General features: G+C 53.2%; 56 protein-coding genes and 6 pseudogenes (1 of these 62 cut by a window edge). 30 read left to right on the top strand and 32 right to left on the bottom strand.

Features of this window, described 5'->3' with window-relative positions; all coding sequences use genetic code 11:
* Both DO97_RS21870 and DO97_RS24850 read right to left on the bottom strand, forming a co-directional pair.
* Window positions 1-1,410, bottom strand: a pseudogene (locus DO97_RS21870) (SDR family NAD(P)-dependent oxidoreductase) (its annotated part extends 6,339 nt beyond the left edge of the window); the annotation flags it as partial.
* A gap of 442 nt (window positions 1,411-1,852) precedes the next feature.
* The gene (locus DO97_RS24850) at window positions 1,853-2,479 is read right to left on the bottom strand and encodes a hypothetical protein (RefSeq protein ID WP_072016340.1); all 627 of its coding nucleotides are present in this window, start codon (window positions 2,477-2,479) and stop codon (window positions 1,853-1,855) included.
* A gap of 614 nt (window positions 2,480-3,093) precedes the next feature.
* Between DO97_RS24850 and DO97_RS25780 the strand changes: the two are divergent.
* Window positions 3,094-3,619, top strand: a pseudogene (locus DO97_RS25780) (YdcF family protein).
* A gap of 12 nt (window positions 3,620-3,631) precedes the next feature.
* On the opposite strand, the gene ilvC reads toward DO97_RS25780, so the two are convergent.
* The 7 genes from ilvC to tsaD all read right to left on the bottom strand — a co-directional run bounded on the left by ilvC (window position 3,632) and on the right by tsaD (window position 8,851).
* The gene (ilvC, locus tag DO97_RS03395; protein ID WP_036531143.1) at window positions 3,632-4,627 is read right to left on the bottom strand and encodes a ketol-acid reductoisomerase; all 996 of its coding nucleotides are present in this window, start codon (window positions 4,625-4,627) and stop codon (window positions 3,632-3,634) included.
* Window positions 4,628-4,903: 276 nt separating this feature from the next.
* On the bottom strand, window positions 4,904-5,227 hold the full coding sequence (grxD, locus tag DO97_RS03390) for a Grx4 family monothiol glutaredoxin (RefSeq protein ID WP_036531142.1): 324 nt from the start codon (window positions 5,225-5,227) through the stop codon (window positions 4,904-4,906).
* Window positions 5,228-5,358: 131 nt separating this feature from the next.
* Complete coding sequence (locus DO97_RS03385) at window positions 5,359-5,610, bottom strand: BolA family protein (protein ID WP_036531140.1); 252 nt, start codon at window positions 5,608-5,610, stop codon at window positions 5,359-5,361.
* Between the two features lie 65 nt (window positions 5,611-5,675).
* A complete protein-coding gene (locus DO97_RS03380) occupies window positions 5,676-6,296 on the bottom strand; it encodes a hypothetical protein (RefSeq protein WP_036531138.1) in 621 nt (206 codons plus the stop codon).
* Between the two features lie 90 nt (window positions 6,297-6,386).
* Window positions 6,387-7,139, bottom strand: coding sequence for a lysophospholipid acyltransferase family protein (locus tag DO97_RS03375; protein ID WP_052128329.1), 753 nt, complete (start codon window positions 7,137-7,139; stop codon window positions 6,387-6,389).
* Between the two features lie 57 nt (window positions 7,140-7,196).
* Window positions 7,197-7,787, bottom strand: coding sequence for a GNAT family N-acetyltransferase (locus DO97_RS03370; protein WP_036531137.1), 591 nt, complete (start codon window positions 7,785-7,787; stop codon window positions 7,197-7,199).
* Window positions 7,788-7,801: 14 nt separating this feature from the next.
* Window positions 7,802-8,851, bottom strand: a complete 1,050-nt coding sequence (gene tsaD / locus DO97_RS03365) for a tRNA (adenosine(37)-N6)-threonylcarbamoyltransferase complex transferase subunit TsaD (protein WP_036531135.1) — start codon at window positions 8,849-8,851, stop codon at window positions 7,802-7,804.
* Between the two features lie 211 nt (window positions 8,852-9,062).
* Here tsaD and DO97_RS03360 point away from each other — a divergent pair, with 211 nt between their 5' ends.
* Window positions 9,063-9,548, top strand: a complete 486-nt coding sequence (locus DO97_RS03360) for a photosystem I reaction center subunit III (protein ID WP_036531134.1) — start codon at window positions 9,063-9,065, stop codon at window positions 9,546-9,548.
* Window positions 9,549-9,591: 43 nt separating this feature from the next.
* Window positions 9,592-9,717, top strand: coding sequence for a photosystem I reaction center subunit IX (psaJ, locus tag DO97_RS21860; protein WP_072016339.1), 126 nt, complete (start codon window positions 9,592-9,594; stop codon window positions 9,715-9,717).
* A 51-nt stretch (window positions 9,718-9,768) separates the two neighbouring features.
* Here psaJ and DO97_RS03355 read toward each other — a convergent pair whose 3' ends face one another.
* Together DO97_RS03355 and DO97_RS03350 are read right to left on the bottom strand one after the other, a co-directional pair.
* Complete coding sequence (locus tag DO97_RS03355; RefSeq protein WP_036531133.1) at window positions 9,769-10,791, bottom strand: DUF389 domain-containing protein; 1,023 nt, start codon at window positions 10,789-10,791, stop codon at window positions 9,769-9,771.
* Between the two features lie 16 nt (window positions 10,792-10,807).
* Complete coding sequence (locus tag DO97_RS03350) at window positions 10,808-11,137, bottom strand: DUF2973 domain-containing protein (protein ID WP_036531132.1); 330 nt, start codon at window positions 11,135-11,137, stop codon at window positions 10,808-10,810.
* A gap of 661 nt (window positions 11,138-11,798) precedes the next feature.
* Here DO97_RS03350 and thrS point away from each other — a divergent pair.
* Window positions 11,799-13,620: pseudogene (gene thrS / locus DO97_RS03345) on the top strand (threonine--tRNA ligase).
* Here the strand turns inward: thrS and DO97_RS03340 are convergent.
* A complete protein-coding gene (locus DO97_RS03340) occupies window positions 13,617-14,597 on the bottom strand; it encodes a TIGR04168 family protein (RefSeq protein ID WP_052128328.1) in 981 nt (326 codons plus the stop codon). The pseudogene thrS and the gene DO97_RS03340 overlap by 4 nt on opposite strands.
* Before the next feature lie 193 nt (window positions 14,598-14,790).
* Here DO97_RS03340 and nadA point away from each other — a divergent pair, with 193 nt between their 5' ends.
* Window positions 14,791-15,756 (top strand): quinolinate synthase NadA, encoded by a 966-nt coding sequence (gene nadA, locus DO97_RS03335; RefSeq protein ID WP_036531130.1) that lies wholly within the window; start codon window positions 14,791-14,793, stop codon window positions 15,754-15,756.
* Window positions 15,757-15,764: 8 nt separating this feature from the next.
* On the opposite strand, the gene map is transcribed toward nadA, so the two are convergent.
* Genes map through nadC form a run of 4 tightly spaced genes read right to left on the bottom strand, consistent with a single transcriptional unit; the run spans window position 15,765 to window position 18,671 of the window.
* Window positions 15,765-16,526, bottom strand: a complete 762-nt coding sequence (map, locus tag DO97_RS03330; RefSeq protein WP_036531128.1) for a type I methionyl aminopeptidase — start codon at window positions 16,524-16,526, stop codon at window positions 15,765-15,767.
* Between the two features lie 44 nt (window positions 16,527-16,570).
* The gene (locus DO97_RS23630) at window positions 16,571-16,750 is read right to left on the bottom strand and encodes a hypothetical protein (RefSeq protein ID WP_156120412.1); all 180 of its coding nucleotides are present in this window, start codon (window positions 16,748-16,750) and stop codon (window positions 16,571-16,573) included.
* A complete protein-coding gene (locus tag DO97_RS03325; protein ID WP_052128327.1) occupies window positions 16,713-17,795 on the bottom strand; it encodes a potassium/proton antiporter in 1,083 nt (360 codons plus the stop codon). The genes DO97_RS23630 and DO97_RS03325 overlap by 38 nt, the downstream gene beginning before the upstream one ends.
* Window positions 17,796-17,801: 6 nt before the next feature.
* The gene (nadC, locus tag DO97_RS03320) at window positions 17,802-18,671 is read right to left on the bottom strand and encodes a carboxylating nicotinate-nucleotide diphosphorylase (RefSeq protein ID WP_036531127.1); all 870 of its coding nucleotides are present in this window, start codon (window positions 18,669-18,671) and stop codon (window positions 17,802-17,804) included.
* A gap of 159 nt (window positions 18,672-18,830) precedes the next feature.
* Here nadC and DO97_RS03315 point away from each other — a divergent pair, with 159 nt between their 5' ends.
* Complete coding sequence (locus tag DO97_RS03315) at window positions 18,831-19,679, top strand: Tab2/Atab2 family RNA-binding protein (RefSeq protein WP_036531125.1); 849 nt, start codon at window positions 18,831-18,833, stop codon at window positions 19,677-19,679.
* Here DO97_RS03315 and DO97_RS03310 read toward each other — a convergent pair.
* Entirely contained in the window at window positions 19,676-19,906 is a 231-nt protein-coding gene (locus DO97_RS03310) for a photosystem II protein, Psb35-related (RefSeq protein ID WP_036531124.1), read from the bottom strand. The two genes, DO97_RS03315 and DO97_RS03310, sit on opposite strands and share 4 nt — an antisense overlap.
* Window positions 19,907-19,995: 89 nt before the next feature.
* Window positions 19,996-20,163 (bottom strand): photosystem II assembly protein Psb34, encoded by a 168-nt coding sequence (gene psb34, locus DO97_RS23625; protein ID WP_036531123.1) that lies wholly within the window; start codon window positions 20,161-20,163, stop codon window positions 19,996-19,998.
* A 220-nt stretch (window positions 20,164-20,383) separates the two neighbouring features.
* On the opposite strand from psb34, the gene DO97_RS03300 reads away from it, so the two are divergent.
* Window positions 20,384-21,133, top strand: coding sequence for a WecB/TagA/CpsF family glycosyltransferase (locus DO97_RS03300; protein WP_036531121.1), 750 nt, complete (start codon window positions 20,384-20,386; stop codon window positions 21,131-21,133).
* 20 nt (window positions 21,134-21,153) lie between these two features.
* Here DO97_RS03300 and DO97_RS27275 read toward each other — a convergent pair.
* Both DO97_RS27275 and DO97_RS03290 read right to left on the bottom strand, forming a co-directional pair.
* Window positions 21,154-23,053: pseudogene (locus DO97_RS27275) on the bottom strand (ABC transporter ATP-binding protein).
* Between the two features lie 14 nt (window positions 23,054-23,067).
* Complete coding sequence (locus DO97_RS03290) at window positions 23,068-23,769, bottom strand: hypothetical protein (protein WP_156120410.1); 702 nt, start codon at window positions 23,767-23,769, stop codon at window positions 23,068-23,070.
* A gap of 216 nt (window positions 23,770-23,985) precedes the next feature.
* Between DO97_RS03290 and DO97_RS03285 the strand changes: the two genes are divergently transcribed.
* On the top strand, window positions 23,986-24,852 hold the full coding sequence (locus DO97_RS03285) for a branched-chain amino acid ABC transporter permease (protein WP_036531119.1): 867 nt from the start codon (window positions 23,986-23,988) through the stop codon (window positions 24,850-24,852).
* A 14-nt stretch (window positions 24,853-24,866) separates the two neighbouring features.
* Here DO97_RS03285 and pyrF read toward each other — a convergent pair whose 3' ends face one another.
* Both pyrF and tyrS read right to left on the bottom strand, forming a co-directional pair.
* A complete protein-coding gene (pyrF, locus tag DO97_RS03280) occupies window positions 24,867-25,574 on the bottom strand; it encodes an orotidine-5'-phosphate decarboxylase (protein WP_036531167.1) in 708 nt (235 codons plus the stop codon).
* A gap of 39 nt (window positions 25,575-25,613) precedes the next feature.
* Window positions 25,614-26,831 carry a tyrosine--tRNA ligase gene (tyrS, locus tag DO97_RS03275; protein ID WP_052128325.1) on the bottom strand — a complete coding sequence of 406 codons (1,218 nt, stop codon included), beginning with the start codon at window positions 26,829-26,831 and terminating at the stop codon, window positions 25,614-25,616.
* 320 nt (window positions 26,832-27,151) lie between these two features.
* Between tyrS and DO97_RS03270 the strand changes: the two genes are divergently transcribed.
* The 3 genes from DO97_RS03270 (at window position 27,152) to DO97_RS03260 (ending at window position 30,113) form a co-directional block, all read left to right on the top strand.
* Window positions 27,152-28,972 (top strand): transglycosylase domain-containing protein, encoded by a 1,821-nt coding sequence (locus DO97_RS03270; RefSeq protein ID WP_239651413.1) that lies wholly within the window; start codon window positions 27,152-27,154, stop codon window positions 28,970-28,972.
* 21 nt (window positions 28,973-28,993) lie between these two features.
* Complete coding sequence (cobU, locus tag DO97_RS03265) at window positions 28,994-29,551, top strand: bifunctional adenosylcobinamide kinase/adenosylcobinamide-phosphate guanylyltransferase (protein ID WP_036531164.1); 558 nt, start codon at window positions 28,994-28,996, stop codon at window positions 29,549-29,551.
* A 181-nt stretch (window positions 29,552-29,732) separates the two neighbouring features.
* Window positions 29,733-30,113, top strand: coding sequence for a hypothetical protein (locus tag DO97_RS03260; RefSeq protein WP_072016338.1), 381 nt, complete (start codon window positions 29,733-29,735; stop codon window positions 30,111-30,113).
* 62 nt (window positions 30,114-30,175) lie between these two features.
* Here DO97_RS03260 and DO97_RS03255 read toward each other — a convergent pair whose 3' ends face one another.
* The gene (locus DO97_RS03255) at window positions 30,176-30,871 is read right to left on the bottom strand and encodes a PrsW family intramembrane metalloprotease (RefSeq protein ID WP_036531116.1); all 696 of its coding nucleotides are present in this window, start codon (window positions 30,869-30,871) and stop codon (window positions 30,176-30,178) included.
* Between the two features lie 244 nt (window positions 30,872-31,115).
* Between DO97_RS03255 and DO97_RS03250 the strand changes: the two genes are divergently transcribed.
* Both DO97_RS03250 and DO97_RS24845 read left to right on the top strand, forming a co-directional pair.
* The gene (locus DO97_RS03250) at window positions 31,116-32,360 is read left to right on the top strand and encodes an alpha/beta hydrolase (protein ID WP_204368455.1); all 1,245 of its coding nucleotides are present in this window, start codon (window positions 31,116-31,118) and stop codon (window positions 32,358-32,360) included.
* A complete protein-coding gene (locus DO97_RS24845; RefSeq protein WP_204368454.1) occupies window positions 32,290-32,772 on the top strand; it encodes an alpha/beta hydrolase family protein in 483 nt (160 codons plus the stop codon). Before DO97_RS03250 ends, DO97_RS24845 begins: the two co-directional genes overlap by 71 nt.
* Before the next feature lie 14 nt (window positions 32,773-32,786).
* On the opposite strand, the pseudogene gyrB reads toward DO97_RS24845, so the two are convergent.
* Window positions 32,787-34,728: pseudogene (gene gyrB, locus DO97_RS03245) on the bottom strand (DNA topoisomerase (ATP-hydrolyzing) subunit B).
* Window positions 34,729-34,856: 128 nt separating this feature from the next.
* On the opposite strand from gyrB, the gene miaA reads away from it, so the two are divergent.
* Together miaA and DO97_RS03235 are read left to right on the top strand one after the other, a co-directional pair.
* Window positions 34,857-35,789, top strand: a complete 933-nt coding sequence (gene miaA / locus DO97_RS03240; protein ID WP_036531114.1) for a tRNA (adenosine(37)-N6)-dimethylallyltransferase MiaA — start codon at window positions 34,857-34,859, stop codon at window positions 35,787-35,789.
* Between the two features lie 344 nt (window positions 35,790-36,133).
* A complete protein-coding gene (locus tag DO97_RS03235) occupies window positions 36,134-37,093 on the top strand; it encodes an alpha/beta hydrolase (RefSeq protein WP_036531113.1) in 960 nt (319 codons plus the stop codon).
* Between the two features lie 39 nt (window positions 37,094-37,132).
* Here DO97_RS03235 and DO97_RS03230 read toward each other — a convergent pair whose 3' ends face one another.
* The 5 genes and pseudogenes from DO97_RS03230 to DO97_RS03215 form a co-directional block, all read right to left on the bottom strand.
* Window positions 37,133-39,730 carry a hypothetical protein gene (locus tag DO97_RS03230; RefSeq protein WP_036531111.1) on the bottom strand — a complete coding sequence of 866 codons (2,598 nt, stop codon included), beginning with the start codon at window positions 39,728-39,730 and terminating at the stop codon, window positions 37,133-37,135.
* Window positions 39,724-41,163 (bottom strand): hypothetical protein, encoded by a 1,440-nt coding sequence (locus DO97_RS03225; RefSeq protein ID WP_036531109.1) that lies wholly within the window; start codon window positions 41,161-41,163, stop codon window positions 39,724-39,726. Before DO97_RS03225 ends, DO97_RS03230 begins: the two co-directional genes overlap by 7 nt.
* Window positions 41,164-41,270: 107 nt before the next feature.
* On the bottom strand, window positions 41,271-41,495 hold the full coding sequence (locus DO97_RS23610; protein ID WP_156120409.1) for a hypothetical protein: 225 nt from the start codon (window positions 41,493-41,495) through the stop codon (window positions 41,271-41,273).
* Window positions 41,452-42,493 (bottom strand): annotated as a pseudogene (fni, locus tag DO97_RS03220) (type 2 isopentenyl-diphosphate Delta-isomerase). The gene DO97_RS23610 and the pseudogene fni overlap by 44 nt, the downstream one beginning before the upstream one ends.
* Window positions 42,494-42,629: 136 nt before the next feature.
* Entirely contained in the window at window positions 42,630-43,169 is a 540-nt protein-coding gene (locus tag DO97_RS03215) for a bacterial transcriptional activator domain-containing protein (RefSeq protein ID WP_036531162.1), read from the bottom strand.
* 264 nt (window positions 43,170-43,433) lie between these two features.
* Between DO97_RS03215 and DO97_RS25775 the strand changes: the two genes are divergently transcribed.
* The 3 genes from DO97_RS25775 to DO97_RS03205 are packed head-to-tail and all read left to right on the top strand — an operon-like array spanning window position 43,434 to window position 44,546.
* Window positions 43,434-43,826 (top strand): ParA family protein, encoded by a 393-nt coding sequence (locus DO97_RS25775; protein WP_239651405.1) that lies wholly within the window; start codon window positions 43,434-43,436, stop codon window positions 43,824-43,826.
* Complete coding sequence (locus tag DO97_RS25770; protein WP_239651404.1) at window positions 43,735-44,160, top strand: ParA family protein; 426 nt, start codon at window positions 43,735-43,737, stop codon at window positions 44,158-44,160. The genes DO97_RS25775 and DO97_RS25770 overlap by 92 nt, the downstream gene beginning before the upstream one ends.
* Window positions 44,161-44,210: 50 nt before the next feature.
* Window positions 44,211-44,546: a carboxysome distribution maintenance protein McdB gene (locus DO97_RS03205; protein WP_036531108.1), complete on the top strand. Its 336-nt coding sequence runs from the start codon at window positions 44,211-44,213 to the stop codon at window positions 44,544-44,546.
* Window positions 44,547-44,668: 122 nt separating this feature from the next.
* Here the strand turns inward: DO97_RS03205 and psaK are convergent, their stop codons facing one another.
* The gene (gene psaK / locus DO97_RS03200; RefSeq protein WP_036531106.1) at window positions 44,669-44,929 is read right to left on the bottom strand and encodes a photosystem I reaction center subunit PsaK; all 261 of its coding nucleotides are present in this window, start codon (window positions 44,927-44,929) and stop codon (window positions 44,669-44,671) included.
* A gap of 85 nt (window positions 44,930-45,014) precedes the next feature.
* On the bottom strand, window positions 45,015-45,587 hold the full coding sequence (locus DO97_RS03195; RefSeq protein ID WP_036531104.1) for a 2'-5' RNA ligase family protein: 573 nt from the start codon (window positions 45,585-45,587) through the stop codon (window positions 45,015-45,017).
* A 120-nt stretch (window positions 45,588-45,707) separates the two neighbouring features.
* Here DO97_RS03195 and DO97_RS20515 point away from each other — a divergent pair, with 120 nt between their 5' ends.
* The gene (locus DO97_RS20515; protein ID WP_052128324.1) at window positions 45,708-46,175 is read left to right on the top strand and encodes a GUN4 domain-containing protein; all 468 of its coding nucleotides are present in this window, start codon (window positions 45,708-45,710) and stop codon (window positions 46,173-46,175) included.
* A 37-nt stretch (window positions 46,176-46,212) separates the two neighbouring features.
* Window positions 46,213-46,359, top strand: a complete 147-nt coding sequence (locus DO97_RS23605) for a hypothetical protein (RefSeq protein WP_239651403.1) — start codon at window positions 46,213-46,215, stop codon at window positions 46,357-46,359.
* A gap of 40 nt (window positions 46,360-46,399) precedes the next feature.
* Here DO97_RS23605 and DO97_RS03185 read toward each other — a convergent pair whose 3' ends face one another.
* Window positions 46,400-47,335, bottom strand: a complete 936-nt coding sequence (locus DO97_RS03185) for an isoaspartyl peptidase/L-asparaginase (RefSeq protein ID WP_036531103.1) — start codon at window positions 47,333-47,335, stop codon at window positions 46,400-46,402.
* A 332-nt stretch (window positions 47,336-47,667) separates the two neighbouring features.
* Here DO97_RS03185 and DO97_RS03180 point away from each other — a divergent pair, with 332 nt between their 5' ends.
* The 10 genes from DO97_RS03180 to DO97_RS24840 all read left to right on the top strand — a co-directional run.
* Window positions 47,668-47,907, top strand: coding sequence for a hypothetical protein (locus DO97_RS03180; protein WP_036531102.1), 240 nt, complete (start codon window positions 47,668-47,670; stop codon window positions 47,905-47,907).
* Between the two features lie 127 nt (window positions 47,908-48,034).
* A complete protein-coding gene (locus DO97_RS03175; protein ID WP_036531101.1) occupies window positions 48,035-48,361 on the top strand; it encodes a hypothetical protein in 327 nt (108 codons plus the stop codon).
* A 216-nt stretch (window positions 48,362-48,577) separates the two neighbouring features.
* Window positions 48,578-49,468, top strand: coding sequence for a tRNA (5-methylaminomethyl-2-thiouridine)(34)-methyltransferase MnmD (locus DO97_RS03170; RefSeq protein WP_036531100.1), 891 nt, complete (start codon window positions 48,578-48,580; stop codon window positions 49,466-49,468).
* Between the two features lie 244 nt (window positions 49,469-49,712).
* A complete protein-coding gene (locus DO97_RS03165) occupies window positions 49,713-50,249 on the top strand; it encodes a chemotaxis protein CheW (RefSeq protein ID WP_239651402.1) in 537 nt (178 codons plus the stop codon).
* Between the two features lie 61 nt (window positions 50,250-50,310).
* Window positions 50,311-50,607 (top strand): hypothetical protein, encoded by a 297-nt coding sequence (locus DO97_RS23600; protein ID WP_036531098.1) that lies wholly within the window; start codon window positions 50,311-50,313, stop codon window positions 50,605-50,607.
* A 125-nt stretch (window positions 50,608-50,732) separates the two neighbouring features.
* Window positions 50,733-51,911: a methyl-accepting chemotaxis protein gene (locus tag DO97_RS03155; RefSeq protein ID WP_239651401.1), complete on the top strand. Its 1,179-nt coding sequence runs from the start codon at window positions 50,733-50,735 to the stop codon at window positions 51,909-51,911.
* A gap of 17 nt (window positions 51,912-51,928) precedes the next feature.
* Complete coding sequence (locus tag DO97_RS03150; protein ID WP_036531097.1) at window positions 51,929-53,209, top strand: CheR family methyltransferase; 1,281 nt, start codon at window positions 51,929-51,931, stop codon at window positions 53,207-53,209.
* A 3-nt stretch (window positions 53,210-53,212) separates the two neighbouring features.
* Entirely contained in the window at window positions 53,213-54,922 is a 1,710-nt protein-coding gene (locus DO97_RS03145; protein WP_036531094.1) for a methyl-accepting chemotaxis protein, read from the top strand.
* A gap of 27 nt (window positions 54,923-54,949) precedes the next feature.
* On the top strand, window positions 54,950-55,681 hold the full coding sequence (locus DO97_RS03140; protein WP_036531093.1) for a chemotaxis protein CheW: 732 nt from the start codon (window positions 54,950-54,952) through the stop codon (window positions 55,679-55,681).
* Between the two features lie 30 nt (window positions 55,682-55,711).
* A partial coding sequence (locus DO97_RS24840) for an Hpt domain-containing protein (RefSeq protein WP_239651399.1) occupies window positions 55,712-56,755 on the top strand: 1,044 nt, incomplete at its 3' end.

Here is a 56,755-nt window from a genome sequence, read left to right as displayed (position 1 = left end):
ATCTCCGAACCCCCCCCCGGCACCCAAAATCACGGAGGTATTTTCCCGATCAAAATCCCCAGAGCCATACCCAGCATCTTCCAGGGCTTGTCTCACAACTTCTAGGGTCATCAGTTGAACCGGCTCTATCGAGCGCAGAGACTTGGGGGGAATGCCAAATCGCATCGGATCAAAGGGGATCTCGTCGATAAATCCCCCCCATTTGGAATAAATTTTGTCTTTAGCACGGCGATCGGCATCGTAGTACAGTCGCCAATCCCACCGATGGGCAGGAATTTCAGTGATTGCATCCACTTTTCGCAGAATATTTTCCCAGAAGGCGGCTGGATATTGTGCCTTCGGCAGCAGTGTCCCCAGGCCAATGACAGCAATATCGGAGGGTTGACTCAAACCCGGAGCGTTGGATTCTGAGCCGATTGATTGGGGAAGTTTTGCCAGTAGTTGACCACTCCTGACTGCAACATCTTGATGGAGATTGCGTACCGTCAAAATCTGAGACCGTAGGGTGGCAACTTGACCAATCATGTACATGCCATCCTGGGATTGCTGTTGCGCATCGACGGCTACGATCTGTCCACTGGCATCTCGTACTAACCCCTTGGAGGCAATGCGTAAGCGTCCCAAATTCAGTTCTTCGAGGGCGTTTTTGATTTCCTCGGGGGTACTGCCAGCGGCCATCATTTGTCGCCGAATTCTGTAGAACTCTTCCGTGAAGGGTGTAACGGCACAACGACTGGCATGACCTGGCCCGGTTTCTAGGTTGACGGTTTGGGTACAGGCTAGGGCTTGCTCTTGGAAGCCGGGTAAAATTGCCCCGCAGGCAACCGCTTCTTCGGTGAATAGGTAGGCGGTGCCCATCAATACCCCAATCTTGATCCCGTGTTTGACTAAAGGGGCAGCCAGGGTACTGACCATGGCCGCTGAACGAGCATCATGAATGCCCCCAGCAAATAAGACGTGGATATTAGCCGCATCGGCCGCGGGAACTTCTACTAAGAGGGTATCCACCATACTTTCCCAGAGCACAAAGCTAGACAGTGGCCCCACATGGCCACCACATTCGCGCCCTTCAAACACAAATCGTTTCGCCCCTTGCTCTAGGAACAGTTTCAGTAATCGGGGCACTGGAACATGGATATAGGTGGCAATGCCCTGGGCTTCCAACTGCACGGCCTGATCGGGACGTCCCCCGGCAATTAAGGCAAAGGGTGGTTTAACCGCCAGCACGGCCTGCATTTGTTCGTCCCGTAGACTATGGGCGGCAAAGCCCAGAATGCCAATTCCCCAAGGGAGATCGCCCAAAAGAGCCTGGGTTTTCTGCAGTAATTGCAGCACCTGGGAGCCTCGCATTAGCGCCAGTGCCAACAAGGGCAGCCCTCCCCCTTGAGCCACTGCGTGAGCAAATTCTGCGGTATCACTGACCCGGGTCATCGGTCCCTGGACAATCGGATATTCCGTACCGTGGGCAAGGGCAAGGGGGGAATGGGGCTGAAGCGGTTGCAGGGCTTGGGCTAGCTGAAGATGGGCTTGGCTGGTCTGGAATAAGGCTTGAATCAAACGGCCAGTTGTTTGGTAGCGATCGCGCAAGGTCGCCGCCAGACCCACTGACTGACCGATGGGCCAAGCTTTCTCGCCAGGTGCAGCCCAACCCAGAGTAGCTGAGGCTTGCTGATGCCAATGCTGGGTTCGGGTCGCCGACGCATCATATTCAACTTCCAGCGCATCGGCAAGGGTTTGGAGGGAACGAATAACGGGAAATCCGGGTCGCGAGAACACTCGGCAGGGTGCATCCAGTCGTTCTCCCACCAAAATGGCTTCCTGCCCATTGAGGTTGTGGAGGTGACGCTGCCATTCAGCAGGCAGGGGGGGATTCTGGCATCAACCACAGCTGATCGTCCAGCACTACCCCAGCGGCACCCGCCGCCCGACACGCTGCCGCTGCGTGAATGCCAATGCCTCCCTGCACATAAACCGGCCATGTTCCGGTATTGAGAAGCTTCTGGGTCAAGATAAAGGCCGCATCCTCGCCAACCCAACCGCCACTTTCATGCCCCCGCGCCACGAGTCCGTCAATCTTGAGAGGTTGATTCAAAAGCGACTGTACCGCTGCCACTGCTGTGACTTCAACCAGCAGATGTCGAGCCATGCTAGTCGGAGGGAGTGTGGCGAGAGCCGTGGGAAGGGAATCCGATGTCCAAGCAGCGAGAATCAACCAGTGAGGTCGATCATGCAGCCCTTCCAGGAGATCGAGATAACCGGACAGTTGATCAACCCTCAGCCGCAACCCAACTGCATCTGTGGGCTTCACCAGGGTCAGCAACTGCTGAAAATTCTGCTCCACTTGCGGGCGATCGCCAGGGGGAGTGAACTCTAAATCCAAACAGCCAATGCCACCTGCCCGTACCGTCGCCACGGCTAGACCGGGATGGGCAAGTCCTGAGGGACTTAAGGAGAGACAGGTGAAGGAATGAGTTGTCATTCGGCTCCTAGAACAAGGGGCAAGGGTGAAGCTTTAGATGAATACACGATCACCGGATGCAATTACAGGAGGGAGATCGCTGTAAGTCCGACCATTAAGGGATTGGGGCAAATAAACCAACATTAACCGCTGGAGTTGACCCACGGTTGATGCCGATCCACTGTTGCATCAGTTGGGATGTAGGTGCCCTCATTTATGTTAGTCTCTGCGCTTTAATTGTTCAGGGATTAGCTTACCTGATGAAATACCTTCCAAGTATCTTGAATGCTGACGAACCATAGCTGTGATCTGAACACCCGATGCCGAGGTTCTTCAGGACTTTGGATCGGTGGCACATTCCAGCAGATCGTCACAAGGATGACACCACCTGTTTGTCTAGGGGATTTCTGTCACAGTATCCCTTCCTTTCAGCGCGATTGGGAGGTAGGCTGATGCTCAGGAGCTTCAGGATGCAGAATCTGTAGCATTTCATAGCAACCGAGACAACCTTAAGCTCTGGGTTACAGTTGTCTGGGACGCTTAGTTAGTGACGTGTGATGGTGTGGAGAGCAATACCAGATCGGTCTCCTAGAGTATTACATTGGAGGCAGCAATGGCAGTGGTTGTTGGTTCTGATGACCGCGATCGCCCTCAACTGGGGCTATCAGCAGATGAGAAACTATATTGAACCGCCCCAGGCACTGTTGGTTTTGGGGGGAGAACCCCGGCGAGAACAATTTGCCGCAGAATTTGCCCATCAGCATCCCGAACTTTCTGTCTGGGTTTCCTCTGGCAGCAATCGGGAATATGCTGAATGGGTTTTTTTCCCAAGCGGGCATTGATGCCCGTCGCCTCCACTTGGACTATCAAGCCATCGACACGGTTAGCAACTTCACCACTCTGGTGAATCAACTACAAGCTGAGGGAATTAACAGCATTTATTTGATCACATCCGATGATCATATGCAGCGAGCGCGGTTGGTCGGAGAAATTATCCTGGGGAGTCGGGGGATTGAAATCCGACCCCTTGCCGTAGCCTCTGGGCGATCGCCCGAACCCTGGGAAAAAACAATTCGAGATGGGGCGCGAGCGGTGCTGTGGTTACTAACGGGCCACACAGGTGCTACCTTCAGCCACTATTTCACCGCTCACTGCAAGTAGCACCTTCTCACCTCAGGCCTTCTTCAGCCAGCTAAACATCGCCCGTAGATCCTTCCCCACGGCTTCAATGGGGTGTTCCGCTTCTTGACGACGCATTGCCGTAAAGCCCGGTTTGCCAGCCTGGTTCTCGAGGACAAACTCCCGGGCAAACTGGCCCGTTTGAATCTCGTGCAGAATCTGCTTCATTTCAGCCTTGGTTTCAGGGGTGACAATCCGAGGTCCACGGGTGAGGTCGCCATACTCTGCTGTATTGGAGATGCTATCGCGCATGGTGGCTAACCCACCTTCCACAATCAGATCGACAATTAGCTTCACTTCGTGGAGACACTCAAAGTACGCTAATTCTGGCTGATAACCCGCTTCCACCAGGGTTTCAAAACCTGCCTTAATCAAGGCAGTCAAGCCACCGCATAGTACCACCTGTTCGCCAAATAGATCGGTTTCAGTCTCTTCCCGGAACGTTGTTTCTAAAATGCCACCACGAGTCCCACCAATGCCCTTGGCATAGGCCATGGCGCGATCACGGGCTTGACCCGATGCATCCTGGTAAACCGCAAACAGTGCTGGGACTCCCTGACCTTGTTCATAGGTACGGCGCACCAAGTGACCCGGCCCCTTGGGTGCCACCATTACCACATCCACATGGCTTGGAGGCACGATCTGACCAAAGTTAATATTGAATCCGTGGGCAAAGGCTAAGACATTGCCTGCTACCAAATTTGGGGCAATTTCAGTTGTATAGATTGTCTTTTGCACCTCATCCGGCAGCAGCACCATAATAAAATCTGCCTGCTGAGCAGCATCGGCCACTGAGTAGACAGTGAGTCCAGCATCCTTTGCTTTTACCGCCGACTTGCTACCTGGATACAGCCCTACAATAACTTTCATACCGCTATCTTTTAGATTCAAGGCATGGGCGTGTCCTTGAGAACCGTAGCCGATAATGGCGATGGTTTTTCCTGCCAAAAGGTCAAGATTGGCATCAGGGTCATAATACATGCGGGCCATAGTCTATCTCCTGTCAGCAAGCAGCGTATTTTTATGCAGATCCCTGATTCTATCAAAAGATCAGGACTGCCCTAAAGGATTTGTGGCCGTGTCTGATGCAGTGAGGCTGATCTGCCCTAGCCCCTCCTGCAACAGCTTCTGAGGTTGCAGGAGCTAAGTATCAACCACAAATGCCACCCCATCCTCTCCACGCCTGGAGCAAGCAATCCAGATGCCGAGTCAAACCTGAGCCACGTTTGAGCAAGAAGCCAAGGCAGTGGGCATTGGGAGCGATCCCTAGGAAGCCAGGGCCATAGTGACCATTTGCTGTAATTCGCCCTTTTGGTAAAGTTCGATCAGAATATCGGAACCACCCACAAACTGACCATTAATATAGACTTGGGGAATGGTTGGCCAGTTGGAATATTCTTTAATTCCTTGGCGCAATTCCCCGTCCTCTAGAATGTCCATGGTTTCAAAGGGAACCCCCAGGGTGTTCAAGATCTGCACCACATTGTTTGAGAACCCACACTGGGGCATCAACTTATTGCCCTTCATGAAGACCAAGATCTTATGTTGCTGGACGAGGTGATCAATGCGCTGTTGAACTTCTGGAGTCATGGTACTGATGATGCTCTAAGGTAATCTACTGCAATTGTAACGGTGGCGATCTCAGAACGGGCAACCACAAAAGCTGCCATTGAGGCCAGATCCCAGTTGGATGGATGGAACGGGGAGGTGGATTGCAAACATTAGTTGGCAGCAGTCCACGCCTGGGGGGTGTAGGTTTTTAAGGCGAGGGCATGGATGGCTTCAGATGACATGGCCTGCTGGAGCGCACCATAGACTAACTGATGTTGTTGTACCAGGCCTTTGCCCTCAAACAGAGCTGAGACGACGGTGACTTGATAATGATCGCCCCCTCCTGTCAGGTCTTGCACCTGGATCTGAGCATCGGGTAGCTCGGCCTGAATCATTGTCATCACTTGATCGGGACTTACCATAACACGCCTCTTGTCAGTTAAATTCGGTGAACATCACGCTCTACCCTAAGAATCGCCCAGGGAGGTTAGCGGGGAGGTGAGGCAGGCGCTGGTGTATCTCCCTCCCTGGGGAATGGGGTCTCTACAAATCCCAACTCAAACAATTGCTGATAGGCCTTTTTCCCTAACTCCCGGGTGGGTTGCTGAGATCGAACAACTTGAACCAGCAGGGGAATGGCCAGCTCTGGCTTGTTTTGTGCTCGATGCACTAGGGCCAATTGGTAGGTAACCTGATCCCGAATCTGAGCCGCTTCCAGAGCTTTACGGCGCTGGGAATCAGCAATGCGATTATCTATCCCAGAAAAAGTTGTAGCGAGATCCTGATTGAAGTTCGAAAGTTGATTGAAAACTTCCCGTGCCTGTTGCAGTTTCTGTACAGCCAGGGGGTAGTTTTGGGCTGAGACCGCAGCCCCTGCCTCATTCATCAGTCGCTGCCCACCGGCAACACTGAGAATACTGGTCTCAGAACCAACGGGACGCACCAGAGTGGGGCCGGAATCAGCGGGTGCGGGTTGTTCAGGGCTGGGACTGGAGGAAGGCGTTTGCGCCAGACTCGGCAAGATAGATAGCAACGTTAACGCGGCTGCCACGGGGACAGCTGTCCAACGGGGAGCGAAGAGAAGGCGAACGGTTCCAGAAGCTAGCATGGAGGACTTAGAGAATTGAGCAATAATGGACTGACTCAAACTTCGCGTATCTTACCATTGGGTGACCTGGGTCTATCCCTGGGGATGGGATCAGTGACTCAGGCTCGGACAGGGTTGACCGAGTTCTTGGCGTTGAGCGGGGAGTAACTGCTGGAGCGCCCCCGCTAGATCGGATGTCAAGTGTTGGGCGCTGGGTTTCAACGCCGTTGAATCGTAGGTTGAGACGGCAAGGGGAGCCCCAATCTTTACCTGAACCTGCGATCGCCATTGGGGGATGGGCTGGTTGTATTGAATATAGATGGGAACAATTTGGATTCCCAAGCCCGGTTGATGGGCTTCTGCTTGTAAGGCCAGTCGGGCAAGGCCAGGCTTGAGGGGGTGAATTCCTGGTTCTCGAAAGATCGCTCCTTCCGGAAAGATCACGAGGGTCTCACCCTGGCACAGCAGTCCCACCCCATGGCGCAGGCTGGCGATCGCAGGTTGCAGGGGGTCAATGGGAAAGCCACCCAGCCGGCGGATAAACCAACCCTGAACTCCCTTGATCTCATTAATTGACACCATAAAGCGTAAATCGCGTCCGGTGATATCTCGTCCCGCCGCATAGGGCACCACGAGGGCATCCCAGCGGGAGCGATGGGTGGGTGCCAGAATCACAGGGCCGCTGGTGGGTAAGTGCTCCTGTCCGACAATCTCTATCTGCTGAAAATAGAGTGGCATTAACCCATGACGCCCCAGGTTGTAAATCAATGGTGTTAACCAGGGGGAAAGTTGGGAGGTTACCGGAGCTTCCTGGGTCATGGGGGACAGGGACAGTGTTTCATGGGCAGAGGAGAGCGAGATCATGCACGCATCAGGGGTTTGGACATCATGGTGGGCAGGGCACTGAAAATATTCTTAACTTTACCCTAAGGGTTCTGAGTCCTTGGAACGACAGGGACAGTTCCAAAGCTGTCCTGTAATTCGTCGCCCTACAATCACCAAATCCCGCTCCGTGCCGTCTAAGTTAGCAATGCCGGGCAAGTGCCCCCAAGGCTGGAAGTCCAGCGTCTTAAATAGCTTCAAGCTGGGCTGATTATGGGCAAAAATAAAGCCCAGCAGTATGTTGAGACCTAGGTCAGGGGCTGATCGCAGTGCCTGCTCTAAGAGTTGCCGCCCAATGCCCTGGCGATGGTGCTGGGGGGCTACATAGAGGCTGAGTTCTGCTGTAGCCCGGTAAGCGGGTCGTCCGTAAAAAGCTTGAAAGCTCAACCAACCCGCGATGGTCATTGACACCCCCTCGTCAGAGGAGTGCGCTGAACTGCTGGCCATCGCGTCCGTCCCTTCAAACACCCAAATGGGGTGTCGGGTGGGAGAGTGGGCTTGAAACCAAGCCAGTCGGCTCTCTAGGGTCACTGGCTCCAAATCTGCGGTGGCTAATCGGCCTGGGATGGCAGCGTTGTAGATGCTAACAATCGCAGGGAGATCGGTCAGGAGGGCGTCCCGGATCGGCATGGCTACAGGATTCCTCAATCCGGTTGATAGAGTTGCATGACATCGGCGATCGCTAGACGGGACTGGACTCCGAGGGTTAGGGGGGAGCAGTGACCTCGGTTAAGATGATCCGCCGCTGCACAGGCAATCATGGCCGCATTATCGGTGCAGAACTGCATCGGTGGGAACAGGACATGCAGGTTATGGAGGGCTGCGGCCTGTTGCAACTGTTGCCGTAGTCCTCGGTTCGCAGCGACCCCACCTCCCACAACAATTGTGCCCAGACCATAGTCCAGGGCACAGGCGATCGCCCGTCGCGTTAAGGCACGCACCACCGCTGCCTGAAAACTGGCAGCCAGATCGGCTACGGGTAAGGGCACCTGCCCCGTTTGCTCTAGCTTTTGTACCAGACGTAAAACCGCCGTTTTGAGACCACTGAAGCTGGTGTCATAGGGATGATATACCCCCCCAGGTAATGAAATCTGACCTTCGGGGAGGGGAAAACGTTGGGGATTCCCCTGAGCTGCCAGGAGATCAATGGCGGGGCCACCGGGATAGCCCAGATCCAACAACCGAGCCACCTTATCAAAGGCTTCCCCCGCGGCATCATCGCGGGTTTGCCCGAGGGTCTCATAATCGCCACAGTTCTTGACGAAGATCAGGCTGGTATGACCGCCAGAAACCAGCAGACAAAGAAACGGCGGTTGCAAGGTGGGATCGGTTAAGTAGGAGGCATAAATGTGCCCTTCTAAGTGATGTACCCCCAAAAAAGGCTTATGATGCAACACTGCGAGGGTCTTGGCGGCACTTAACCCGACCAACAAGGCACCCACCAGGCCGGGGGCTGAGGTAACCGCGATGCCATCGATCTCTGACCAATTCAAATGGGCGGATTGCATTGCCTGGGAGATCGCGGCATTGACGATGGCTACGTGTTCCCGGGAAGCCATTTCTGGTACCACCCCGCCGTATTGGCGATGGAGGGATATTTGCGAGCTCACGACACTACTACAAACATGACAATTATTTACAATTGCCGCTGCTGTTTCGTCACAACTTGTTTCAATTGCTAAAACAATTGCCATTTGCTGGTAACGTTTTGGATGGGTGAGCCGCCTGAGGTGAGGTATCCATAGGATCGCCACTACTGGCTAAGGAGTAGTGGATTCAGTCTAAAGTATTCGTGCCTGCTTTTAGTAGGTCGGATATGGGGCGGGATCTCTAACTCGCCTGTACAAAAAGTCTCATCCTTTTGTACTACAAACGTTGTGTTTTGTAAGAGAAGGGAAGAATTCCATGCGTCGATTGTTTGCTTTGTTACTTGTTTTTACCCTCTGGATTGGGTTTGCTCCCACTGCCTCTGCGGATGTCGCGGGCTTGACCCCTTGTAGTCAATCGGCTGCTTTTAAGCAGCGAGCGCAGACCTCTGTCAGTGCTACGGCAGCTAAGCGTTTTGACTTCTACGCGAAGTCTGGTCTACTCTGCGGCGAAGATGGGTTACCCCACCTGATTGTCGATGGACGTTTCAGTCATGCTGGTGAATTTACCATCCCCAGCCTCCTGTTTCTATTCATCGCAGGTTGGATTGGTTGGGTAGGTCGTTCCTACCTACAGGCCATCAAGAAAGGGGATTCCCCTGAAGAGAAAGAAGTTATTATTGATGTTCCGTTAGCCATCAAATGTATGCTCACAGGTTTTGCATGGCCCCTAGCAGCTTTGAAGGAACTGGCATCAGGTGAGTTGACTGCCAAAGATTCTGAGATTCCGGTCTCTCCACGCTAATTGCTAAACTCCTTTAATTCAATCATTCTTCGGAGAATTGCACATGCAGTATTTCCTTAAGTACCTTTCGACAGCTCCCGTATTAGCTACGGCTTGGATGGTGATTACAGCTGGCATTCTGATCGAATTCAACCGTTTCTTTCCAGACTTGCTGTTCCATCCCTTGTAGACCTTCCTCCGTTAGTCCATACAGACACAAAACCCGTGACCTTCTCGAAGGTCACGGGTTTTGTGAGTTCAGAGCCTCAGGATCAGATTCTCTAGTTATTTCCTCCACCTGGCTGACCTCAAAAATCAGCTTAAAAGGCTGTTTCATGGCTTTGGCAACAAATTCTTCCAGAAGTTGCACCTGTTTTGGCGTCACTCGTTGTTTTGCCCGCACTGTCAACCGCACCTCAGGGGGCTGATGCAGCCAGTTGGTTTCCAAGTGCACTAGCTCGAGCTTCTGAAAGGTAATGGTGCGATTGAGTAAAGCCTGTTTGAGGCTGGCTTCTAATCGGGCTTGTCGCGCCAATTCAGCAAAACTGTAGCTGAGGGGAATCAGTAAGACCCCGGTCAAGGCAAGGGTCCAAGCCAGTCCCTGTTTAGCTTGGGCTAGGGGTGTATAGCCCGTCAGCCAAAAAGCCAACATACAGGAAAGGGTAATTCCCAACAAATTGGTCAGGTAGAGCAGGGTTGCCCCTTGGCTGAGGGGGAGATTCAGCTGGGCCAGTCCCAAGCCAATCACGCATACCGGGGGCATCAGTGCCACGGCGATCGCCGTACCAGCCAACGTATCTGAAATTTTGGGACGCACCCGCGCATACCCGCTAATCCCACCTGCGGCGATCGCAATTCCCAGATCCAGAATATTGGGCTGGGAACGGGCAAGAATCTCACTGCCATAGGTTGGCAGGCTCACCAACACTCCTAGGAAACAAGCCAGGGTAGTTGCTATCAGGGTGCCCAGGATTACAGACAAGAAGCCACGACGAAAAAGTTCGGGGCTGCCTTCGAGAGCCCCTAAGGCAATGCCTCGAATCGGGGACATCAGGGGGGCAATGAGCATGGCCCCAATGATGACAGCGGCACTGTTGGACAGTAACCCTAAGGTGGCGATCGCGCAGGAACCAATGATCAGAATCAGATAGCTGGAATCCGCCGTGGACTCTTCCAGAAGCTCAATTTTTAGCTCTTGCAGTTGGGCTGGCTCAACCTTGCGGTTTAGAAAAGTCTGTACCTGCTGCCAAAGAAATCCCATCATCTTTTACCTTACTGAATCACTCATCCCGAGACTCGCCATCATAACCAGGAGATGCCTCATAGAGGGCATCTAAGCGCTCTCTGGCATCTTCAACAGTCATCGAACGCATCACCAGCAGGGGTTCATTGATGACATTGCCCGCGGCATCCAAGAGTTCTGGGTGGGGGGAGGAACGGGATTGCGGATGGGGAGTAAAACTAGCGTCGGGCTGACCACTCGTCCCCCAACCCACTGGAGAATAGGTACGCTGGGCTTCAATTCCGAGGGTCAGGAGGCTACGGATGAGGTTGCCAACTGCCAAGAAGGCCAGAATTGTAAAAGCAAGGATGTAAAGTAGCTGTAGCATTTGAGTCCCTCCGCGCCAGATTTTTAGCAAATTTGAAATTGGTTATTGTAAGTCATTGTTCAGATATTGATTCTTTAACGCTGCGATCAGGCCCTCATCCAGGGGTTGTGCACCAAACTTTTAACTTTTATCTCTGTGGGTTATTCGGTGAACGAATCGTGTTCTCCATCCCAAATCAGGGGAGGAGCCTGCCAACATGCTGTTACCAAATGATGCCATACCACCAGCCTCGAAGTCTTTACTCCAGGCTCCCCCTTAGTGGCTGGTTTCAGCAGTTAGACCGTAGGAGCCTCCTCCTGTGCCTACTGTACCCGTGTTCGGAGATTTGCCTGCTCCAGGGAGCCTAAAAAACAGGTTTTTTGTGTTTGAAAGCTGCCGACACCGCCCCATCAGTCCTGAAAATTGTCCCAGAGTGGTTGTGATCCTATCTTTACCCCTTCCCTTCAGGTCCCGGTAAACTGAGACTCGGTATCGTGCCTTGGGTGTAGAGCCTGATATTTAAATGGTAACGCGTTGATATTCCGTACTATGTTTGAGATCCCCTGCTTCTCTCAGGGATGGCTCTCCGAGGAGCAGATCCCCTAGTTAAGATAGAGGTAGAGAGGATGCTGAACTCCTCTGGCGTTCTCGATTGCGTTCTGAATTTTCTTCATTGACATCCATGTCTGTCCCTGTTTTTCCCTCTGCTGAACCTGCGAAAATTCATCTCCTCCGAACCAGTGAGTCGGAGACGTTGAAGAAAATTCGCCACACCACCTCCCATGTGATGGCGATGGCGGTACAGAAGCTGTTTCCCAAGGCTCAAGTCACCATTGGACCATGGATTGAAAATGGGTTCTACTACGACTTTGACCATCCTGAACCCTTCACAGATAAAGATTTGAAGACCATCAAAAAAGAGATGGTGAAGATTATCAACCGTAAGTTGCCCGTCCATCGAGAACAGGTGAGTCGGGAGGAGGCGCAACAACGGATTCAGGCGATTCAAGAACCCTACAAGCTAGAAATTTTAGCGGGTCTTGAGGAGCCGATTACCCTCTACCATCTGGGGGATCAGTGGTGGGATCTCTGTGCTGGCCCCCCACCTGGAAAATACTGCTGAGATTAACCCCGATGCCATTGAGCTAGAGAGTGTTGCCGGAGCTTATTGGCGAGGCGATGAGACCAAGGCTCAGTTGCAGCGAATCTATGGCACGGCCTGGGAAACCCCCGAGCAGTTGGCTGAGTACAAACGTCGGAAGCTTGAAGCCCAGCGCCGCGATCATCGAAAACTGGGCAAAGAATTGGGTTTGTTTATCTTTGCAGATCCCGTGGGGCCAGGCTTACCCCTGTGGACCCCGAAGGGGACGACCCTGCGCTCGGTGCTAGAAGATTTTCTGAAGCAGGAGCAACTGAAGCGCGGCTACCAGCAGGTTGTCACCCCTCACATTGCCCGCGTGGATTTATTCAAAACCTCGGGGCACTGGCAAAAATATCACGAGGATATGTTCCCGCTGATGGCCGAGAGTGCCGAAGCTGCTGCCTTAGAGCAGGGCTTTGTCCTAAAGCCGATGAACTGTCCGTTTCATATTCAAATCTATAAGAGTGAACTGCGCTCCTATCGCCAGTTACCCATGCGCCTCGCCGAATTTGGGACTGTCTACCGCTATGAGCAATCGGGGGAATTGGGGGGACTGACCCGCGTCAGAGGCTTTACGGTGGATGACTCCCATTTGTTTGTCACCCCAGCACAACTGGATGCGGAGTTCTTGAACGTCGTGGATCTGATTCTGGCAGTTTTTAAAAGTTTGAAGCTACAAAACTTTCGTGCCCGTCTGAGTTTCCGCGACCCAACCTCTGATAAGTACATTGGTTCTGATGAGGCGTGGGAAAAATCCCAGGCAGCCATCCGCCGTGCGGTGGAAACCCTGGGGATGAACTACTTCGAAGGCATTGGAGAAGCAGCTTTCTACGGACCGAAGCTGGACTTTATCTTCCAGGATGCCCTGGAGCGGGAGTGGCAATTGGGAACCGTTCAGGTGGACTACAATCTGCCGGAGCGGTTTGATTTAGAGTACGTAGCGGAGGATGGCACACGCCAACGTCCGGTGATGATCCACCGGGCTCCCTTTGGATCGCTTGAGCGCTTAATTGGGATTTTGATTGAGGAGTATGAGGGGGATTTCCCCCTGTGGTTAGCCCCCATTCAGGTGCGGTTACTGCCCGTCGGCGAAGAACAATTGGCCTATGTGCACCAAGTGGTCGAGCAAATGCGCCGTTGGGGGATTCGATCTGAGGTGGATACCAGTGGCGATCGCCTAGGGAAACTAATCCGCAATGCGGAGAAAGATAAAATCCCGGTGATGGCAGTGGTTGGAGCTAAAGAAGTGGAAGCGACGACCCTGAGTATTCGTACCCGTGCCCAGGGAGAGTTAGGAGCTATGGCAACGACGGAAGTAGTCGACAAACTGAAACACGCCATCGCTACCTATGAGCCCTTCTAACTGCCGCGTGATCCTAATTCAAGAGAATAGCTGGAATATCCTAGGCTTTGGGGTTCCGGTACCAGGGGGTAGGGACGGTGAAACCAAACCTGTTCCGACACAATTTTGAACTGCTCATCGATCCAAACCAGCGCGATCTGCGATACTATGCCGGACTCTAGGGTGACCAGGGAGAAATTACGTCGTAGCCCTGCGGCGGTGCGCACCACGCGCGGGACAGCGGCCGCATTCAGGTAAACAGTGGACTCAGCGCCGACATGAACGGGGGTGCGCAGGACTTGTTTGGTGTGGCGGAGGGTGTGGTGCATATGACCAAAAACGACCAGGGGAATGGTTTTCCCCAACTCAAGAGTCTGGGCGATCGCAGCGGTAAAGTCCGGGTCACCGTGATCGCCACCAATGGGTTGCCAATCTTTGCCACAGGGATCTTCAGGGCGATCGCCCAAACCATAGGGCCCACAGTGCCCCATGAAAATCAGGGTATTGTGGTGCGCCCGCTGGGCAGCGTTGAGAATACAGGCTGTTGATTCCTCAAAGCCACCAATCCCATAGCGCTGTTGATAGAATTCAACATTTTTCCAGACCGAGCCTCCCCAACTAAAGGGACGAGCCCCCACAACCGTAAGGTTCAGGGAGGGGAAGTCGAGCTTGCCATAGCCCACATGGGTACCCCCTAAGAGATCTAATTGCTGTTGGACTCGATCTTCCTGGGTGCGATTATAGGGACACTGACGCATCCCCCATTCCGAGGCCGAGTACCAGGCATCATGGTTCCCCAAAATCACGGCCTTGGGGATATCTAGCGCTGCGATGGCTCGCACAACCTCAACTGCTTCGTTGCCAAAATCTCCCACCAGCAACAATAAATCGGCCCCCAACTCCGCCAATGCGTCTCCATCTGCTGCATCCCAGAGATCATGCACATCCCCAACCACCGCAATCTTCATCGTGGGGGGAAATTGGCAGGAACGGGGCATAGAAATTCCTTGAGAATCTGGGCTGAGGGTTGATAAGCTTCCTATACCAGAATAGGCAAGCTAGAAGGATTTTGACAGCACTTGGGCAGAATTCAACTGCATCTTGTGATTTTTGGTAGGTTTAACTATAATTTTAATTATGGTTAGTGTAGTTAACAACCATAATTCGTCTCTACTTAGGGATCTTTAGACTGTGTTCACTGCTGCCAATCTTCTTCCCCCAACCACTCAGCTTCCCCCAACCGACTTGTTTGCAGCTATCCAGATCTTGAAGCGGGAACTGAATGCTGTGATTTTAGCCCACTATTATCAGGAACCCGATATTCAAGATGTTGCCGACTATATTGGTGATTCTTTAGGGCTTTCCCAGCAGGCAGCAACCACCCCAGCCGCAGTGATTGTGTTTGCAGGGGTTCACTTTATGGCCGAAACCGCCAAGATTCTCAATCCTGGCAAGCGCGTGTTGCTCCCAGACCTCAACGCAGGCTGCTCCCTGGCAGACAGTTGCCCTGCCGATGCCTTTGCGACCTTCAAGGCTGCCCATCCGGATCATTTGGTAATTTCTTACATTAACTGTACCGCTGAGATTAAGGCGATGAGTGACATCATTTGCACCAGCGCCAATGCCGTCAAAATTGTCCGGCAGATTCCTCTAGCTCAGCCGATTATTTTTGCCCCAGATCGTAACCTGGGACGCTATGTGATGCAGCAAACCGGACGAGAGATGCTGTTATGGCAGGGCAGTTGTGTGGTGCATGAAACTTTTTCCGAAAAGAAGCTGGTGCAACTCCAGATGGCCCATCCCACGGCCACGGTCATTGCCCATCCAGAATGTGAAACCGCGATTCTGCGTCATGCCAGTTACATTGGCTCCACAACGGCACTGCTACAGTATTGTCTCCAAAGTTCCCAGCAGAGCTTTATTGTTGCTACCGAACCGGGGATTATTCACCAAATGCAAAAGCAAGCACCCCATAAGCAGTTTATTCCGGCTCCCCCCCTGAATAATTGCAACTGCAATGAGTGTCCGTTTATGCGACTGAATACCCTTGAGAAGCTGTATTGGACGATGAAACTCGGTATCCCAGAAATTACCCTAGCAGAACCGATGCGTTTGGCGGCACTACGTCCGATCCAGCGGATGCTGGCGATGAGCTAGCTCCGGATTTACGACAGGGTGAGAATTTCAACCCCCGTTTCCGTCACGGCAAGGGTATGTTCCCACTGGGCAGAAAGTCCCCGATCCTTGGTCACGGCAGTCCATTTATCTGCCAAAACTTCCACCTCATAGGTGCCTTCATTGATCATGGGTTCGATAGTGAACACCATGCCGGGGCGCAGGCGCTTGCCGGTGTTGCGTCTGCCATAGTGGGGGATCTGCGGGGCAGTGTGAAAAATATGACTAATCCCATGACCGACAAAATCCTGTACCACTGAGAACCCTTGCAATTCTGCATAGGTTTGAATGGCCGCACCGATATCACCAATTCGAGCGCCCGGTTTCACCTCGGCAATGCCCAAGTGCAGACATTTCTCCGTCACCTCCACTAGGCGACGGGCTGTTTCCGAAGGTTGACCGACACAAAACATCCGGGAGGTATCCCCGTGATACCCATCGACCAACAACGTCACATCAATGTTGATGATGTCTCCATTCTGTAAAATTTCATCAGCTCTGGGAATGCCGTGGCAAACCACCTCGTTGACACTGGTGCAGATCGATTTAGGAAAGCCGTTGTACCCGAGGGGGGCACTCTTGGCACCATGGGCTTGGGTCCAACGCTCTGCTTCGTCGTTGAGAGTCAGGGTGCTAATGCCGGGTTGCACCAGCGGAGTCAGGTGATCGAGTAGCTGGGCGGCCAGTTGTCCTGCCCGGCGCATTTTATCAATTTCACGGGTCGAAAGGAGGGTGATCACTTCCTGGGTCATAGGATTACAATTGTCGATTTTTCCAGTGTGGGACAACGGTGAGCCTAGGCACTCGTCGAGGGCTTCGGTTCCAGTAACCCTAGCTTGCGAGTCACCCAACGCACGGTCGTGCCGGGGATCACAGATCCGGCCACCACGACAAAGAAGACTAAGTCAAACAAGTATAAGGTATCCGCCCAGGTGCTGCTAAATTTGGCAACGCTCAATACGGGAATGGTTGCCAAAATAATCGGAACAGCCCCCTCTTAAACCCACCCATGAGACATAGAGGGTTTCCTGCCAGGAAAAGCGAAAGGGCAGCAGGCAAAGGGTCACCACCAGAGGGCGGGCAGCGATCGCCAGGTACCCTGCCAAGAATAGGCCGCTGGCGGCAACTTCGGGGAGGCGGGAGGGAAACACCAGTAATCCGAGAAGCAGAAACATCCCCACTTGGGCCAACCAGGCAAAGGAATCATGGACACCCGTGAGAAATTGCCGTTCCGGCAGGGGACTGTTACCAATCACCATGCCTGCTAGATAAACTGCCAGCATGCCGCTGCCGTCGGCAACGGTGGCGATCCCGTAGGCAATCAGCGCTAACCCCAAGGAAAGAACCGGAACCAGTGCCCCCGTTGAGAGGGGGATCCGCCGCAACAGCAATTGCCCTAGATAGCCCATTGCACCCCCGATGCCGACCCCGATCAAGAGTTGCTGCACCATCTCTGGCAAAATTGTCCAGTTCAAGGACTCTGTGGCGGTGAGATTGGCGGTCATCACCACGGTCAGGATCACCGCCACTGGATCATTTAAACCACTCTCCAGCTCCAGGGTGAGGGCAACCCGTTTGCGAAGATTGACCCCTTGGAGAACCGCAAACACCGCAGAGGCATCGGTAGAAGAAACAATCGCCCCCACTAACAGGGCTTCGGGCCAACTCAATCCGAGAACCTTAGCACCCACCGCAGTCAGAACAGCCATCCCCAGCACTCCCACGGTTGATAGCACTAGGGTCGGCGCGATCGCGCTTTTGATTTGCGGTAACGGTGTGTTCAACCCCCCGGAGAATAAAATCACCACCATGGCTAAGGTGCCAAACATGTAGGCGATTTCAAAGTCATCGAACCAGATGCCGCCGAGGCCATCGGAGCCTGCTAACATGCCAATGCCGAGAAACACCAGGGAGGTGGGAACTCCCAACTTGCTGCTGACACGGCTAGCGAGGGAACTGACTGCCAGCAACACACCGATGACGATCAGGACGATCGCAGTTACCAGAGGAACATTGTCCATGAGTTCTCAGGGGTAGAGCTTCATGCTCAGATCTAACCAGGTGGAGCGGGTCACCGGAGCACTGGTGGAAATATAGCCCACCCCTGTTGTCGCCACTGCCCGGAGGGTTGGCAAGGTAATGTTCCCCGAAGCTTCAATTTTGATATTGGGATTGTGTTGACGTATCATCTGGACGGCCTGCTGCATTTGTGCGAGGGGCATATTGTCGAGCATGATGATGTCCACCCGATGGGTCAGGGCTTCCGCAACTTGTGCCAGGGTTTCTGTTTCCACTTCAATGGCCAATGGGTAGGGAATCCGGGCACGAATATGGGCGATCGCCGCCCCAATTCCTCCCGCAGCGGCAATGTGATTGTCTTTAATCATCACCGCATCATCCAAACCCATCCGGTGGTTTACCGCTCCTCCCACCTGGGATGCATATTTTTCCAGGAGCCGCAGCCCTGGGGTGGTTTTGCGGGTATCGACCAGTTGGGTGGGCAGATCCAGAATTTGCTCCACATACTGGCGGGTTAAGGTAGCAATCCCACTCAGACGCATCGCCAGGTTCAGAGCCACTCGCTCTCCCGTCAACAGGGCATCCAGGGGGCCAACCAGGGTGGCGACAACCTGACCGAGATCGCACCACTGTCCCTCTGGCACGGTGGGGGTTAGTTCCACCTCAGGGTTAAGGAGCTGAAACACTCGGGCGGCAATGGGAAGACCCGCAATAATCCCAGCTTCTTTGACGATCCATGCTGCCTGTCTCGTCTGAGAACCTGTGGGGAAAATTGCCTGGGTCGTGCGATCGCCACGCCCCATATCTTCTACTAACCAGCTCTGAAGTTGTGGATCGAGGAGCAGGAATGGGGGGAGGAATGCTTGGGGGAGCTGCATGTATGCAGAAGGAGTAACGTCGCCCCTCAGTGTATCGCTATCCTCCGCCTGACCGGGACATGGGAGACTAGAAAATACCCTCCGATGACGGAGGGGATGCCACAGTCCAGTGATTGGGGATCAAGTTTAAGCAAAGTTGTTGGGTGACAGACTCAAATGATGACAATTTGGCAAGCTGATTTTTATCGCCGTCCCTTACAAGACGAGAGTGGACAACCCCTTTGGGAACTATTGATCTGTGATCAAACCCGATCTCTGACCTTCAGTGCCCTCTGTCCCCAAGCCAATGCCAATGCAGAGTGGTTAGCGCTGCAACTACAACAGGCGATCGCGACAACACAGCACAAACCTGATAGTCTCCAAGTCTTTCGTCCCCAAAGTTTGACCTTACTAACAACTGCTTGCCAAGAATTGGGGTTTGCCGTTGTTCCCAAACGAAAACTGCCTGCACTCCAGGAATGGCTGAGGGAGTGTGCCCAAGCATATCCCCATCTACCCAATTACAATCACCAGCCCTATGATCCCCTAGAGATTCCCAAACTCCCACCCCTGCCCTTGTCAGAACAGTTGTGGGGAGAACGGTGGCGTTTTGCTAATTTACCAGCGGGTGAATTGGCGATCGCCTTTGGGGAGCGACCCATACCAGTGCTGCACATGCCGGAGGAGCTGTTGCCCTTGCGGTTGGGCTTGGCTTCTCATGTGGCAATTCCCGGCGTGGTGATTGATGGAGGGCGACAGTCGATGCGGTTAGCCCGCTGGCTCCAGAGTGTGGAACCAGTGACTTTGAACTATAGCCCTGGAGCACCTGATGGACTAATCCTGGAGGCCGGACTGGCCGATCGCTGGGTGATTAGCACCTTCACAGACTCCGAGGTGGAAGCTGCGGCTCAGTTATATGCAACGCGGTGTAGGTTGGCGCAAGGATTACACTTTCTGCTAGTGCAACCGGATGACTCGGGAATCACCTACAGCGGCTTTTGGCTACTTCAGCAATCAGCATCGAACTAGGCGTTGGGCAACAAGCCGCTGCTGTAAGCATCTAGACCATAGGCCGGAACGCGCTGGCTATAGTCCGTTTCCACCCCCGTGACGCTGACAGCCAGTTGTTCGAAGGATGCAGAGCGCCAGTTGCGCTCGTGGATAGGTTTCGTTTGTTCCCCCCGAAAATAAGCTTGAGTTCCAATGACGGCAGCAGCAACCCAAGCGACGACAAACAGCGAAAATAAAATCGTCATGATACTTACCTTTCAGTGAGAGGGAATGGAGGGATTGGGCAGCCAGATCGCGGCGTGGTGAGGATATCAGCTCTCTGGCAACGTATCGATTAGCTGACAGCGAAGGCCGTCAGCAGGGTGAAGGTGACCAGCAAAATTGCAAAAGCACCCTGGAGGGCATACTGACGCTGTTGGTCAACGGAAGGATATTCGGCGAGATAGGTGGGCAATTCGCTGGCGTAAGCGTTGAGAACACCTTGACTATCGGTTGTGTACATAGTGAGGAACCCCATTTCGTATTTCTTTCGTATCTCTATGTAAACTAATGTAACACTTTGTAAAAATATGTCAATACTCCGCCGCTCCAATGATATAGAAATTTTTGGTTGCCAGCACGGGGGTATCCCTGAACGCGCCCAGAGCTGCAAATGCTGGGTGGTAAGATCAGGAGGCTGTCAGGACAACGGTTGAGTTTCCCTTGGCTTTGAGGCACGCTCCATGAGTCAGGCGATCGCGCAGACACCGGCTACGTTCCCTGTGTTGGGAATTCCCCTTCACCTCTTGGAAAACTATGCAGCTTGGTTGGCGGCTCGCCTGCGTCAACACCAAGGGGGGCATGTGGTAACCCTGAATGCTGAAATGGCAATGCAGGCTGAGAAAACCCCAGAACTTGCCCAGGTGATTCGGCAAGCAGAGCTAGTGATTCCCGATGGGGCCGGGGTTGTCCTTTACTTGAAGTTATATGGTCACCATGTCCAGCGCAGTCCTGGAATAGAACTGGCGGAAGCCCTGATCCAGGATTTGGGTCATCAGGGGCAGGGGCATTCTGTCTTCTTCTTTGGGGCAGCCCCAGGGGTCGCTGACAAAGCCGCCCAGGTTTGGCAGCACCGGCTCCCCAATCTGGCGATCGCGGGGAGCCAGCATGGATTTCTCAGCCAGGAAGACCAACCTGCCTTTCGTCAAACCCTGCAAGCTTTGCAGCCCAGTTTGATTTTGGTGGGATTGGGGGTTCCCCGTCAGGAATATTGGATTGCCGAGCATCGTGCCCTCTGTCCTCACGCTATCTGGATTGGTGTCGGGGGCAGTCTGGACATATGGGCAGGTACAAAGGAACGTGCCCCGAAGTGGTTGCGGGAACATCATCTGGAGTGGGTCTACCGTCTTTACCAAGAACCCTGGCGGTGGCGACGGATGTTGGCACTGCCCCATTTTGCCTGGAAAGCCTTACTGGCAAGAATCCGGCATTAGTCCCTCCCCGCGACCTTGGGTCAACCGCGCTCCATGCCCCTCAGCCGCTGGGCTTGCCGGACTTGAATGCGTTCAAGACTGACCACGGGAATGGCACCAATCAATTGCTGGGTATAGGGTCGCTGAGGATGGTGATAAATCTCTTCAGCTGGGCCAATCTCTTCCACCTTGCCCTGGTTCATCACCAGAATCCGATCGCTCATGAACTTGACCACACTGAGATCATGGGAAATGAAAATATAGGTCAGACCAAACTCTTGTTGCAGTTCTTTCAGGAGATTTAACACCTGAGCCTGTACCGAAACGTCTAGGGCGGAAACTGACTCATCACAGATGATGAATTTCGGATTTAAGGCCAAGGCTCGGGCAATACAAACCCGCTGCCGTTGTCCCCCTGAAAATTCATGGGGATAGCGGTGGGTCCAATCAGAACTCAGTCCCACCCGTTCTAACAGGTAGGCAGCCCGATCACGATCGCGGCGGGGATGGGAACGGGCGCTATGGATTTGCAACGGCTCGATAATCGCATCCCCAATGGTGATTCGGGGATCCAGGGAACTAAAAGGATCTTGGAAAATAATTTGCAAATCTCGACGGAGTTGACGCAGGGGTAGCCCGCTAAGGGTGGTGACCTCCCGACCTTCAAACCAGATTTGGCCACTGGCAGGGCGGATCAAGCGCAACAGCGTGCGCGCCAGGGTGGTTTTGCCGCAGCCCGACTCCCCCACCAATCCCAGGGTTTCCCCCCGGATAGACATCAAAGCTGACATCGTTGACCGCCAAGGTGTAGCGTTTGGTTTCACCCCATAGACCTCGCACCGGAAAGGCAACTTGGAGGTGATGCACTGAAAGCAGCGGCGATTGTTGTTGCAGGGTCGTCAGCCGTTGGGTGAGGACCTCTGGCGGAATTTCAGCATCAGAAACCAGGGGCTGGGGGACAACAGTAGCAGCGGTTGAAGGCTCCCCATTGCCCGTCATGAAGTCCGAAATAGTTGGGAGAAACTGGAGTCGCAGATCAGGGCGGGGGCGGCAGGCCAATAAGCCACGGGTGTAGGGATGCTGGGGATGGGCAAAGATTTGCTCCACCGGACCCGCTTCAACAATCTGACCCTGATACATTACCGCGACCCTATCGGCAATTTCGGCAATAATCCCCAGATCGTGGGTAATAAAGATCATCGACATCTGACGGCGATCGCGCAATTCCCGCAGTAACTCTAGAATGGTTGCCTGAACCGTGACATCAAGGGCCGTGGTCGGTTCATCGGCAATCAATACACTAGGATGACAGCCAAGGGCCATGGCAATCATCACTCGCTGAATTTGCCCCCCGGAAAGTTGATGGGGATAGCGATCCAAGAGTGCCTGTTTTTGGCGATTCACCCACTGATGCAGCTGGCGGTTGGTCAGGGAGGTCTGATGACCCAAATTCTCTGCTTGGACTGCCAGTCCCTGCTCCCGTAACGCTTCATTGCTGGCTAGCAGCTTGACTTCTTGCAGTAACGCCCAGGCTTGCCGCCGAGCTGCTGCGGGACTAAGGGTCTGATGCTGGCGTAGAGCCTCGATTAACTGAAAGCCGCAGGTATAAACGGGATTTAAAGAACTCAGGGGTTCCTGAAAAATCATCGCCGTTTGCCGACCCCGATAGGTGCGCCGTTGATCAGGCGGTAGGGTTAAGAGGTTCACGGGCTCCGCTTCCGGGTGTTGGAACCAAATCTCCCCAGCCACTTGAGTGGCAGCGGGTAATAACCCCATGACGGTCAGGGCGGTCACGGATTTCCCAGAGCCTGACTCCCCGACAATTCCCAAGGTTTGTCCCCGCTGAACCTCAAAGGAAACCCCCTTGACGGCCTGGATCAATCCATCTGCACTGGGAAACTGAACCTGCAGATTGCGAACTGCCAGGACGGGGTGATTCATGGGGATCGATACCGTTATTTGGTCGGGAGTGCCCCAGGGGGCAGACTCGTGGCGTTAGAAACCTTTTGGAACAAAATGGCGCTGGAGGTAAAGGTGGCGGGGCGGGGTTGATTGGGACGAATGCCTTCTAGTTGTAGGCGTAATTTGCCCTCAGGGGTTAGCTCAAAGATGGTGAGGGCATTCTCCGTCTCGCCGAGGGCCATGTCTAGGTGCATGGGGTGGGGGATGGAATTGATTGTATAGTGGGTCTCCGCTACGCGAGTACCTCCCGAGACCACGGGCACGGTAATGACCAGCCTGCCATCGGGGGCAAAAATAAACGTCACCACTTGACCCGAGGGAGACTGCCATTGCCACTGACCCATTAGTTGGGTGATCACCGTTGGGTTACTACGAGTGGCGGTTGCTTGAGGGTTATGTTCGGTGGGGACGGGGGCAGGCTCAGCACTGGCAGGGCTGTTGCCAGAATTGAGAGGAAGCCAGAGCCCCAAACAAATTGCTGCCAGCAAGCCCAAACCCCAGGGGGATAGTTGTTTCCCAGCCCAGCCAGAACCTGGGTAACTTCTCAGAGGGACGTACCAGGGGGTGAGGAGACAAAACTCAGGAGTAGGAGACAGCAGCGGAGCGATCGCCGGAGGCCGATCTTTGGCCAGGGCCTGACGGTACAACCATCGTTTACGGGAACCGCTGGGGACGGGTTTCAGTAGGGGTGGCATCAGAGGAGTTGACCAGGGGAACGGCAAATGGTCAGGGCAGCCTGATTCAAATCGTGCCTAGCTTTCCATCTTGACAAGCGATTCGGCAACCCATAAGTGATCTAAATCACTCATGGTCGCTGGATGGTTTCTAGTGAATCAAATCGCTGCGATCGCTTTCCAAACAGCTTCGCTTCTAGGACAATCAAAATCCATAGCATGCACATAGGATTTGACATGGACTTACAACTGGCTCAGCTGTTGCTAAACGGCGTTGCAGTTGGCTGTATTATAGCGCTGGCAGCGGTAGGGCTCACCTTAACCTACGGAATTCTGCGGCTTGCAAACTTTGCCCATGGGGACTTGATGACCCTGGGAGCCTACCTGACCCTGGTGGCCAATGCATCTGGGATCACCCTCTGGTTGGCAATGCTGGTGGGAGCCGTCGGCACCGTCATGGCTTTTTTGCTCAGTGAGAAGTTGTTGTGGTCTCCGATGCGCGATCGCCGCGCCACTTCTACAACCTTGATGATTATTTCCATTGGGTTGGCCCTGTTCATCCGCAATGGGGTGATTCTGGTTTGGGGGGGAGGCAACCAGCGCTATCAGATTCCCGTGATGCCCGCCCAGGAATTTTTCGGACTAAAAATTGCCTCCGATAATTTGATTGTGATTGGGTTAGCGATCGCCGCCATGCTGCTCCTTCACTATCTGCTGCAAAATACCAAAATTGGCAAAGCCATGCGAGCGGTTGCCGACAATACCGATCTGGCACGGGTAACGGGAATTAATGTTGACCGTGTGGTGCTGTGGACCTGGGTGATCACGGCAGTGCTGACAGCCCTGGGAGGGAGTCTCTATGGTCTCACAGAAGCAGTGCGACCCAATATGGGCTGGTTTTTGATTTTGCCGACCTTTGCCGCTGTGATCTTGGGAGGCATTGGCAACCCCTACGGGGCGATCGCCGGAGCCTTGGTGATTGGCATTGCCCAAGAAATGAGTACCCCCATCCTGGGAACCCAATACAAGCTGGGAGTTGCCCTGCTGGTGATGATTGGGGTCTTGCTGGTGCGTCCCAAGGGCTTGTTTAAGGGCACCTTTTGATCAGCGGCTCTTGCCTATGATTGGATTGCCGTCAGTTCCTCACAAATCCGCTCAAAGGCAGTACCAGGGTCGGATGTCGCCGTAATCGGACGACCCATCACCAAATAATCCGCTCCGGCGGTCACCGCCTCTACGGGGGTTAGGGTGCGTTTTTGATCCCCTGCATCGGCCCAAGTGGGACGCACCCCTGGACACACCAGCAGTAAATCCTCGCCACAAACCCGCCGGAGGGTGGCGACTTCCTGGGGGGAACACACAACCCCCGACAATCCACTCTCCTGAGCTAGAAGTGCCATTTGGAGGGTATATTCTGGCAGTTCTAAGGGAACTTTCAGCTCCAAGGCCAACTGTCGTGCTGAGATGCTGGTCAGGAGGGTGACTGCAATTAGCTGCGTTTTAGGCGACTGAGCTTGCAGGGCAGTGTGGGCCGCCTTCAACCCTGTTTTACCCACAGTGGCATGAATGGTGAGCAAATCCACTTCCCAGCCAGCGACGCTGCGGCAGGCGGCGGCCACCGTATTGGGAATATCGTGGAATTTCAGGTCAAGAAACACGCGTTTCTGTCGGGACTTCAGCAAGGTGAGAATTTCTCCCCCACTGTGGACAAATAGCTCCAGCCCCACCTTCCAAAAGCTTACCTGGGGCAACTGCTCCATCAGGGCGATCGCTTGAGCAGTGCTCGGTACATCCAACGGCACAATAATTCGGTCGGCGACTGACATCATGTTGGCAGGGGAAATCACAGCAGTAGTCAGAGTGGATTAAGGGATAAAGCGGGTAAATTTGCTTTTACCTAATTGCAGCACTTTGCCGTAGAGATCGTCAGGGGTCTGAAAAATTTGATCCACGTGATCCAGTCGCTGTCCTTCGAGCTTGACTGCCCCTGCTTGCAATTGGCGGCGAGCCTCGGAGCTGGTTTTACACAAACTGCTGGCACTCAACAGATAAAATAATTTAGCCGGGAATTGAACGGTTGCCAGGGAAAATTCTGGCACGCTTCCCGCTTGTCCCGCAGACTGTGCAGCCACTTGAGCCGCTTGGGCAGCAGCCTCACCATGGGATTGACGTACTACCGCAAATGCCAGCAGACCCTGGCGATCGCGGGGATTCGTCGGCAAGGCATCCAGGGGCAGATCCGTCAGCAGCTCAAAGTATGACTCCAGCAGATGATCGGGGACTTTTTGGAGTTTTTGATATTGATCGCTGGGGTGCTCCGCCAACCCCACATAATTCCCTAATGACTTGGACATTTTCTGCACCCCATCGGTGCCAATCAGGATTGGCAGCAACACTCCAAACTGAGGCCGCTGTCCAAACTGTCGCTGCAAATCTCGCCCGACGGCAATATTAAATTTCTGATCGGTACCCCCCAATTCCACATCCGCCGCCACGGCCACAGAGTCGTACCCCTGCATCAGTGGATAGAGGAACTCATGAAGAAAAATCGGAGTCTCTTTTTTATAGCGTTCGGCAAAGCCTTCCTTGGCTAACATCTGTCCCACGGTCATGGTCGAGAGCAACCCGAGCGTTTTGCCCAGATCCATCTGGGAGAGCCATTCCGAGTTATAGCGAATCTCTAGGCGTCCGGGGGTCTCAAAATCCAGAATCGATCGCACCTGATCGAGGTAGGTTTGGGCATTCTCAGCCACTTCATCCTCGCTCAACTGGCGACGAACCTCTGATTTACCCGTCGGGTCACCAATCCGAGCTGTGAAATCCCCAATGATCAGCACGGCCTGATGTCCGGCATCTTGAAATGCCCGCAGTTTACGGACCGGAATGCTATGCCCCAGATGCAGGTCGGCTCCCGTGGGGTCAATCCCCAGTTTCACCCGTAGGGGGCGATCGCACTGGCGGAGTTGCTGGACAAGATTTTCACCGGGGTCGAGTGATGCCAGTTGCTGGGGGAAAATTTCACTCACCCCCCGAAACAGCCAGGACAATTCGGGAGGATCAACCGGCAAGTGCTCTGTAACCATACCTAAATCAATGGTCTTAATAAACGTCTAATCTAGTTTGTGAGACTCTTCCAACAGCCTACACGAAGGCGGGAGTGCTGGCAGGCGCGATGACACTCGGAGTTATGGTAGTTGTAACCTATGACACCCAAACCCCTTCCTTATAATTTTAAGTGAGACGGTGAGCCTGAAGATTGTTGGCATTCGGGCTGCCAAGTCTGTTATTGTCCCTGTTGGAGTGAGGACGTGAATTTGTCATCCAAGACTTTGCGGCAAAAGGCCGCCCCCCCGCCCCGATTCCCGAATTTATTGGCTCCGTTTGTCAGATTGCGGGTAAAACCCTGTTGACGTTGGTGCTGCTCTCCAGTGCTGCGATCGCAGGTAGTTTAGTCGGTTTGGCAGTCAGCTTCCGTAACCTACCGGATGTGCGGGTGTTGCGTAACTATGTTCCCACCCAGACCACGTACATTTTTGACATCAACGGCCAACATCTCAGCAGCATTCACGGCGAAGCCAACCGGGAAGTGGTGCACCTGAATCACATTGCTCCCAATCTCAAACGCGCCGTTCTCGCCATTGAGGATAGCTATTTTTACTACCATCCCGGCGTCAATCCTGGGGGCATTGCCCGTGCCTTACTGGTCAACCTTGAGCATGGTGAGACCATGGAGGGAGGCTCAACCCTTACTATGCAGCTGATCAAAAATTTGTTCCTGACGCCAAAGCGAACCTTTAGCCGCAAAGTGGCCGAGGCAGTGCTTTCCCTGCGCTTGGAGCAAATTTTCAGCAAAAATGAAATTTTAGAAATGTATCTGAACCAGGTGTACTGGGGGCACAACACCTATGGGGTCGAAACCGCCGCTCAGAGTTATTTCAGCAAACCAGCTGCCAACTTAACTCTGGCAGAAGCGGCGTTGATGGCAGGATTAGTTCAGGCTCCCGAAGATTTCAGTCCCTTCGTCAATCCCCAATTGGCGAAGCAACGGCAAGCACTGGTGCTTCACCGGATGCGAGAATTGAACTGGATTACCGCCGCTCAGGCACAAGCAGCGCTACAAGAACCGTTGAAGTTTGGCAAAATTACCTCCTTCAAACAGAGTCAGGCACCTTACATCACCGATGCTGTTACCCAGGAGCTAATCCAACGATTCGGTCAAGCGGCGGTGCAGAAAGGGGGAATGCGAGTTCAGACCACGGTGGATTTGAAGCTCCAGAAGCTGGCAACCGAGACGGTCAACCGTGGCTATGCAAGCCTCCGTAACCAGGGACTGTACGCCGATCAGATGGCACTGGTTGCCGTTGATCCCCGCACCCACTTTATTAAGGCAATGGTGGGCGGTGTTAACTACACCAAGAGTCAGTACAATCGGGTAACCCAAGCCCTCCGTCAGCCCGGTTCAGCCTTTAAACCCTTTGTCTATTACACGGCCTTTGCTTCTGGTCGGTATACACCGGACTCGGGCATTGAGGATTCTCCCGTCAGCTATCCCGATGGCAATGAACTCTATACTCCCAAGAATTACGACGGCTCTTTTTACGGGAGTATGAGTATTCGCCAAGCCCTAGCACAATCCCGCAACATTCCAGCGATTCGTCTGGGTCAGGCAGTGGGTTTAAGCAAAGTGATTGAGGTCTGCCGCACCTTAGGCATGACTAGTCCCATTGAGCCAGTGATTTCTCTGCCCCTAGGGGCGGTGGATTTAACCCCGCTGGAAATGGCGAATGCCTACGCCACCTTTGCCAGTAATGGCTGGTATGCTCCCCCTACCTTGATTGTTCAAGTGACGGATAATGAGGGCAATGTGTTGTTAGATCACACGCCGAAGTTAAAACTGGTGCTAGACCCCTGGGCCACTGCCTCCCTCACCTCTGTGCTCCAGGATGTGATTAACAACGGGACTGGAACGGCTGCCCAGATTGGCCGTCCGGCCGCAGGGAAGACGGGCACCACTAGCTCAGAACGCGATATCTGGTTTGTTGGCTATGTTCCCCAATTAGCCACGGCTGTTTGGGTGGGCAACGACGATTATGAACCCCTGGGGCACGGAGCCACGGGGGGCGGCTTTGTCGCTCCCATTTGGGCCGATTTTATGCAGCAAGCATTGAAGGGAGTCCCTGTGGAAAATTTCCAGTCCGCCTCTGAATTCATCCGTCCCAATTAACCCGTGTCAATGGCAAAGACCATGGGGCAGGTGGTACTCGTAACCGGGCCCAGCAGATCGGGCAAGAGTGAATGGGCGGAACACTTGGCAACCCAGTCAGGGATAGGGGTGACCTATGTTGCGACCGCTAGCATCGCTGCCGACGATCTGGAATGGCAGGCTCGGATTCTCCAACATCAGCAACGTCGCCCCAGGGATTGGTTAACCCTCCAGGTTCCCGTCCATCTGATCGACCCCTTACGAACCCTGACCGCCCAGGATTGTCTACTCATTGACTCCCTGGGAACCTGGCTTGCCAACCTGTTGGATCTGGAGGAGTCAGCCTGGATCACTACCGAAACTGCGTTCCTCACCTGTTTAGCTCAGTGTCCGGGGATGGTTATTCTGGTCGCGGAAGAGGTTGGCTGGGGTTTGGTTCCCTCCTATCCCCTGGGTCGGGTATTTCGCGATCGCCTCGGAAGTTTAGTCCGCAAAGTCGCTGCGATCGCCGATCCGGTTTACTTGGTAACTGCGGGACAGGTTCTCAACCTCAGTCAATTGGGATCTCCCCTACCGCTACCACCCCACCACCAGAGCTGATTGCAAAGACATTCTTAAGAAGCTGAGAATCTGGGCAAAAATGCCATTTATCCCAACTGAACCCAGACTTAAAAGGATTAAATATTAAGGTATGGCATCTATTGATCAAGTTAGAGAATATCTTGCTTATTGGTTTCAGTTGGGCAAGAAAGTAGTGCTTCCCCATAGCCAGGAATCACTAATGCCTCAGCCTGTATTTCAGGAAGGCAGCTATAGCCCCCAGTTTGAACGCTGTTGGCAACAGCTCCAGACCCCAGCAGGCCGGGATGCCTATCTGGATGGGACGGCTGAAACTATTTACGAACTATTAACCCCCGCCTGGGACATCTCGGCCTGTGCCCGTTGTGCTATGCCGGTGCCGATCATCAACCGAGGGATGTCATCCCTCATCTGTCCCTGTAACAACTTACCCACTTGGCCGAATACGGAACTTCCTCCCCCCCGGCAGGCTATTACCAATCAGGATCAGCTGGCGGCCATTCGGAGTCGGTTGTTACATCCCCGTCCCTCTGTAGAAGAGGGCGAACTGCAATCGCATCCAGACCCCCTGCCTGACCGCTGACCCCCCTAACCCTAACCCCCACTCTGGCCCTTGGCTGCTTTTCTTGGGACTGGGGTATCCCCCTAGGAACGCTTTTGCCGACTGAGGGGAGACAGGGCGTGGGGAGAACCAGCGATCGCTCGGGTAATACGACGATTCACCATCCGCCAACTGACGGGGATGAGTACTAATAATCCCAGTGCTGCCAGCGGATTCAACGACAGCAAGAGATTGAACAGTCCATGCAGGCCCATCGCTAAGCCAAGACCGCCACGAATCAGGGCAGGCCGTCTCTGAGGAGGGGTAAATTTGGCGATGCCTAGGGCATATCCCCAGAAGCTGGAGTCGAGTGCATGGCCGGGAACAGAAAGCAAGGCTCGGACGACAAAGATCTCTAGGATGGTACCGGAGGTGAAATATTCATCCAGTAGGTAAAAGATATTTTCCAAGGTAGCAAATCCCAGGGCAGCGGCAACCGCATAGATAATCCCATCCAGGGGTTCATCAAACTCTTGATGATTAAACACCCCATTACGCACCACTAGGTACTTGCCATACTCCTCTGTAATCGGTGCAATGACAACGGTTGCCACCAGTTCCGGTAGGGGGAGGAGCAATTGGATTACCAGTACTGGCAATACCACCAGCGCCCCTCGGAAAAATGTCCACACAACGAAGGACTTGGGTTCTGGCTCCAATTTGTCTTGGCGATAAAAGAACCACAGCCAAAACACCCCAGGGGCGATCGCCAAGGTGATGATACTGAGAACCTGAATCATTGTCTATGTCTCAAAGGATTTCACGGTCGTCAGCGTTCCCTGCCCAATCTACAACCTGCCCCTGAGGATGCCAGGAGATGATGCAGACTTGGCACGGGGGATTTTAACCAACACCTGCAAGGGATGAAAAACCATTGTGACCTGGAAAGTGCCTGATTTCCACGGTATTATCCTCTGCCGGATGCTGTGCTCTCCCATCTATCATCTTTTTCCCCATAGCTTGATTTTCCATACACCTTTAACCATGAACCCCACTGCTTTTACATACCAGTTCCCTTTTCAACCATTTCTCTGTGGGCTAGCTTTGGCGCTGAGTTCTGGTTTCGCAGCATCCCCCAGTCTGGCAGCGGAACGACTCACCATCCGGGTTGGCTTCTTTGAGCAATCCGTTGAAATCGCTGAATTGGAGCAGTTTGCTCAAACAGGGCGACTCTCCGCTCCCCTCCAGCCCTATGCCCCCTTCCTCACCTTAGAATTCCGTCAGCTTTTGAGCCGTCAGTTGCCAGTGGTTCCAAAGCTGAGCGAGAAATTTATGACAAGGTTACTCCAGTCGTCCAGCAGTCAACCGCTGTTGCAAGCCTTGGGAAACGCGATTCCAGGCACTACACTTCCCCAGTGGCAAGCGGCGCTCTCCCAGGCAACTCGGCAGTCTAGGAGCCTCAATGTTCTCAGCTTACTGAAGGCGTTCCCCACGGAGACCTTAACCATTAATGCCACAGCGGCGATCGCTCTGCTGTCGCAACTCAACCCCGCCTTCTGGCAAACCCAAGCCCTCAGCCCCACCCTGGAGCGGGAACTCGCTGCACCCATGACCCCGTTACCCCACAACCTAGACCCGGCAGCCTCTGGCCTTGAGGTTGTGCATCGGCAAAGCTTGAAGCTCACCGACCCCCGCCGCCAGCGTTCCATTGCTGTCGATCTCTACTGGAGTGACACTCCCCAAAACCAACTGGTGGTGATTTCCCATGGCTTGGGAGCCGATCGCGTTTTTTTGGCCTACCTGGCGGATCACCTAGCCTCTCATGGGTTTACCGTTGCGATTCCAGAACATCCTGGGAGCAATGCTGATTGGTTACAAACGGTCACCGCCCACCCTGACTTCAGTGCGCTCCTGCCTCCCAATGAATTAATCGACCGTCCTCAAGACATCAGCTTTCTACTGGATGAGTTGGCAAAACTCAATCGCCAACCGGGGATACTCCAAGGCAAACTCCCGACCCATCAGGTGAGTGTGATTGGACATTCCCTGGGCGGTACTACCGCCCTGATGCTGGCCGGAGCGGTCTTAGACTTACCGGCTCTGCAACAGTTCTGTCGCAATCACAGCCCTCTGGGTAAGTCACCCGCCGACTGGCTCCAGTGTGCTGCGGTTACGAATTTTGCCCCCCCCGTCCCCCCTGACCCAACCGCAGCCACGCTTGAATCTACGGGACAAACGGGTCGTACAAGTCATTGCCCTGAATCCTGTGATTGGGGAACTCTTTGGTAAAGCTGGACTCACCCAGGTTGCGACTCCCACCCTGATCCTGGCTGGAACCGCTGACACCCTCACCCCAGCGCTCAGCCAGCAACTGCGACCTTTTACCCAATTGCCAACGCCGAAATATCTGATTACGGCCATTGGGGGAACCCATCTGAGCGTAGGTGACCCCAATCTCAATCAACTGCTAGCTCAGAGTGATTTGGTGCGGGAGCGTCAGGGCATGGCTGTAGAACCCCTGCGGCAACTGGTGCGGGGGGTCAGTCTTGCTTTTATCCAGCAGCTAACCCCGAACGCCAAAGCCTATGCCCCCTTCCTCACCCCGTCCTATGCCCAATCCCTCTCAACCCCCGATCTGCCCCTTCGCCTCAGCACCAACCTACCCCTGGGGTTACTGAACTTGGAGGCAGCGCTGCGCTGAATGGCATTTGCAACCTAGATATCTAAATCGGTGAAGTTGAGTTTTGAACCATAGGTTTCAATGAACTCTCGCCGGGGAGCAACGCGATCGCCCATCAGAATCGTAAAGATCCGATCCGCTTCGGCAGCATCCTCAATCTCAAATCGCTTGAGGGTACGAGTTTCTGGATTCATCGTTGTCTCCCAAAGCTGAGTTGGCATCATTTCACCCAACCCTTTAAAACGCTGGATGGTATAGCTGGCGTTTGCGGGAAATTCCCGTTCCGTCAAATTCGTCAACTCGCGTTCGCTGTAGCAGTAGTAGTGATTCCGTCCTCGTTCCACCTTGAACAGGGGAGGGCAGGCTGTGTAGATATAGCCCTGATCCACCAAAGCCCGTTGATAGCGATAAAAAAACGGTCAGCAATAGAGTTCGAATATGAGCCCCATCTACGTCCGCATCGGTCATGATCACAACCCGGTGATACCGCAATTGGGCCGGATCAAATTCATCCCCCTTAATGCCTAACCCCAGGGCGGTAATTAAGGCTTGGATTTCTGTGTTCTTGTAAATCTTGGCATCATCGGTCTTTTCAATGTTGAGGATTTTTCCCCGCAGGGGCAAGATTGCCTGAAAGCGGCGATCGCGCCCTTGTTTAGCAGATCCACCCGCAGAGTCGCCTTCGACAATGAAAATCTCTGACTCGGAGGGATCGCGGCTACTGCAATCTGCCAGTTTGCCAGGGAGGGTCGAGGACTCTAGAACCGACTTACGACGCACCAGTTCCCTAGCTCGGCGAGCCGCTTCAGCGGCATTAAAGGCTTGAATGGCCTTTTCCAGAATCGCATCGGTGACGGCGGGACGAAACTCCAGATACTCCGTGAGCACTTCACCAACGAGGGAATCCACAATGCCGCGAACTTCCGTATTGCCCAGTTTGGTTTTGGTCTGGCCTTCAAATTCCGGGTTTGGTACCTTCACCGAAATCACACCCGTCAGCCCTTCTCGGACATTTTCCCCAGCCAGATTGGGTTCATTTTCTTTCAGTTTGTTGCGTTTACGGGCGATCGCATTCAGGGTGCGCGTCAAAACGGCCTTTAACCCTTCTAGGTGCGTTCCCCCATCAATCGTGCGGATGTTATTGGCAAATCCCAGCAAATTATCCGTGTATGCATCCACACACCACTGTAAAGCCACTTCAATCTGCACTTCATTGCGTTCGCCTTGAACGTACACGATCTCTTCGTGGAGAGGTTGCTTATCGCGATTCATGTAGGCAATGTACTCGCGGATACCACCTTTGTAGTAATAGACCTCAACCTTTGGCTCAGTGGTTTTTAGTAAATCCAGACGATAATCCGTAAAGGTGATCTGTACCCCAGCATTGAGGTAAGCCAGTTCCCGTAATCGTCCTGATACAGTTGTGTAGTCGAACTCAATGCCGATGGTAAAAATTTCCGTATCCGGCTTAAAGGAGATTGACGTTCCAGTCCGAGCCTCAGCGTGGGGTTTTACCTCTAGATCTGTCATCGGTACCCCGCGTTCAAAGCGCTGTCGATGCACTCGTTGCTCTCGCCAAACTGTCACCTCGACCCACTCCGAAAGGGCATTGACAACCGAAATACCGACCCCATGCAATCCCCCGGAGACTTTATAGCCGCCGCCGCCAAATTTACCCCCAGCATGGAGAACTGTCATCACGGTTTCCAGGGCTGATTTACCGGTGCGGGGATGAACATCCGTAGGAATGCCCCGACCATCGTCGGTAACTGTTACAGAACCATCCGCATTTAAATCAACCTGAATCACATGACAGTGCCCAGCCAGCGCCTCATCGACAGAGTTATCCACTACCTCGTAAACTAAATGGTGGAGTCCTCGCGGCCCGGTAGTCCCGATGTACATACCAGGACGCTTGCGGACGGGTTCCAAGCCCTCTAAGACTTGAATTTGATCGGCACCGTAGTTACTTGTCATGAAAGAGGCACTCCAGTAATTAGCCTTAGGCTGTCTCTAAATTGCAAAGGGATTTAAAAACACTAAAATCTTAACACAAAAGGGTTCTAGGCGATTCTAGAGCGGTTTCAAACAATTTTCTGACAGGGATGGATATACCAGGCTTAATTGTACTTTGTGGTCCTACCGCAACGGGTAAGACTGGTTTAGCGATCCAGATTGCCCAGCACCTATCCACCGTCATCCTCAGTGCTGATTCCCGTGCCTGCTATCGTGAATTTGATATTGGGACGGCTAAGCCCTCGCAGACAGAGCGCCAGCAAGTCCCACACTATCTGATCGATATTTGTGATCCCCGCGACACCTTCACAGTAGCTACTTATCAAACCCAGGCCCAGACTCTGATTGCTCAATTGCATCAACAGGGTTTAGTTCCCCTGTTAGTCGGTGGGACTGGACTCTACATTCAGTCCATCACCCAAGGACTCAAAATTCCTCGGGTTCCCCCTGATGCTGGGTTGCGATCGCAGTTGCAGTCCTTGGGACAACATCAACTCTACGAGCTGCTTCAGAACGTTGATCCGCTATCATGCCACCGGATTCACCCCCATGATCAGGTTCGCACCCTGCGGGCTTTGGAGGTCTACTATGTAACCGGTGTTACCCTCTCGGAACAGCAAGGGGAAACCCCGCCAGCGTATCCAATTCTCTTTATTGGTCTAGACTGTCTTCCCATGGACGCTTTGAATCAGCGAATTCAAAAACGAACCCAGAAAATGATAGCAGCTGGGTTCGTTACAGAAGTAGCGATGCTTTGTCAAAAATATGGCCCGACTCTCCCCCTACTCAATACCTTGGGATATCGACAAATCAAGCAATACTTAGCTGGTGAACTAACGCTGGTAGAAGCAGAAGCATTGGTTGTAGTTCATACCCGTCAATTTGCCAAACGCCAACGAACCTGGTTTCACACCAACACCAACATTGCCTGGTTTAATGCTGACGATCCAACTCTCTTTGAACAAGTCTATAAGCGAGTTCAAGAATTTATGATTTTCCCAGGGCTGCCGCAACCGCCCTAGGAGTAGGGTCTGGTGAAAGGGAAGCATCAGGAGTACATTGCTATTTGTGGATGATGTGCTCAATGAGTGCCACCAAACTGAACGATGCCAATATCTGCCGAGTAGTCAGATAAACCTCAACCTGATATCTTTCTCACAACACTTGCAGCACTGCAGCCATGACACCATGCATCGGTCTTTAAGTAGGGATGAAACTGTCTCCTTGGTTGTTGTGGGAGAATATCAAATCCTAGATCGGCGCAGATGTTCAGGGATACCTGGTTTGCGATGACACGGTGTTGGACAATTGCTTCAGCGTATCGATTGAACTGTATCAGACGGCAATTTAGAAAAGGAATTAGCAAATGAGTACTTATATTCTTGAACCAACCACCCAGAAATTCCTCGATGACCTCGCGGGCGCAGGGGGATCGCAGATTTATGAACTTGCGGTTGAAGATGCCCGTGGGGTGCTAGAGGGCGCTCAGTCTGGCGATGTTGTCAAACTATCCGCCGACATTGAAGATCGTGTGATTCCAGTGGGGCCGAAGGGTGAAGTCTCAATTCGTATCGTCCGCCCACCGGGCAATCATGACAGGCTGCCAGTGGTGATGTATTTCCATGGCGGTGGTTGGGTACTGGGTAGCAAGGACACCCACGATCGCCTGATGCGTGAAATTGCCAACGGTGCTGAAGCGGCGGTTGTGTTTGTTGACTATACACGTTCCCCGGAAGCGCCATACCCCGTTGCCATCGAGGAAGCCTATGCCGCTACCCAATGGATTGCAGAAAACGGTGCTGCCATTGAGGTGGATGCCGCTCGCCTTGCGGTTGCTGGCGATAGTGTGGGGGGCAATATGGCCGCTGCGATCACCCTCCTTGCCAAGGAGCGTCGTGGGCCTGCCATCAGCTTCCAGGTATTGTTCTATCCGGTAACGGATGCCAACTTTGAGACACCTTCCTATCAGGAGTTTGCAGAGGGGTATTTTCTGTCTCGGGAAGCCATGAAGTGGTTTTGGCATCACTATGCACCGGATGTGGCTGTGCGGGAGCAGCCAACGGCATCGCCTCTCAAGTCTTCAATAGAACAGCTCACGGGCTTGCCGTCTGCCCTGGTGATTACAGGTGAATGTGATGTGCTGCGGGATGAGGGGGAAGCCTATGCCCATAAGCTGATCCAGGCAGGTGTCTCGGTCACAGCCCTGCGCTACCTAGGGACGATCCATGACTTTGTGATGCTAAATGTGATCACCGAAACCCCGGCGGCACGGGGAGCAATTTCCCTGGCCACTGCAGTGCTGCGGCAAAAGCTTGCCGCAGCGTAACCAGTGGTTCCTGCTACCAATCAGTTAGGGACACCTCGATTAGCTCCATTGATCCCAGTCGTGCAACCAGGTTTTCACCAGCCCCGCAACCTGATCACGGCGAGTTTCAAAGCTCCCCGCCACCCAAATAAACGCAATCCCGACTAAAATCCCAATCACCCATTTTAAGAAGGCTAACTTGAAGATCAACAGCACTAACTGATAGAGGGTATGCAGCATAAATATGGCGGTGCCTACGTACAGATAGGCTCTGACGCGCAAGGCAAGTCCGGCAACAATGGCAACCAGGCTTAACCCCCAGGGAATAAGTCCAAACCCGGTTTGGGTGAATAACCCGATGACCTCAATGAGGCCGATACCGAACAGCCGCAGCAGATGCCGTTTCCCCTTAGATTCCGGTGCTTGCAACCCTGGATCAACCTCCGCAATGTACAGCAGCGACAATCCCAAGGGGATGACATACCAGAGCGGATCGTGCAGCCGCAGATCTCGGAACCAGCGCCAACAGGACCAATCGATCAGTAGCACGCTGAGGTAAGTTAACCGCCGATTGTTCAGCCGTCGGGCAACCCAGGTATAGTATGCAGCAACTACCAACAAACTGATGGAGTGGATGCTGCCGCTGGTCATGATCACGATCACGAAGGGCAAGCCCAGGCCAGCGCGCCGCCAAGGCTGCTGCGGCCACCCCCAAGCCTGCCAGGGAAGCTTGAGCAGCAGTGCCCCTACCCCACAGGCGATCGCCGCTATCCACGGGTCAAAAATCCAGAGCTGCTGCCAGAGTAGGCGGGCATAGAGGGCGGTCACCAACCCCTCAACCAGTCCCAAATATACCCAGGTTTTCAGGCCAGACTCTGCTATTTGACCCCGTCCTTGGCCGAGGGCATAGCCAGACAGCAGCACACTAATCCCCATTCCCAGACCTTTGAGGTCAGGCCGCTGGATCAGAGAAGACAAAATGGCGGTTCCCAGCAATCCACTCCCCAGCCCCCAATGCCAATGAGCAGAGATCGCTAGCATCCCTGAGTTCAGGCGTAGCCAAGGTAGCCGTTGAGTGGCCAACAGCCAATAGACGAGGGTAATCAATGCCGCCACCCCTGCGAGGACAATCAGGCCATCGGCCAAGGCTCCCCCAGATGCTTTCAGGAGTCGATAGATGACTAATTCGTACCAAGCAAGGGTAATGCCTAACAGGGAGCAGTACTGCAACCCACGCCATGGGGAGGGTCTGCTAGCAACGCCCAAACCCACCACAGCAGCCCCAAGGGTCATCAGTCCTGTCCAGGGGGTGAATTGCTCCCAGCGGAGACCCATTGCCAGCAATGCATAGAAAAGCGGCAGCAACCTTAACCCGGATTGAATGTCCCTAGAGGGTTGGCGGGTGAGCCAGACTTCCCCCCCCAGCCAGAGCAGCAGTGCTAACCCCATATTGGAGATCGCCAGATCTAAGATCGAACCCTCCGATCGGACAATGGCCGCCGCCATTACCAGCTCAAAGGCGGCATTGGCCGCTACCAAACTCCAGAGAGTGGGTTGTCGCCAACTCCGCAGCAACACAGCCACCCCCAATAAGCCGCTACTGACCAGACAGGTATTGGCAGCAGGTAACTGGTGGGTATAGGCCAAGGCTGTATGGAGCAGGAGACCGACCCAGGTCAATCCCCAGAGGGCGATCGCCCAGCCATCTACCGCCGGAACATAGAGGCGAGCAAGGGGTTGAGTCGGACTGCGGCGGCGTAACCAGGTATGGAGCAGCCACAGCCCCGTAACAGTGATCGCCCCTGTGAGCAACCAATCGGTAAATTTCAGGACGGGCAACCGGGGGGGAGCTTCCAGGAGGAAGAGAAGGAGGACACTCAAGCCAAACCCCACCGTCACCACCGCGGCAGCAATGCGTTGTAAGCAGCGGGTGTTGACCAGCATCACCAGGGTAGCGACCCCGACCCCCAGCAGCCGTTCTCCGGGTACCCATAGGGTCAAACTCTGAGCAACCACCAATGACATCAGACTGAGCCAGAGGGTAAAGTTCCGTCGCCCTGGAACATTGGTGTAGCGGCCTACCAGGGTCAAACCCAGCGGCACTAGAAACCAAAGTAAGCCACCGCCGAGATCGCTATTGGGGTCAAACTGACTAAAGAACAGACCATAGAAGCTTGGCACTGCCAGGACAAGACCAAAGTGCCAGCCACTGCGCTGCCACAGGGTTTCTGCGCTGCTAGGGGGAGCCGTGGCAGCGGTCAGCCACCGCCGAGTCATTGCCCCCCCGAGACTCCCGACCCACTCCAGGAGCAGGATCAACACCAACAGACCACACCAGGTTTGCAGCCCCAGATCTGGCCATCCCCAGCGGATCACACTGATCAGTGCTGCCAACCCAGTGGCATGGGTGAGATAAACCAGTCCAGACTGCTGAGAGCGATTGCGGGTTTGAGTCACCACTGCCAAAGTGATGGTCGAAAGCACTAGGTTTACCATCCGCAGGGTCGGATTTACCAGACTGATCAGGGTGAGGATCACACCAATGACCAGGGCCAGTCGCTGGGTGAAATTTGCCATCCCCGATTGTCGCTGGCGATGAAGCCATTCCCCAAACCCCAGCACTCCTAAGAGGTAGGGAAACCAGCCCAGACTCAGCAACGCGGTCGGGGGTATCGCTGGCCAACGTCAGGTGTGCCAGCGTGGTGAACACCTGCTGCCGCAACGCGGTGGGAAGCCCCTGCCAGAGGGGAAACACCATCACGGCCCCAATGAAGAACATCCCCGCGAGTTCTAACCGGAATCCCCGTTGTTGCTGATCCCTCGGGGGACTTAAGGGGCCAACCAGGGAGATCCCCAGTGCTAAAAACCAGATTCCCAATCCACCGACGGCGATCGCCTGCCAGGGCAGTTCTGGAGCACAAAGAACCCACCCCAGATAGAGCAAGCCGACCCCCCAGCCAACGAAAACCGCTGGCACTGAGGAAGAGAGGATCTGGGGGCAGTGAACTACCAGCTGGCTTCTGCCGCTGCCGAGACTGTTGTTGGGCGGCCAACCAACCCAGCAGCCACCCTAATGTGGCAATGGCCAACCCTAATTCAGGTCTCCAGGCTGTCGTTGCGATCGCCATGGCTCGCAGCAGCAGGATCACCCAGCCATAGAGGACAATACCAATGGCTAAGGGCATCAGGGGCTGAGATCGCTGCCTTCCCTGATGCAGGATCACGGCGATCGCCGCCAGGGTTGCGAGATAAACCGCGACAATCGGCAGACCTGTCACCCCCCAGCCCCAGTGGAGAAAATTGCTGCCCATGCTCACCCACCGCATCGACTTGGTGACCGTCTCTAAGCCTCGGTTGAAAACCCAACTCAGGGCGATGGCGGCAACCGCACTGATCAACCAACCCAGGGGATGACTCCACACCCTCAGACTGTCGATCGCCCAAAAGTTGACGGGGATCAGTAACAGCCCTACAAGGCGCAACGTCTGGGTCGTCAAATGTAAATTTTGCTGGCGTCCTGCCCAAAGACTCGCACCCCAAAACCCGAAGGTATAGACCAACAGCACCAGGTATTGCCCCGGTGCTGAGAAGCGTTGCCACTGACTCGCCGCCAATACTCCTGAGGACAGTACCACCAGGAAGACCCCCAGCAGCAACAGCCATACCACACTCAGCTCTGCCCCCAACCGCTGGAACAGGATACTCAAGAAGTTGGAAGCAGGAGATCGCGTTGGTTGGGTCGCCGCAGCTGCAGGGGCAAAATCCGTTGCCGATGGTTGGGTGGGGGCAAACTCCTGTTGGGGTTGTAAAGCCACCGCTGGAGTCGGAAGCGCTGGCACAGGCACTGCACAGGTGAGGTGCTCCCGACACAACCGCCGCAGTTGCTGTTCTGAGAGCAGTCCCAGTTTCACCCAGGCGGCCAGACCTGCCAGCAATTCTGGATGGGTTGCCGATAATGCCACCGCCAAGTTGAGATCAGCTTCAGGCAATAGCCCCAGATCTCGCCAGACTGCCAAGCCCTCCAAGAGTTGCGCCTGATGGCTACCAGCGTGGATTTGCAATTGCAGGGGACGATCTGGTTGAGCACTCATGCCAGCAGCGAGAAATAGCAGGATACTTCATCATCGCCTGAGCGATGATCAATCGCCGTTTTCCGGGGGACACTTCACCCAAAGGATCTCTACGTCCCATGAGGGAGTCAATCCAGCACTGTCAATTGTCCCAGATGGGCAACCCCAGGGTGATCGCTGTCCGATCTCTCAACGGTACAAATCACCTGCGATCGCACTTGGGAACAGGAACACCTCCGCGCCAGCCAATCATAGTTTTGTTTAGAACTCTCTGAGGGTCGAAGACTATCCCTCAGGGGCAGGGTGATCCTATGGCACGGATTGAAGAATGCCAGGGCGACGGAGATCGTCAAGGCAAGCACTGCCTGTACAAAACAACACGGTCTTTAACTCGGCAATTAATACCTGTACCAGGGTGTCCAGGGCTGCTTCTGAGTCATGGGCGGCTCTGAGAAAGGGCCAGGCCAAGCCTGCTAAATCTGCACCCAGGGCGATGGTCTTGGCTGCGTCCAGCCCATTCCGCAGCCCACCGGAGGCGATCAGGGGAATTTCTGAGGAGATCGCCCGAATCGTGGTAATGCACTCAGCGGTTGGTAGACCCCAATCGGCGAAGGTAATTCCCAGCCGCTGCTGGATAGGGTCAGTGGCCCGCTCACTTTCAACCTTGGCCCAAGAGGTACCCCCCGCCCCAGCGACATCAATGGCGGCTACACCCGCCGCGATCAACTGAGCCGCCAACGAGGCGGAAATACCATTCCCGACCTCTTTAACAATCACAGGTACGGGTAATTTTTGGCAGAGGGTGGCAATGGTCGCCAACAACCCACGGAAATTGGTATCTCCTTGGGTTTGTACACACTCCTGAAGGGGATTCAAGTGCAAAATCAGGGCATCGGCTGCCAGCAGATCCACGACCCGCAGGCACTCTTCTAACCCATAGCGATAGTTCAGTTGCACTGCCCCGAGGTTGGCAAACAGGGGAATGTCGGGAGCCAGCGATCGCACCTCGAAGGTTGGTGACAACTGAGGATTTTCCACGGCAACTCGCTGGGAGCCTACCCCCATGGGAATTTGATACCGCTGAGCTACCGCTGCTAGACGATAGTTAATCTCCCGAGCCAGTTCTGTTACCCCCCGTCATGGAGGAAATCAGTAGCGGTGCGCCGAGGGATTTGCCCAAGAAGGTGGTCTGTACCCGGATGTCGTTGTAGTCTAGCTCCGGCAGGCAACAATGGGTGAACCGATAGCGCTCTAGACCAGTGGTCACCTCTCGACACTGGACGGTGTCCCCGAGACAAATCCGCAGGTGATCGGCTTTGCGAGTTTGAGTAGCGTCGAGGGACTCTACCAGCTCCCCTACATGGGACGTCGTTTCTTGCTGATTGAACGCCTTCACCGTTGCATCGATAGGTTGAAAAATTGCTTCTCCACCTTAGCACCCGTGACCTTTGGGTTGGAGCCAGGGACTGCCATCGGGGGAGGTGGATTCAGCTCAGCCACAGCAGCCCGACCAGCATCACCATGGCACTGCCAAGCGCCACCCAGAGGAACTGATTATCCTGGGTGTTGACCTGACTCAGATCCACCGGCTCCGGCAACATCGGGGGACGCTGAGGTTTAGTCGGGCGTTTTTTGGCGGGGACTTGAGCATAGAAAGCCGGAGCTTCATTGTCCGCAAGTCGGCTGAGGTCGGGAATTTTGGTTAACCATTCCGGTCGCCGCACCAGCTGGGGCGCTTCCAAGATATAGAGCAGGCGACGACTCTGTTTGCGGGTTTCCCAGTGGGGATGACGGGTTAACTGCCGACAGAGGGCGATCGCTTCGGCTCTTTGCCCAGTGGCTTCGTAGGCCGTCACCAACCAAATTTGAACTTCCCCCCCCAATCGGGAGTTGCGGGCGAGCAGGGCAACGGCTTTCTCTAAATGTTGAACCGATTGCCGGTAATCTCCGCGCTCAAAGGTGGCTTTCCCTGCCTGGTATTGCGTTTGTACCCGTCGTAAATCTTCAGCAGCGTCGTCGGAATTCATGGGGAATGGATCATGACCAAGGAAAAAGACAGAAATTGCCAAATCGGAGGGTGCAGAAATTTTTACTGCTCCTATTGTCTACTTTAAGATTGATCAAGGGCTCCTGTCCCCCTTGGGGTTTGCCTCTACACTGAGCCATAACCGTTGTACAAGACCTGGGAAAACCTTGGAGTTACTGCTGCTGCAATTTAATGGGGGAGGACTTTGTTAACCATCACCTGCACGTCTCTGTCGGGCGGACAAGGGAAAACGACGACGACCCTCTTGCTGGGCAGATATCTGGCGCAATTGGGATATCGGGTGCTGATGGTGGATGCCGACCCCCAATCGAGCCTGACGTTCTATTTGGGCTATGAAGTGCAGCCGCAACAGCCCACCTTACTCGAGGTGTTAAAGCGCCAGGTCAAGGTTGAAGATGGCATTTATGAAGTCGAGCCGCAGATCTGGTTGATCCCCTCCGATGATGCCCTGGATGGGATTCAAGAATTTCTGTCCAGCAGTGGCATGGGAGCGGTGACCCTGAAAAAGCGTCTGAAGGAGGTGGCGGATCTGTTTGAGGTCTGTCTTGTGGATGCGCCCCCCCGAGCGATCGCAGATCAGTCTGACGGCGGTGGGGGCTGCGGATGTGGTAGTGATTCCCTCGGAGGCATCCAGTAAAGGGGTCAACTCCCTGATGCGAACCCTCGAACTGATTCAAGAATTAACAGCGGTGGATGCCTTCACCGGACAGATTCTGGGGGTGTTACCCTTTCGCGATCGCTGGTTGGGACGGACTCAAACCAATCAGAGTCGCCGTAGTATTGAGGTGATGCAAGATATAGCGGGAGCGATCCCCCTGCTACCTTCGATTCTGGAATCGGAACAGTATAAGAAAGCCATCGATCTGGGGATCACCCTCACCACCCTGGGGCATCCCCAATTAGAATATCCCTTTGAGCAAATTGTGAAGTTACTGAGGTCAACATGGCTGGAGACGCACTCGATAGGTTAAAAAACCGTACTAGAAGCTCGGTTCCCCCCCGTGATGCGTCGCTGGTTGACGTGCATCTTGATCCGCCTGCCCCGATCACCCCCACGGATATCGCTCCAGCGATCGCTCCGTCCAGCCCTCTGGCTGCGGTTGGGCAACCCGCACTTGCCCCCCTCGATTCCGTTGATCACCCGCTCCGTTGGCTGTGTTCTGAGGCACAGATCACCAAAGAGCAATTGGCAGAAGCCGCCTACATTGTGTGTGTCAAGCAACCCCAAGTGATGCAGGAGATTGTGCAGGTTGCTCGCCTCCGAGCCCAAGAGCAAAAACATGCCGAGGAACTCAAGCGCCTCAAAACCCTGGACAGTCAATCCAAACAGGACAGTATTTCCCTGTGGTTGTTGTGATTGCTCAACCATCCGGCTATTGAGTCTGAACATCAACGGATTCCACTGATGAAAAAGTCCGGGATCAATATCCCGGACTTTACACTGCCTACATAACCGTGAGGCTGCTTCCCTCTCGGGTGCTACAGCACACCGAGGCTTGACAAGCCTAAGATAGTACCAGCACCCAAAATATGCCCAAAACAGGTAGTGCCAATCACCGCCGGTAATCCAAAGCCACCAAACAGGTTAGCTGAAGGCATCGCCGGTTCTGCATTCGGCTGCTGAATCGACACCTTAGCAATGGCGATCGCCAGGATATTACAAAGAATCATTACTAATCCCACCAAGGGGGTCCATTCCAGGGTAGGAGGGGTAACAGCGAGTAAGGTTGAAGTCAACAATGGATTCACTCCTTCGATTTATTTAAGATTGAAAATCTTTAGGTAAAGATTTACCAAAAATCGCAACCTGTCAGGATATATCGCATTAATAGTTAATATCTTTGCCCAGCAGTGGCAATGCTTGGTAGATCTGCCAGCAATGCCCCGTGTGTCTCAATAAGGTTACTTCCTCAGCCAGGAACTCAAAACGCAGCGATCGCTGCTGAAACTCTGCCCAGGCAACCTGGAAATAGGTGGGGGTCAAATCCCGAAAGGCTATGGTCACATGGGGGATAAAGGATCGCTGAGGAGCAACTGTATCCGTGATCCCCAACTGGGCGGTCAGGTGTGCTTGCAGTGCCTGCTGGAGTGCTAGTAATCCTGGGGTTTGGTCAACGTGAATGTAGATCACCCTGGGGGGAAACGCAGCAAATCCCTCCAGCACTAGGGGCACAGGCCGCTCAATAGCGGCAAATTCCTGGATAGAGGCTACCAAATTATCCACCTGAGACAGCGGCCATTCAAAGGGGGGGTGCAGAGTAATGTGGGGGGGCGATCTCAGGGCAGCGCGACTGCGATACTGATGGGCAACCTGCTGCTGGAGATCTTGAGCCACCGTTGTAATGGCGGGGGGCAGCAGTAAAGCAATAAAAAACCGTTGGTTAGCTGTGTTCAACATCCGTTCTCGGTTTTGGCGAAGTTAAACTCCCCTAGGTAGGGGGGATGACAAATCATTGGTATCACTGCTAAACCAAGGTTAGAGGATGTCTCAGATGTCTTATCAGTTGCGACCAAAAGCATGAATCCATCTCCAGATCCTGGGCTACCTGATCATGCTCTGACATCACAGCAGCAAGCGGAGCAAATTCGGGACTTGCAAACACAGCTGAGTCTACTTCGGCGCACCAACGACTGCCTGTGCCGGGAAAATTCTGACCTGAAACGGGGGCGAGAGGCGTTAATGACACGACTCAGCTTGATCGAAGATGCCCTACGCTTACAGCAAAATCAACCGAACGGTTCTGGCACCACCGAGCATGATCACCGAGAGTTCTTCTCTGATGCCGATCACTGGCTGTTGACCACGTCTCGAGCCGATTACAGTGTGCTCAAAACCTTCTTGGCTCAAGCAGCTTGGGAAGAAGCTGACCGCGAGACCCAACGCCTGATGTTACAAATTGCGGGTACTGAGGCTCAGGGGTTGGGTTTTCTCAGTGCTGAACAGATTGATGAATTTCCCTGCCTGGATTTAAAAACTCATCAATAAGCTGTGGACAATTTACTCCAACCGCAAGTACGGCTTCATGGTACAGCGGGAAATTTGGACGAGAACCCAAAGTGCTCGAAACCTCTGGCAGAACCCGGAGTTTGAGGGCTACTATCCCCAACGAGAAGGATTGGGGCAATCCCTCTCTCGGCGGTTGTTGCGGTGCGCGCTGGATGATTTTTGAACGCTCCAGCGATCGCAGCAACTCGGTGATTTTACAGATCTTACCCGCAACTTACCTGCATCCCAGCTGCCATCTCTAAGGTGTCCTGGGGGCCGACACCCGTGTGATAAGCGGCTAGGAGTACCTCGCTGGTTTTCCCCCAGGCGATCGCCCCTGTGGCATCGAGGGCGATGGCTCCGAAATCCCGTTGGCGCAGTTGGGCTTCTTGAAAGGAGCGCTCTAGGGCAGCTACCAGGGACAGTCCATCGGTGACTCTGACGACAATCCGGGCGGCCAAACATTCATCGATAATATCCTCACCAATGCCCGTACAGCTCACCGCCGCCTCAGCCGTGGCATAGTTCCCCGCAGGCATAGCCGAATCACTTACCCGGCCAATGCGTTCAAAGCCCTTCCCCCCTGTGGAGGTACCCGCAGCTAATTGACCTTGACTGTCTAGCGCCACCACCCCAATCGTGCCCGTCCCCGCAGGTTCAGCAACTACTCCCGCCATGGTACGACTGAAATTCTGTTGCCGTTCGGCCAGCCATTCCTGGAGTCGCAAATCCGTCAGGGGATTGTAGATCGGGAGTTGGAGTTCTCGCAGGAGTTCAGCACTGCCGTAATCAGAGAGCACGCGATCGGGACTATCCTGCAAAAACTCAGCCAATTCGATGGGATTTTTCACCCGCGCGGTGTTGATCACCCCACTAAAGCGCTGGGCACCACCATTCATTAACGAGGCACTCATGCGAATCTGCCCATCGGATTGCAGCACTGAACCTGTGCCAGCATTAAAGCGGGGGTTATCTTCTAGGAGTTGACAACCCCGCACCACCGCAGCCTGAGCACTCGCCCCGGTCGCTAACAGGGCATAAACTGCTTCCAGAATCTCGAACAGGGATTGGCGCACGGCCTCAACCCCTCCCTTGCCTTGTAAAGAGCTTCCGGCTCCCCCGTGAATAATCAGCTTGGGTTGTACTTGCTTGAATGACATGTGGGCAATCCTGAGATCGGGTCAATGAAAAATTACGCAGCAGCAGGATCAAGTATCCTACAAGGCTGGGGACTTTCATCCAACTGAAATGATGGGGCAAGGAGCCTTGGGGCAGGGGGGAATTCCGCTAGAACCCAAAACTGCCTGTATTGCGATTTGCTAGGTTCTATGATCTTTTTTATCGATGATGGTCAGACATGCTTCCGTATGAAACAGTATAGAAGAAATCATGATCTCGACCCCTTGTTGGTCAAGGGGGAAGAGGCACACTCTCCAGCATGGTTCCCGGTTTTTCGGAAGAGTTGTCAATTCATTAAAAAGGGGGTACTCCTATGAACTTAGAAGAAAAAGCCAGAGAGCAGTTGACTCAAACCCGTCAACAAGACGAACATTTGCAAGAAAACCTGGTGGAACGGGCGACGGAAGAATTTTCCCAGGCGATCGGATCTGTGGAAGAAGAGGCTCGTGAACGGTTAGCTAAGACCCGTCAGGAAGCAGACCATCACCAAGCAAATTTGGTGGAACGAGCAGCGGAAGAGGTGGGATTAGGCACTAGCAACACCGACAATTAGGCATTTAATTTCGCGATCGGCAAGAGAAGGGATGGTTTCTCTCTTACAGCCAAAAAACCAAGCATAGAGGCTGTATAGTCTCTAGGGGCCAATAATAATTGTGATCCAATTTTTGGAGATTAATGTTATGGATCAGGAAATATCCTTGTCTAATCTAGAAAAAGTACAGCAACTAAAAATAAATCCTGAACTTTCTAGTATACATGCACAAGTTATTCTTAATTTAATGAGACAGATTTTACAAATAAACGCTAATGAGCCATTTGATACAATTTTCCAAGCTTTTGAGTCCGGAGATTATGGATATTTTCGTCTCGCATTTAGAAGAGACACCGGAGACTCCGATGAGGAAAATTCTCTATGGTTAGAGTTTGTGAAAGTCCGCCATGATTCACAGTTTAAGCCTCAATTAATTAACGTTATGGATCACCTTGGGGTTACACCTAACCCTTGACGTTCAATTCTTCCAAATAAAAAGGCTGGGGTGATCATGGTGGGATTAGCGTGCTTATGCGATCGCGGTTATTCAGAGTCCCAAGATTGTTTTTTGCCGTAGCCCCTACGCTACATTTTTATCCACTAGCCAGGAAGAACCTTTCTGGGGGAAACCAACCAATCGACCTGATGTCTCTTCCATAAACCATTCTTAAGTAGGAAGATTTGCTGATCGATGATGGAACCAGAACCCGCACCATGGGTGCCCGAACCCACCCATGATGGCTCTTTTACCTTCTTCTCTCCAGAATTTGGCGAACATTTTCACAGTCGTGAAGGTGCAAAAACTGAGGCGTTGTTCAAATTTGTCCAGGCAACTGGTCTGGAGCAGCGAGCTTCTCAGCAAACCCTGAAGCTATTGGATGTCTGCTATGGACTCGGCTACAACACGGCGGCGGCGTTAGAGACCATCTGGCGCATTAACCCCCGTTGCCAGGTTGAGGTCTATGGATTGGAGCTAGATGAGACGGTGCCCCGAGCGGCGATCGCCCCCCCTTTGATTGATAGCTGGTCACCCGCAGTGCAAACGGCCTTGAAGGCGATCGCCCATGACTATGGGTATCAAACCTCTGGACTACAGGCAACATTACTGATCGGTGATGCCCGTCAAACCATCCAACAACTCAACCAGTGGGGCTGGCAAGCCGATACCATTTTCTTCGATCCATTTTCGCCCCGGCGCTGCCCCCAGCTATGGACCATCGAGTTTTTAGGGCAGGTGGGGCGCTGTCTTGCGCCCAAGGGCAAATTTGCCACCTATTCCCGCTCGGCAGCGGTACGGACAGCCCTTTTAGCAGCAGGGCTATGTTTGGGCACGATTCCTGTTGGGGAGCGTCATCGCTCCCATGAGTGGTCTTACGGGACGGTGGCGGCGTTTGATCCCCAGAGCTTACATCCACTCTCCCCCATGGAACAGGAGCACTTGCAAACTAGGGCGGCAATTCCCTATCGTGACCCCCACCTGGACGATGTCGCGGCAATGATTCTGCAACGGCATCAAGCGGAGCAACAGCACTCCTCCTTAGAATCAACCTCTCAGTGGCGACGTCGCTGGAGCATCCGATAAACCCAAATGCCTGGAATAGAAGATGCCGATCGGGGGTATCAATGCCCAATATACTGATCGCAGTCTGACATCAGTGGTAGGCTTTCCTATAATTGGGATAATCATAAATATTCCTCAAATCTCCCGATATTCAAGTCTTTTCTAGACACCGTGATGCAGAATCCCTGATGGCTGTTACCTTTACTCCCACGCAATTCACGGTTGCAATTGCACCTGAGAGGTCTACCTGAGAGGGCGATCGCCCTTGCTGTTTCCAGACATTTGCGATCGCTTGATGGGATTTCATGCCATCATGATTTTCGCTGCGACCATGGGGTTACGTATGTTAATGCTCTTGTTCTATGTCAAATCTGAACTTTATGCGATCGAGAGTTCTTCCATTGTTGCCATTATCCCTAAAGTTAGTCTGCGAAAAGTCCATCACTTGCCTGAATATGTAGCTGGGATATTCAACTATCGGGGAACCATCTTGCCGGTGATTGATTTGTGCCATCTAATTCAGGGAAGTCCGAGTCATTCCCACTTGAGTACCCGGATTATGATTGTTAATTACACCAGTCCCGATGGCACCCTCAAACAATTGGGCCTGATGGCTGAGCGAGTTACGGAAACCTTAAATCGATCGGAAGATGAAATTGTGGATTTAGGTGTTCGAGTTGATGCTGCCCCTTACTTGAGTGGCACTATCATAGATAGCAATCGCATTATTCAATGTATTAAACTGGAGTGCTTATTCAGTGACCCTCGGCATACTAATTTACTCACAGGTAGTGAAAATTAATCTGAAATCTGAAATTCTATAGAGTCTAATTAACAACATACTATTGACATCAAATTCCCCCATGTTGAACAAAATTACCAACCGAATACTGTTAGGATTCTCAGCTCCCTTGGCTTTTTTGTTGCTACTGGGTGCCAGCATTTATGCCAGTACCGAAAACTTAATTCAACTGCAACGGAACTCAGAGGAAACAACCAGAGAAATACAGATTTTACATATATTTGCCTATGACCTTGCCCGTCTGATTTCCTCAACTCGAGGGTCAGTTCTTGCGCCAAAAGATCAGGCATTCCGCGATGCCTATATCTCGGCACGAGAGGCGATGCTGAAGCATGAAAAAAAACTCTCAATATTCTGAGGGAGCCGGAGCTACAGCAATCGCTGGATGAAATACTCCGGATCGAAAGTGAGTTTGATCGCCTGACTTCTGAGGTTTATTTATTACTCGATAACAACCAGATAGAGGAAGCAAGACGGCTAATTTTGCTCCCGAGGGTTGCCAAAATTGAAACATCTCGCATCACTGCTGAGAAAATTTTAAGCCAGAGGATTCAGGAAAATACAAAAGCCAGTGAGCAGGCAGGACAATTCCTGCGCTTACTGGTTTTAGTTGGGACGGCCTTAACGATTCTGGCCATTGTTTTATTTGGATTATGGGCAATTTTACCGATTCGGCGGCAGCTTCCTAAAGTTGTGCACGCAGCCGAGAATATTGCTGCGGGTGATCTGACTCAACCGATCATGGTTACACAGGACAAGAGTGAGATTGGTCAACTGATGGTGGCTTTCCAGCGCATGGAGAAGCATTTACATTCCCTGATTTATCAAACACAAAAATCCGGTGTCCAGATCAGTACCTCTGTCACCCAAATTGCTGCTGCCGGGAAGCAACTCGAAGCCACAGTTGCGGAACAACTCGCCTCTACGAACGAGGTCACCGCCAATGCCCATCAAATTGCGGCCTCGGCTAGAGAGCTCGTGAATACCATGGAGCAAGTAGCGGAGCTATCGCAATCAACAGCCCTGGCAGCGGGAGCCAGTCAGGAAGATTTGACCCACATGGAGTCCGTGATGCGGAAGCTGTCGGAAGCAACCCAGTCAATCGCCACCAAATTTGGTGTCATGAGTGAGAAAGCCAGCAATATTAACAGCGTAGTTACCGCCATTAACAAGGTTGCAGATCAAACCAATCTGTTGTCATTAAATGCCGCGATCGAAGCTGAAAAAGCTGGAGAATATGGCGCAGGTTTTGCCGTAGTAGCACGGGAAATTCGCCGACTGGCAGATCAAACTGCGGTTGCAACCTTGGAAATCGCCCAAATGATTAAGGAGATGCAGTCAGCAGTCTCGACGGGCGTGGTAGAAATGGATAAGTTCAATCAGTCAATGGTTCTGAGCGTTGCCGATGTCGGCCGAATCAGCGACCAGATTGCTCGGGTCATTCACCAAGTACAGGGACTCACCCCCCAGTTTGACCAGGTGAACCAAACAATGGAGGAACAATCCCTGGGGGCACAGCAAATCAGTGAGGCTATGGAGCAACTCAGTGAAGCCTCTCAGCAAACGGCGGATGCCTTGCGAGAAACCAACCAGGCGTTGGAAGGGCTGGATGGCGTCGCCCACGGACTGCGGTCGGAAATAGCCCGATTTAGGACTGCTTAAGGAGGGGGAGGACAGCTGTGGTCATAACAGCGATCGCAACGTTACTGAGTCAAAAAATTGGTTTCGATTCCAGCTCGATTACCCTGAAACGGATTGCCCGAGCGATCGCAACCCGTCAAGCCATCTCTGGACTATCAGATCCACAGACGTATCTGATGCGCGTCCAAGCCTCCTGTGTCGAGTTAGATGCCCTGATTGAGGAACTGGTGGTTCCTGAAACTTGGTTCTTTCGAGATAGCAAACCCTTTGAATATTTGCAGCACTATGTTGCTGATTCTGCCCGCCGTTGGCAAATTCTCAGTGTCCCTTGTTCTACGGGGGAGGAGCCCTATTCCATCGCGATCGCGTTCCTAGAGGCGGGTGTGCCCCCCGAGCGATTTGCCATCGATGCCATTGATATTAGCTATGAATCGATCGCCAAAGCCCAACGGGGTATTTATACCAAGAATTCTTTCCGCGGCAAAGCCTGGATCGATCCCCGCCGCTATTTTCAGCCTACCTCCGAGGGGTTTGAATTGAGTGCGTTTATTCGCCAACGGGTACATTTTCAACAGGGAAATGTGATGACCGTTTTGACCCGTCTGACGAAGCAGTACGACATTATTTTTTGCCGAAATTTGCTCATCTATCTCCACCCAGAAGCCTGTTCCCAGGTCTTACAAGCGATCGATCAGCGGCTGTTGTCGGGAGGGTTGTTATTTCTAGGAGCCTCTGAAACCGGACAACTTGCCACATCCCCCCATTACACTTCCATCCGTCGACCCTTTACCTTTGGTTTCCGTAAAGTTGCAGTGGACTTACTTCCCACCTCTCCGTCTCAAAAGTCACTCAAAAAAAGGACTCAACCAAGACTCTCAGTCCCAAAATCCCCACAATCTGCTCCCAATCTTCGAGAGCAATCCCCCAAGGTAGAAAGGCAGCTAGCCCCCTTGCCACTGCAGAGCCAAGCACCCACGCAATTACAATCTGACCAAGATCTATATGATCTGGACACGGCTAGAACCTTAGCCAATGCAGGGCAATTGACAACCGCCGCAACCCTCTGTCAAACCTACCTGAGCCAGCATCGCACCAGTGCCGCTGCCTACCTCCTATTAGGGCAGATCTACCAGGCCACCAAGGAGGATACCCAGGCAGAGAAATGCTTTCAAAAAGCCCTGTATCTGGAACCTAACTCCCATGAAGCATTGGTTCACTTGGTGTTGTTGAAGCAACATCAGGGCGATCTGATTAGCGCTCAGATCCTTCAGCAGCGGATTCAACGTTTGCAGCACAGTCTTGAAGCGGGAGTGCAGTAGGAGATGTTCCAGAATTTATCCATGCAAGCAAGACTGATCACCGCCTTCATGTTTATGGGGGTGCTGGTGCTCATTGTGGCCTTGTTTGGCTTAAGCAGTAGTTCACAGCTAAGTCAACACATTGATACCTTAGCCAACAACAGCCTACCCAGTATTTCTGGCCTGTGGAAGATCAGGGAAGGTCAAACTCAAATTCAGTCGTCAGAACAAAGCTTGTTGAATATTGATTTAAGCAAAGCCGAGCGGGCAGCTAATGTTGCCCATATGGACTTAGCCTTCAGTCAAATTGAAAATGGGTTCACTCAGTATAACTCTGCTGATATCTCAGACTTAGAGGAGAAAATATACCAAGAATTTCTCCAGAAATGGAAGGTCTGGGAGCAAGCTCATCTGGAGTTTCTACGGCTTAATTTACAATATCAAACGCTAGCAGAACATCATCTGAATGGGGAAGACTCTGGAGCTGCATTGGCAGCTTTTAGACAGCTTCAGGAACGTGGCGAAGCCAATCATCAACCTTTTCTAGAAGCGGCGACGGCCCTCGTAAAGGTATTGAAGGTTAACGAAGATCTGGCGGATGAAACAGAACGTGTTTCGACGAAGGATGTAATTCATGTCAAGTTTTGGGCATTTATTGCCATTCTTCTAGGGCCAGGCACTGCCATCATGTTCGCTATTTTCTTTAGCAATACCATTGCCAAGCCCTTGGGTAAAAAGATTGCTGGGGTAGTAGACATTGCCCAAAAAATCTCTGCCGGAGATCTCACTAGTCAAATTGTCCCCGCTGATCAACGAGATGAAATCGGTCAGTTGCAGAATGCTTTCTACCGCATGAATAAAGACTTAAATTCCTTGGTGCATCGCATTCAGCAATCAGGGAGGCAAATCTCTGAGGCAACTTCACAAATTACTGCATCAGGGAGAGATCTAGAAGCGACCATGGCTGAGCAACTGGCTTCAACCAATCAGGTGACGACAACTGCCTATCAAATTGCTGCCACCTCTAAAGAACTGGTGAAAACCATGGAGCAGGTGGCAGGAATGGCAGACCAAACTGAGATTGCTACAGCCCGCAGTCAAGGGGAACTGAATCGCATGGAAACGGTGATGCGTCAGTTGTTCGAAGCAACTCAGTTAATTTCCGCCAAGTTACAAGTCATGAATGACAAGGCCACCAACATTAGTCGCGTGATCACCACAATTACAATTGTGGCCGATCAGACGAATTTGCTTTCCCTCAATGCGGCCCTCGAAGCTGAAAAGGCAGGAGTATACGGCACTGGCTTTGCGGTTGTAGCGCGGGAAATTCGCCGCCTCGCCGATCAGACCGCCGTCGCGACCCTAGAGATTGAAAAAATGATCAAAGAAATGCAATGGGCAGTTTCGACGGGGGTGGTGGAAATGGGTAACTTCACTACATCCGTTGTTAATAGTGTTGCAGATGTGGGTAGAATTAGCGACCAGATTGCCGAAGCCATCCAGCAAGTTCAGGGGCTGACCCCACAGTTCGAGGAGGTGAGTCAGAGTGTGGAGGAACAATCCTTGGGGGCTCAGCAAATTAGTGAATCCATGGAGCAACTCAGTCAGGTATCGCAGCAAACGGTCGATTCATTGCAAGCCACCAATCGCGCATTAGAACAGCTTGATGATGCTGCCAATGGTCTACGGACAGAAATTTCTCGATTCAAAGTGCTGACTTCTAGAAATGATTGATTTTGCCACGGATACAGCAGGAACGCGATGAATAGTGATTTCCATACAGTCTCAGAAACAGCAGCAATTCCGCTCTTGGATGATTGCTGGAATCGCATTGGGGTCATGGGCGATCGCACCTGTGGTGAACTCAAAACCGTGATTCACTGCCACAATTGTCCCGTCTATTCTGCTGCCGGTCGGAGTTTGCTAGAACGAGCCGCTCCTGCCGCCTATCTCCAAGAATGGACAGAGGTGTTGGCAGCCACCACAGCGCCCCTTTGCCATGGAGAAAGAACCCTTGACCGCGCTACCGATACAATTTCGGTGATTATCTTTCGACTCAGCCATGAACGATTGGCCTTGCCTGTCAGCGTCTTGCAAGAAGTCACCCACCTTTGCCGCATTCATACGGTGCCCCATCGTAGTAATGCCTTGTTTTTAGGCATACTCAATATTCGCGGGGAAATGTTGCTCTGTGCCTCCCTGAGCCATTTGTTGAAGTTAACGCCCCCGGAGGAATTAGCGGCTGGTGTGGGGGGAGACAACCACTCCAAGCGCTTGATTGTCACCGAACACCGGGGGAATCAATGGGTGTTTCCCGTGGATGAGATATATGGAATTTACCGCTTTCACCGATCAGAGTTTCAAGCTCCTCCAGTGGTGATTTCCCAAGCCTCTGAGACCTACACTCAAGGCGTGCTAACCTGGCAAACCGAGAACGTGAATTTTCTCGATGCCGATCTATTGTTTTCCACCTTAAATCGGCAAATTTTTTAAGTATCAATGGGCAACCTCGGAGGAGAGCTTGTGACGGAAACTGGACGCGACATCAAGGAACTCTCCCTGTGGGACTTATTTCGGTTAGAAGTTCAGACCCAAATTCCCTTGGTGAGAGCAGGATTGTCCGCACTGGATGAAGGTACATCCTCCCCGTCAGTCATGGAAGCCGGATTAAGTGCGACTCGAACCATTCAGGGTATTGCTAAGCTCCTGGAAGTTGAAGCTGCCGTGAATCTGGCCTCTGGCTTAGAAACCAGTCTGGTAGCACTGCCCCTGACTTCCCGTCCTTCAGATCAATTTGCAACGCTGTGGCGAGGCTTGGATTGGTTGCACCAGATCAGCCAGGTTGAAGAGACGGAACTGCCCGACTGGTTGGCAGCAAACCAACCAGAGATCGCCTCGACCCTAGAAGCGATCGCCCATGATTTACATCCCGGCCAGCGACCCTCACCCCCTGAACTCCCCCTAGAGATCGCGATCGCATCCCTGCCCCTAGCCGTCCCGGAATCAGCCCCCAGGGAGATTGCCGAGGCCACCCCTGAAGAGCCTGCCAGTCTTGGGGATACGTCGATGCTAGACCTATTCCGCCTAGAGGTGGAAGCCCAGGCCAATATTTTGAACACAGGGCTGCTAGCCTTAGAAGCTCAGACCCACTCCCCCCAAGCATTGGAGTCGCTGATGCGGGCTGCTCACTCGATCAAAGGAGCAGCAAGGGTTGTCTCCATTGATGCCGCCGTCCATCTGGCCCATGTGATGGAAGATTGCTTTGTCGCTGCCCAGAATCAGAAGGTGATGCTGGACGCGGATGACATTGATCAGTTACTCCAGGGCGTCGATTTACTGTTAGGGATTAGCCAGACCGAACCCTCTGATCTCCAGCAGTGGCTCCATCAGCAGCAAGAAACCCTAGATGCTGCAAAGCAACGCATTGCTGCGATTTTGATGGTTGCTAAAAAGCCTAGCAGCTTCTCCTCCCCTCCCCCTCCCTCGGCCCTGGTTACAGCCTCTCCCCTCCCCCTCACCCATGTGCCCCCGAAGGACACCAGCCTTCTCCCTCCCTCCCCCCAGATA

It is taken from the genome of Neosynechococcus sphagnicola sy1 (assembly GCF_000775285.1).
GTDB lineage: Bacteria > Cyanobacteriota > Cyanobacteriia > Neosynechococcales > Neosynechococcaceae > Neosynechococcus > Neosynechococcus sphagnicola.
Note: the sequence above shows the minus strand (reverse complement) of the source record. Positions and strands in the feature narration are given on the sequence as shown.

What these genes read in the sequence shown, in the direction of transcription:
- DO97_RS03170 (WP_036531100.1), top strand. Translation starts at nt 48,578, where the DNA reads ATGATGGAACCAGAACCCGCACCATGGGTGCCCGAACCCACCCATGAT.
- DO97_RS03185 (WP_036531103.1), bottom strand. Translation starts at nt 47,335, where the DNA reads ATGTCATTCAAGCAAGTACAACCCAAGCTGATTATTCACGGGGGAGCC.
- DO97_RS03350 (WP_036531132.1), bottom strand. Translation starts at nt 11,137, where the DNA reads ATGCTACAGCTACTTTACATCCTTGCTTTTACAATTCTGGCCTTCTTG.
- DO97_RS03355 (WP_036531133.1), bottom strand. Translation starts at nt 10,791, where the DNA reads ATGATGGGATTTCTTTGGCAGCAGGTACAGACTTTTCTAAACCGCAAG.
- DO97_RS03285 (WP_036531119.1), top strand. Translation starts at nt 23,986, where the DNA reads ATGGACTTACAACTGGCTCAGCTGTTGCTAAACGGCGTTGCAGTTGGC.
- DO97_RS03310 (WP_036531124.1), bottom strand. Translation starts at nt 19,906, where the DNA reads ATGACGATTTTATTTTCGCTGTTTGTCGTCGCTTGGGTTGCTGCTGCC.
- DO97_RS03140 (WP_036531093.1), top strand. Translation starts at nt 54,950, where the DNA reads ATGAATAGTGATTTCCATACAGTCTCAGAAACAGCAGCAATTCCGCTC.
- DO97_RS03375 (WP_052128329.1), bottom strand. Translation starts at nt 7,139, where the DNA reads ATGATCTCGCTCTCCTCTGCCCATGAAACACTGTCCCTGTCCCCCATG.
- DO97_RS03235 (WP_036531113.1), top strand. Translation starts at nt 36,134, where the DNA reads ATGAGTACTTATATTCTTGAACCAACCACCCAGAAATTCCTCGATGAC.
- DO97_RS03385 (WP_036531140.1), bottom strand. Translation starts at nt 5,610, where the DNA reads ATGGTAAGTCCCGATCAAGTGATGACAATGATTCAGGCCGAGCTACCC.
- DO97_RS03255 (WP_036531116.1), bottom strand. Translation starts at nt 30,871, where the DNA reads ATGATTCAGGTTCTCAGTATCATCACCTTGGCGATCGCCCCTGGGGTG.
- DO97_RS03145 (WP_036531094.1), top strand. Translation starts at nt 53,213, where the DNA reads ATGTTCCAGAATTTATCCATGCAAGCAAGACTGATCACCGCCTTCATG.
- miaA (WP_036531114.1), top strand. Translation starts at nt 34,857, where the DNA reads ATGGATATACCAGGCTTAATTGTACTTTGTGGTCCTACCGCAACGGGT.
- DO97_RS03380 (WP_036531138.1), bottom strand. Translation starts at nt 6,296, where the DNA reads ATGCTAGCTTCTGGAACCGTTCGCCTTCTCTTCGCTCCCCGTTGGACA.
- cobU (WP_036531164.1), top strand. Translation starts at nt 28,994, where the DNA reads ATGGGGCAGGTGGTACTCGTAACCGGGCCCAGCAGATCGGGCAAGAGT.
- DO97_RS03195 (WP_036531104.1), bottom strand. Translation starts at nt 45,587, where the DNA reads ATGTTGAACACAGCTAACCAACGGTTTTTTATTGCTTTACTGCTGCCC.
- DO97_RS03315 (WP_036531125.1), top strand. Translation starts at nt 18,831, where the DNA reads ATGACAATTTGGCAAGCTGATTTTTATCGCCGTCCCTTACAAGACGAG.
- DO97_RS03340 (WP_052128328.1), bottom strand. Translation starts at nt 14,597, where the DNA reads ATGCCCCGTTCCTGCCAATTTCCCCCCACGATGAAGATTGCGGTGGTT.
- DO97_RS03290 (WP_156120410.1), bottom strand. Translation starts at nt 23,769, where the DNA reads ATGCCACCCCTACTGAAACCCGTCCCCAGCGGTTCCCGTAAACGATGG.
- psaJ (WP_072016339.1), top strand. Translation starts at nt 9,592, where the DNA reads ATGCAGTATTTCCTTAAGTACCTTTCGACAGCTCCCGTATTAGCTACG.
- DO97_RS03370 (WP_036531137.1), bottom strand. Translation starts at nt 7,787, where the DNA reads ATGCCGATCCGGGACGCCCTCCTGACCGATCTCCCTGCGATTGTTAGC.
- DO97_RS03215 (WP_036531162.1), bottom strand. Translation starts at nt 43,169, where the DNA reads ATGAATTCCGACGACGCTGCTGAAGATTTACGACGGGTACAAACGCAA.
- DO97_RS03325 (WP_052128327.1), bottom strand. Translation starts at nt 17,795, where the DNA reads ATGGACAATGTTCCTCTGGTAACTGCGATCGTCCTGATCGTCATCGGT.
- DO97_RS24850 (WP_072016340.1), bottom strand. Translation starts at nt 2,479, where the DNA reads ATGACAACTCATTCCTTCACCTGTCTCTCCTTAAGTCCCTCAGGACTT.
- DO97_RS23600 (WP_036531098.1), top strand. Translation starts at nt 50,311, where the DNA reads ATGTTGAACAAAATTACCAACCGAATACTGTTAGGATTCTCAGCTCCC.
- DO97_RS03250 (WP_204368455.1), top strand. Translation starts at nt 31,116, where the DNA reads ATGAACCCCACTGCTTTTACATACCAGTTCCCTTTTCAACCATTTCTC.
- DO97_RS03260 (WP_072016338.1), top strand. Translation starts at nt 29,733, where the DNA reads ATGCCTCAGCCTGTATTTCAGGAAGGCAGCTATAGCCCCCAGTTTGAA.
- DO97_RS03300 (WP_036531121.1), top strand. Translation starts at nt 20,384, where the DNA reads ATGAGTCAGGCGATCGCGCAGACACCGGCTACGTTCCCTGTGTTGGGA.
- grxD (WP_036531142.1), bottom strand. Translation starts at nt 5,227, where the DNA reads ATGACTCCAGAAGTTCAACAGCGCATTGATCACCTCGTCCAGCAACAT.
- DO97_RS23605 (WP_239651403.1), top strand. Translation starts at nt 46,213, where the DNA reads ATGGTACAGCGGGAAATTTGGACGAGAACCCAAAGTGCTCGAAACCTC.
- DO97_RS20515 (WP_052128324.1), top strand. Translation starts at nt 45,708, where the DNA reads ATGAATCCATCTCCAGATCCTGGGCTACCTGATCATGCTCTGACATCA.
- psb34 (WP_036531123.1), bottom strand. Translation starts at nt 20,163, where the DNA reads ATGTACACAACCGATAGTCAAGGTGTTCTCAACGCTTACGCCAGCGAA.
- tyrS (WP_052128325.1), bottom strand. Translation starts at nt 26,831, where the DNA reads ATGGTTACAGAGCACTTGCCGGTTGATCCTCCCGAATTGTCCTGGCTG.
- map (WP_036531128.1), bottom strand. Translation starts at nt 16,526, where the DNA reads ATGACCCAGGAAGTGATCACCCTCCTTTCGACCCGTGAAATTGATAAA.
- pyrF (WP_036531167.1), bottom strand. Translation starts at nt 25,574, where the DNA reads ATGTCAGTCGCCGACCGAATTATTGTGCCGTTGGATGTACCGAGCACT.
- tsaD (WP_036531135.1), bottom strand. Translation starts at nt 8,851, where the DNA reads ATGGCAATTGTTTTAGCAATTGAAACAAGTTGTGACGAAACAGCAGCG.
- nadC (WP_036531127.1), bottom strand. Translation starts at nt 18,671, where the DNA reads ATGCAGCTCCCCCAAGCATTCCTCCCCCCATTCCTGCTCCTCGATCCA.
- DO97_RS03225 (WP_036531109.1), bottom strand. Translation starts at nt 41,163, where the DNA reads ATGAGTGCTCAACCAGATCGTCCCCTGCAATTGCAAATCCACGCTGGT.
- ilvC (WP_036531143.1), bottom strand. Translation starts at nt 4,627, where the DNA reads ATGGCCCGCATGTATTATGACCCTGATGCCAATCTTGACCTTTTGGCA.
- DO97_RS03175 (WP_036531101.1), top strand. Translation starts at nt 48,035, where the DNA reads ATGGATCAGGAAATATCCTTGTCTAATCTAGAAAAAGTACAGCAACTA.
- DO97_RS03360 (WP_036531134.1), top strand. Translation starts at nt 9,063, where the DNA reads ATGCGTCGATTGTTTGCTTTGTTACTTGTTTTTACCCTCTGGATTGGG.
- DO97_RS03180 (WP_036531102.1), top strand. Translation starts at nt 47,668, where the DNA reads ATGAACTTAGAAGAAAAAGCCAGAGAGCAGTTGACTCAAACCCGTCAA.